Consider the following 53512-nt stretch of genomic DNA (forward strand, 5'->3'; position numbering starts at 1 on the left):
CACTCCTCATGGCCTTGATCGGCCTTCTCGTAAGTGTCCGTGAAAACGGGGGTGAACCCAGGTGATCTCGCCACTCGGAAAGATCGCCCGAGAGGCCTCACCCATGGACTGCTCCAACTGCTGGCGCATCTGCTCGGCCCGCTTGTCCATCCGGGCGATCTCGTCACGGAGCAGCACCAGCCCGTCGAAGGTGGCCGACAATTCGGCGTCTTCGCTGAAGTCGATACTGGTGTCGTTGCCGCTGTAGAGGCTGCGCAGGGCTCGGGCGGCAGAGTCGCTGCCATCCGCCGGGGGCGGGGTATCCTGGGTCACGTGCTCCCAGAACCTGGCCTCCAGCACGATCAGGCGCGAGATGACGTCCTCGTCGCGCTCGATCCGGTGCACCTCCAGCTTCTGGCCACAGAGCAGCACAGCCACGTCTGCGGCCGCCTTGCCGGTGACGGCCAGCTGGTGCTGGACCTGGATTTGGACATACTCGGGCACACCGTCCCGCCAGAGTCGTGAGCCGTACTCCCCGGCCGTCTTGCACTCCAGGATCTGCACGTCCGGAACGCCAACCACCTCCCGGTCGACATTGGCCAGCATGAAGCTGTAGGTCGGATGCTGAAGCACCGCGTTGACCCGGCGGACCTTCCGTCCGGTCTGCTCGGTATACGCACCGGCCACAAGTGGCTCCAGCAGGGTGCCCCAGTACATGGGACTGTCCTGGCCGGGTTCATCATCCCGGGTCGTCCGCCCGGTCTTCTCCATCCAGAGCTCAAGCTGGCTCTTGTAGGGACAGAGCCCCACCGCAGCGGCAGCATCGGAGCTCCCGATTCCGCGATTGCGGACTTCCAACCACTCCTCACGCTCCATCGAGCGCGTGCCGACCAGGCGAATCGCCGCTGATCTGCTCATTTCCAATCCTCCAATAGAAGAAGCCCGGCCTCCGTGGGGAGGCCGGGCTTCTGGGTTGCTTTTACAGAGACGGAACCTACACCGGGGTTGTCGCCATCGCTGAGGCCAGCACTCCGTTGAGGATGCTCTGAGCGCTCTCAGGACCACCTCCGGCCAGGAGGTGCTTGCCGAAGGCCACGCCGAAGGGCTCGGCCACCTCGTAGCACCAGACACCGGGAAACACCTCACTACATGCGCGCCAGGCCCGAGTCAGAAGCTCAGCCTGATCGATGCATGCCTGGACGTAGCCCAACTCCCCTTGACACGGGACCTTCGCGTACGGAGCCCCACTCTTGTCCAGTGCTTGCTTGGCCCCTATGGCGATGTACGCAACGTCGAGCTGATCGACGTCCATCGCTCAGGCCACCAGCTTTATGGCTTCGTCCCAGGCCCGTTGCTTGATCTGGGCGCCCGCCCCGAACCATGCCGCATCCCTGCGGTGGTCGTCGCTCCTGGCACGCCGGTGGTGGTCAACGAACTCCGTCACGCTGCTCAGGACGCCCCAGGCTGTCCCCTTGGCCGTTGACAGCTCCGAACCCCTGCCCGCGCCGTCGTACAGCGCACGGGCAACCGTGAAGGCCTGCTCGTTGACCGCGACTCCCTGCCCGTCGGGGTTGGGGTAGGTCAGCACGCGGCGCAGGAGGCCGTCCACCGAGTCCGGATCCACCGGGGTGTCCACCAGCGCCCTCATCTGGGCCACAAACGAATCCCAGGTCGACACGGTGATCCCCAGCTGACGCTTCACCACGTCGGGGTCGAACTGACTGCGGTGCGGCACCTTCACGGCGCCCGCATTGCTGCCCAGCGCGATGGCCAAGGTGTTGTTGCAAACGACCCGAACCGAGGTGAACTGGGCTGTGGTGGCCAGCGTCCCATCACAGGCCGTGGCCAGCAGCAGGTAGCCTTCGACGCGGTCCTTCCGCTTGAGCACCGTGCTCTGCCCTGTCCTGGCCAAGGCCCAGAACTTACGGCCTTCGCGCAGTACGCCGGCCGTTTCCAGCTCAAAGCCGCCGACCTCGGTCAGGTCGCGATAGAACTCCAGAATCTCCCCCGGCTGGACGACCTTGTAGCGCTTGGAGACGACGGACAGCGGGGCTTGCGTGTCTGACCGGTACAGGACCTTCTGTTCCGGGAAAGCGTTGATAGCCCCGATCCCGTTCTTGCCGACCACGTAACGGACTTCGGACTCTTCGATCGACCAGTCCATCCCTGCCTCTCGCTTCCAGACCTCGATGGGCTGTTGCGGCGCCAGCTTGTTGCCTAGCCCGTGCCACGGCCGCTCGCCGGCATAGGCCATTGTTTCAACCAGGTGCATCTTTCTTCTCCTAACTCTTGGGCATAAACGCACAAGGCCCGGCAAATGCCGGGCCTCGTGGTCTGTCGCGGGTTGGATTACGGAAATCTTGGGCGTTTGCAGCTGACGCATCTGGCGACGCTCACCAGAGCCGCCGCGACTACTACAAGAACGCAGTAGACCGCCTCGGACCTGTCACTCATAAGGAAGCCATCTTCAAGGTGCACAAGGAGCGCTGTGCCCGTGCGCAAAGCCAGACCCTACTGGCTTCAACGAGGTGATATGTGGCTGAGATTTTCTTAGATCGACTCTTTGCGCATTATCCACTCACGCTCGGACGAAATCGCCAGTGAGTCAGTCCCCATGAGCCAGAAAAGGCCCCAAAAGCCTGGAAGTATGAGATGGTGCGTCCGCTCTCGGCCAAGAGCGGACATCACGTAGCAACGCCCGGGATGAGAGAGCGGCCGATGACTTACCGCCAAGCAAATCGCGCTGCACGCCCCAACAGATGTCATGCGGCCAGATAGGTGTCGGCTGAAATGACTTCCGCATACCCGAATGCGAGCGTTGACATCAGGGCCGTATGCACTTGCTCGGCGGGCACGCTCTTCCCATCGAACTCGAGCTCGCGGGTTGCGCAGGCGTCGTGCACGACCGTTGTCTTGTAACCAAAATAGCCGCGGCGCAAGTTGTCGCGTCGATGCACATGTGGCTCATCGGCCAATAACCGTGACTTATTCGATGCCGTCGGAATCGAGTGTCTCCTTGAGGTCCGTCTTGTGGAACGAGTTCGGATAGTTCTTTGTGATGACGTGCTCGTCGTCTTGGGGGGCTACCTTCGGATGTATCAGCACGCCCTCGGTGCCGGGTACGAAGAACGGCAGGTCGCCGGCGCGAACGCTTACCGGATCATGGACGCAGTCCGGCACTGACCGGACCCGGCACGCAGCGGTCGTTAGCCCGGGACCTTGCTCCTGGCCTGGGAAGCGTCGGCCTCGATCCTGCGGCGCACCTCTTCTTCAAGACCCTTGAGCCCCCAGGTTCTTCCGATCGCGATCGCTTCATCGGCCTCCTTTCCGTCCACCCATGCGGCCCGGAGCGCTGCCATCGCACCGACACGGTTGCCGCTGGCACAGTGCACGAGCACCGGACGTTTCGCGTCTCGAACAATGGCATCAAACGCCATCACGTTCTCACGGGTGAGATCCACTGCACCGCGTAATGGCAGGTTGGAGTACAGAAGGCCGGCCGCGCGGACGGCTGCCGCCTCGTCGAAATCTGGCGTCTCCGCATCCAAGGTGAGGTCGATGACGTGGCGGATGCCAGCATCACGCACGCGTGAGATGTCGTCGGCATCCAGCCGCCCCGCCGACACGATGCCCGGCGCAGGTGACACCGCATCCGCAACGGTCGGCAGTGCAGTCGGGTACGTGGCGGAGGCGCAGCCGGGGCCTGCGAGCGCAACGACAAGGAAGAGCAATGGAATAGGCTTCATGGCATAACCTCAGGCGCGGTTGACGACACGGTGCAACAGGATGCCAGCCAGCATGGCCGGGATGAACCACAGCGCTTCGACCGAGCCGATCCCCAGGCCCGCGAGTGCAGGACCTGGACAGTAGCCGGCGATACCCCAGCCGATTCCGAACAGTGCCGCACCGCCGAGCAGCTTGCGGTCGACCTGCTTCAGGTTCGACAGCTGGAACGTATCGGCGAGCACCGGGCTGCCACGGCGCAGCACCAAGCGGAACAGCAGCCCGGTGGTGGTGACGGCGCCGCCGAGGACGAACGCCAGCGTCGGATCGAAATCTCCGAACACGTCGAGGAAGCCGAGCACGATGCGGGGGTCGGTCATGCCCGACATTGCCAGCCCCAGACCAAACAGCGCACCCGACAGCAGCGCGGCAATCGAGAACTTCATCATCAACTCCAGACGTGGCGCACAAGGAAGGTGGTTGCAATGGCCGTGGCCATGAAGGTCAGGACGGCCGCCAGCGAGCGCATGGACAGTCGGCCGAGCCCACACACGCCGTGGCCGCTCGTGCAGCCGTTGCCCATGCGCGTGCCGAAGCCCACCAGCAGCCCGGCGACCACCAGCCCGACTCGCGAATAGTCCGTCCGCGGCAGTGGTGCACCGGGCACCAGTGCCATGTATAGGCCCGCGGCGACGATCAAGCCCAGCAAAAACATGGCGCGCCACGACACATCACCTGCCTTCGGGAACAGAACGCCGTTGAGGATGCCGCTGACGCCCGCGACCCGTCCGTTGAGCCACAGCAACAACGTCGCGGACAGTCCAATCAGCACCCCGCCTGCCAGGGCGATCATCCACGTGGTCATGCCTCACCTCCCAATTGGTTCAGGGGCAGCCGCAGGTAGCGGATGCCGTTCGCGTCCGTCGGCGGCAGCTCGCCAGCGCGAATGTTCACCTGCAACGCCGGCAGAATCAGCTTGGGCGCCGCCAGTCTTGCATCCCGTTCGGTCCTCAACTTCACGAACGTCTCCTCATCTGCCTCGCCGCCCACATGCACATTGCGCTGCTTCTGCTCGTCGAGCGAGCTCTGCGGATGCGCCTCGCGCTCGGCCGGCGGGTAGTCGTGGCACAGGAACAGGCGGGTGTCGGCGGGCAGATCGAACAAGGTGCGGATCGATCGGTAGAGCTTGCGCGCGTCGCCCCCTGGGAAGTCCACTCTCGCGGTGCCCGTTTCAGGGGCAAACACCGTATCGCCCACGAACGCGGCGTCACCAACGAGATAGGTCAGACTATCGTCGGTGTGACCGGGCGTCGCGATCGCACGCGCTTCGAGCTCGCCGATGGCGAACGTGTCTCCATCGGCGAACAGCCGATCGAACTGGCGGCCGTCGGTGGCGAACTCCGGCTCCATCCCGAACAGCGCCTTGAAGCGCTCCTGCACCTGGGTGATACCGCGACCGATCGCGACCTTCGCGCCGGTTTCGCGTTTGAGGTATGCCGCCGACGTCAGGTGGTCGGCATGCGCATGGGTTTCAAGGATCCAGTCCACGATCAGCGAATGATCGCGCACGAACGCGAGCACGCGGTCGGCCGAGGCGGTCGAGGTTCGGGCACAGGCGGGATCGTAGTCGAGCACCGGGTCGACGATGGCGGCATGGCCACCGTCACGATCGTAGACCACGTAGGTGAAGGTGAACGTGGCCGGGTCGTAAAAGCTCTGCACCTGCGGATTCATTTGACAGCTTCTTGCTCTGTACTTTAGGTACTGCTACATTACATTCGTCACCTGTCCTTGTCAAGAACTTACTAAACTACATCCGCCATGGCCCGTTCATCAAAGAAGATACGTCCGATGCCCTCGACCGAGCAGATGGCGCAGCATGCCAATGAAGCGGCCGCACTGTTGAAGGCACTGGCCCATCCGGCACGCCTGCTCGTGCTGTGCCAGCTGGTCGAGGGCGAGGCTTCGGTAGGAGAGTTGCAGCCGATTACCGGGCTCAGCATGTCCGCCCTGTCGCAGCACCTGGCCGTACTGCGCGAGATGCAGCTCGTCACGACGCGTCGCGAGGCGCAGACCATCTACTACGCGCTAGCCGAGGGCCCTGCTGCAAGCGTGCTCGATACGCTATACGCCGCCTACTGTGGCAGCCAGGAGGCTGTCCAATGACCACGTTCCAGTTAGTGATGGGGGTCATTTCCGGCGGCGTCGTCGGCTTCACGCTCGGGCTGGTCGGTGGCGGCGGCTCCATTCTCGCGGTCCCGCTCATGGTCTACCTCGTCGGGGTGCGCGACCCGCATGTGGCGATCGGCACCAGCGCGCTTGCGGTTGCGGCCAACGCACTTATCGGCCTGACCAACCATGCCCGCAAGCGCAACGTGAAGTGGCGTTGCGCCGCGGCGTTCGCTATCGCCGGCGTGCTGGGCGCGTGGTTCGGGGCGATGCTCGGCAAGGCCATGGACGGGCAGCAGCTGCTTGCATTGTTCGCGCTCCTGATGCTCGTGGTCGCCGGCATGATGTTCCGCTCGCGCGGAAGTGAAGGGGATCCGGCGGTGGTGCTCAATCGGGGCAACGCGCCGAAGCTGCTGGGTTCGGGCGCGGTCACCGGGCTCCTGTCGGGTTTCTTCGGTATTGGAGGGGGCTTTCTGGTAGTACCGGGCCTGATCGCCTCGACCGGCATGCCGATCCTGTTCGCGGTCGGTTCATCGCTGCTCGCCGTTACCGCCTTCGGACTGACCACCGCATTGAGCTACGCGAGCTCCGGACTGGTCGCCTGGTCGCTTGCGGTGGCGTTCATCGGCGGCGGCGCGGTCGGCAGTCTGTTTGGCGCCCGCCTCGCCACACGCCTGGGCGACCGCAAGGGCGTGCTCAACACGGTGCTTGCCGGCCTGATCGTCGTCGTCGCGGTGTACATGCTGTACCGCACCGCGAGTGAACTCGGCTGGATCTGAATTTCGTTCTTCCCCGCAAACGTTCCGGAGGCTCCCATGAACACACCCTGGCGCTTCGCTGAAGATCACTACGCCGGTGGGCAGCCCACGCCTGCGCATCTGGCCGAACTCGTGCGCGAGGGCGTGCGTACGGTTATCAATCTGCGTGCCCCAGAAGAGCCGGCGGAGTACGACGAAGCCGCCGAGGCCGCCCGGCTCGGCGTGCACTACGTATCGCTGCCGATCGCCGGCGCCGCCGATCTCGACCGAGCCCGGGTGCGCGAGTTCGGCCAGACGCTGGACGATGCGCGCCGCGAAGGCGGGGTCCTGATCCATTGCGCGAGTTCCAACCGCGTGGGCGCAATGATCGCGCTTGACGCGACACTCAACCGCGGCTGCTCGCTGGAAGCGGCGCTCAAGCGCGGCCGTGAGGCCGGTCTGGCGACGCTGGAGCCGGCGGTGGTCGCGCTCGCGGAAAACGAAGGAGCCCGGTCATGATCGGTCCCGCCACCATCTTCCGCCAGCTCTTCGAGCCGGTGTCTTCGACCTACACCTATCTGATCGCCTGCCCCGAAACGCGCGAAGCCGCCCTCGTGGATCCGGTGATGCCCGCCTGGCAGCGCGACCTGCAGGTAGTCAACGAGCTCGGTCTGAATCTCGTTATGACGATCGACACGCACATTCATGCGGACCACATCACGTCGGCGTCGATGCTCCGGCGGGAGGTAGGCAGCCGCATCGCTACCCCCGCGCTCGATGCATTGTCCTGTACCGACGTGCCGATGGAAGACGGCGTCCCCCTGCAGGTCGGCGGCGTGCGCATAGACCCGATGCATACGCCCGGCCACACCGACAACCACTTCGCGTTGGTGATGAATGACCGCGTGTTCACCGGCGACGCGCTGCTGATCGACGGCTGCGGCCGTACGGACTTCCAGAGCGGCGACGCGCGTGAACTGTACGAGAGCGTACGCGGTCGGCTGTTCGGCCTCCCGGGCGAGACGCTCGTGTACCCGGCGCATGACTACCAGGGGCGGTGGGTATCGAGCATCGCGCAGGAGAAGCAGCGCAACCCGCGGCTCGGCGCCGAACGCACGCTCGAGGATTTCATCGAGCTGATGGAAAACCTGAACCTGCCATACCCGAAGTTCATCGACTATGCCGTGCCGGGTAACAAGGCGTGCGGGCAGTGTCCTCCGGACCTGCCGGAGCACCTTCGCCAGTACTGTCAGGAAATGGCGGAAAGCCCCCAAGGTTAGCGAAGGTCGGGGGTTGGAGGCATTCCACGGCCGCCGAATCTAACCGTCCTGCCTCGGCAGGACGAGCTCCGCGACCGTCCCACCTCCCTCCCTGGGACGCAAGACCACGTACCCGCCATGACGCTCGGCGATTGCCTCGACGATCGTCAACCCCAACCCGCTGCCTCCTGCGCTGCCGGTCGCGCGTCCTCGCCAGAACCGTTGCGTCGCCTGCCGGTACTCGTCAGGTTCGAGACCAGCGCCACGATCGGTCAGACGGAACCGTACCGTGGTGGCATCGGCATCAGCAACAAGGTCTACGGCACTTCCCGGAGGCGAATAGCGCAACGCGTTGTCGACGAGGTTGCGCAACGCCGCCACGGACAGCGCGGGAGGCACCGCCGGCACCGCCTGACTACCGCTTCCAGCCACGACAACGACCCGGCCATTGGCCGCCGGACTGCTGGCCGCCACCGCCTGCTCCACCACCTGCGCGGCGGTGATCCACTGTCCGTCGTCGAACGGCAGCCGTCCTTCGACCCGCGCCAGCATCAGCAACTGGTCCAGCGTCGCACGCATACGCTGCACGCCTTCACCGGCATCGGCCAGCGCACGTCGTGAGTCCTCGCCACCAGTCAGCCGCGCAACCTGCAGGTGAGTGTCGATCGCAGTCAAGGGTGTGCGCAGTTCGTGCGCAGCATGGTTGGTGAAGCTGCGCTCTCGTGACACCGCGTCGGAAACGCGCTGCAGCAGGTGGTTGAGGGATTCGACCAATGGCCGGAGTTCGCCCGGCATTGGTTGCGCGTCGAGGGGCTCGTCGGCATCGGGCTGGCGTTGCGCAAGCGTGCGACGCAGCCGATCGAGCGGCGCGAGCGCACGGCCCGCGCCCAGCCACAACGCAAGCAAGCCACCCACCGCGGCAATCAGGAACGGCAGCCCGGCCGCCAGCGCGATCTGGCGGCTCAGTTCGGCACGCTCACCGAGACTGTCGGCAGTGGTAATGCTGTAACCGTTCGCCTCCAGCGTGTAGGTACGCCACGCCGTACCCTCGATCTCACGCGTGCGATAGCCCGGCGCGTCGGTCGCCATCAGTGCGCTGGATGCGCCCTGGGTGGTGGCGATCACCTCCCCACGCAGCGAGCGTATCTGGCACGCCATCCCGCGACTGCCGGCAACGGTCACCGCATCAGCCGCCGCTACCGGCGAGGCGCCCACCAACGCGCCCTGCGCCAGCAGTCCGGACACCATGCGTGCCGACATCGCCAGCCGGTCGTCGAGGGTATGCTGCAGGTTGCGATCGAGGTCACGCAGCATCCACGCCGCCGCCACGCTCCACAGCACCGCCAAGGCGATGCCGATTGTCAGCACCAGGCGGAATCGCAGGCTCATGGCTCGGCCCTGCCGAACCGATATCCGAGTCCGCGCACGGTTTGAATGACATCGGCACCGAGTTTCCGGCGCAGGTGATGGATGTGCACGTTGATTGCGTTGCTGCCGACCTCCTGTTCGAAACCGTACAGGCTGTCCTTGAGCTGTTCGCCGGACAGGCAGCGCCCGCCTGCCTGCATCAGGCTGGCGAGCAGTGCGGTCTCGCGACGCGACAGGTCGACGGGTATGCCGTCGAGCCAAGCCTGCCCACTGGCGGGATCCAGCGCCAGTGAACCGGCTTCGATTAGGTTCACGCTGCGGCCAGCGGCACGCCTCGACAAGGCGTGCAGCCGTGCCACGAGCTCGCCGAGATCGAACGGTTTGACCAGATAGTCGTCGGCGCCGCCTTGCAGGCCGGCGATGCGATCTTCCACCGCATCGCGCGCGGTCAGCAGCAGCACCGGCAATTCATCACCGCTCTGGCGCATGCGCACCAGCAGCTGCATACCGTCCTCGTCGGGCAGCCCAAGGTCCAGCACCATCGCGTCGCAATGGGTCGTCTGTCGCGCGAGTTCGGCGTGCGCGACGCTCTCCACGCGATCGGCTGTCATTCCAAAAGCCCGAAGACCGGAGACTATGCCCCGGGCGATCAATTCGTCGTCCTCAACGACCAGGATCCTCATTGATGCCAACTCCGGAAACCAGATGCGCGCTGCACCCTAGCGCAGGGTACCCGGCGTCGCCACCGCCGGGTCATGGCTCCAGCCTGGGGGGCCTTTAATCGTGACTTAATCGCGCGCCTTCATCGTGGCCGGCCTGGATCTCCGGAGTACTGAATGATGCTGTTGCTGCGCCGGTTGTTGCTAAGCCTGTTGATGTTGCCGATGTTGGCGGTTCCCGTGCCCGCGATGGCGCAAGGCTGGCTCGCACCACCGAGCGGGCAGCAGCAGCCCGAGTTCCTCGAGGTCAGCGAGGTGTTCAGGGTCGAGGCAACGGCCGTGAAGGATGGCGCGACCCGGCTGAGCGGCACTATCGCGCCGGGCTACTACCTCTATCGACACCGCCTGAGCGTTGTTCTCGACGGCGGCAAGGCGTTGCCGCTGCAGTTGTCGAACGGCAGGGCGAAAACCGACGAGTTCTTCGGCCGCACCGAGGTCTATTACGACACTGTCGAAATCATAGTCAATGGTGGCGACGCACGCTCGGCGACGCTGCATTGGCAGGGCTGCGCAGATGCCGGCATCTGCTATCCGCCGCAGACCATGCCGGTCGATCTGCCATCGGTCGAGACGCCACCGGCAACCAATGCCGCTGTGGACACCGCAGCGACGACGCCGCCCTCGGAAAAGGCGACAAGCGACAGCGCCCCGCAGCCGCCCACCTCCCCCTCTGCGGCCTCCGTCGCACAAAACTCGGCAGGCGTCGGCGCATCATCCGTCACGGGCTCGATCAGGGAGGCCGCCCCGGCGCCTTCCGTTGCCGGCGAGGACCAGCGCTTCGCCAGCCGCCTCGCCGATGCCAGCCTGTTCGCGTCGGTCGCTGTGTTCTTCGGCATGGGGCTGCTGCTCGCGTTCACGCCGTGCACGCTGCCGATGATCCCGATCGTTTCCAGCCTGATCGTTGGCGGACAGCCGACCACGCGGCGTGCGCTCGCCTTGTCGGTGGCCTACGTTCTGCCGATGGCGTTGACCTACGCCGCGCTCGGCGTGGCCGCCGGGATCGCCGGTGCCAACCTGCAGGCGGCCTTGCAGAACCCGTGGCTGTTGGGCGCCTTCGCGGCGGTGTTCGTGGTGCTTGCGCTGTCGATGTTCGGTGCGTTCGAGCTGCAGTTGCCGGCGTGGCTCGGCAACCGCCTGGATCGCGCCGGTCGCCAGCAGCGCGGCGGCACGCTCGCTGGCGCCGCCGCGCTCGGGTTCCTGTCCGCGCTGCTGGTGGGACCGTGCATGACTGCGCCACTTGCCGGCGCGCTGCTCTACATCAGCCAGTCCGGCAGCGCGCTGACCGGCGGCCTGGCGCTGTTCGCGCTTGGGCTGGGCATGGGATTGCCCCTGCTCGCGATTGCGGTGTTCGGCGCACGCATCCTGCCGCGCCCTGGCGCGTGGATGGATCGCGTCAAGGCGGTCTTCGGCTACGTCCTGCTGGCGTTGGCGATATCGATGCTGGCGCGGGTGCTGGCACCGGCGACGGCGCTGGTGCTATGGGGCGCCTGGCTGCTCGGCGTGGCGGCGGGTTTCCTGGCCCTGGTCGCACCGCCTGCAAGCGGCCCGCTGCGCCTGTGGCTGCCGCGCTATTTTGCAGCCGCGTCGGCGGTCTGGGCACTGGCACTCATGATTGGCGGTGCCAGCGGCTCCGGCGATCCGTGGCGCCCCCTGGAACGACTCGGTGCCGGCGATGCGAGTGCGCAGACAGCCGCGCCGACGGTCGCCTTCGTCCAAGCCAAGACGGCCGACGACCTGTCACGTCGCATCGCCGAAGCCGGTGCGCGAGGCCAATGGACGCTGGTCGATTTCTACGCCGACTGGTGCGTTTCCTGCCATGTCATCGAACGGGAAGTGTTCGGTGATCCGCAGGTGGCATCGATGCTCGCCGGCATGCAGGTCGTGAGGCCCGACGTCACCGCCAACGATGTGGCCGATCGGGCATTGATGAAGGCATGGCAGGTGGCCGGTCCGCCGACGTTGCTGCTCATCGGACCCGACGGCCAAGAACACCGCGCCGAGCGCACGGTGGGCGAGATCACCCCCGAAGCATTCCTGGCCCGCCTGCAGCGCGTCCAGCAAGGAGCGCAATGATGGTCAGTCTTGGCCCGTTTCCCATGTCCCTGGTGGTGCTGCTGGTCGCACTCGCGATTGCCGCACTGGTCGCCCGGCAGTTCGTTGTGCCCTTGCCCGGGCAACCCGCGATCAAGCCGCTTTCGACGTTCCTCGACATGCTGATGGTCGGCGTGCTCGCGGCGCGGCTAGCCTTCGTGCTCGCATGGTGGCCGCAGTACCTCGCGGATCCGTGGTCAATTGTCCGCATCGGCGACGGCGGCTTCTCGATCTGGGCGGGCGTGCTCGCGGGCCTCGCATTCGGCGCATGGCGAGCGCGAAACGCTCCCGCGCTGCGACGTCCGCTGCTGTTCGGTGCGATCGCAGGGCTGGCTTCCTGGGCCGTTCTCGGTGGCGCGCTGCTGTTGATGCAGCAGTCGGTGATGAAACTGCCGGCAACCGAACTGAGCACGCTCGACGGCGGCAGCACGAAGCTTTCGGCGATGACCGGCGAGCCGATGGTCGTGAACCTGTGGGCGACGTGGTGCCCGCCGTGTCGCCGCGAAATGCCGGTCCTGGCCAAGGCGCAGGAAGAACGCGGCGACGTGACGTTCGTCTTCGTCAATCAGGGGGAATCCGAATCGGAGATCCGTGACTACCTGCGCGAGAGTCACCTGCAACTGAGCAATGTGCTGCTCGATCCATTCTCGTCCGTAATGCAGGAGTCCGGCTCGCGCGGCCTGCCAACGACGCTGTTCTTCGATGCCGACGGCCGGCTTGTGGACACCCACATGGGCGAACTCTCGAATGCGAGCCTTGCCGTAAAGCTGCGGCGCTTCGGTGCTGCGCCCTCATCGAGTCCCCCAACCCTTCCAACCAAGGAGGTGCCGTGATGGCACGAGTGAACCCCACTGCAATACTGCTTTCGTCCGCCCTGCTGCTCGCCACCGGTTGCAGTCAGGCCGCCGAGGAAAAGTCGGTTTCCACCGCACCGGCTGTCCCAACGAACGCCACCAGCAACCCGGAGACTGAAAGGCCCGCCGTGATCGAAGCCATTGAAGCCCAGGGTTTCGAAGTGCTCGGCGAGTTCGACGCCCCATCGGGTCTTCGCGGCTTTGCAGGCGTCGCAGGCCAGCAGCCCGTGGCGGTATACGCGACCAACGACGGCGAACATGCCGTCGTTGGGACGCTGATCAATGCAAAGGGCGAGGACATCGGCGCCGAGGCGCTGCAGCGACTTGTCGCCGGTCCGATGTCGGCCCGCACCTGGGCACTGCTGGAGGCGAGCGAATGGATCGCCGACGGAAAGGCCGATGCGCCCCGCGTGATCTACACGTTCAGCGACCCGAACTGCCCGTTCTGCAACAAGTTCTGGAGTGCAGCGCGGCCGTGGGTGGATTCGGGCAAGGTGCAACTGCGGCACATCATGGTCGGTGTGATCCGTCCGGACAGCGCCAACAAGGTTGCCACGATCATGACCGCCAGCTCGCCGTCGGAGGCGCTCCGTCGCAATGAAACCAGCTACAGCTCAGGCGGCATCAAGCCGGCGGCCTCCGTGCCCGCCAATGTGCGCGCCACCCTCGATGCGAACCAAAGACTGATGGTCCAACTAGGGTTCCAAGGCACGCCGGGCATCCTGTTCCGCGACGACAACGGCACGGTCCAGCGCCGAGCCGGCATGCCGGCACCAGATGACCTGGCCACCGTGCTCGGACCGCGCTGATGCGGGGCACATCCTTGCTATTGGGCCTGGTGCTGGCGGGCATGACCTACTTCGCGCAGGCGGCGACGCCGGCGACGTCTCCCGCCCACACTACCGCCATGCATGGCAAAGCGATCGTCCTGCCGGACGCCGCCCACCAACCCGACCCGAAAATGCGCCAGCGGGCGGTATTCAGCCTGACCGTAGCGCCGGCTTCACCCGCTGCGACGGATCCGGGCTTGGAGCGGGTCGCGCGCGCCGTCAACCTGCTCAAGGCAAGCGGAGTGACGAAGAAGCAGTTGGACTTCGTCGTGCTGCTCAGCGAAGGAGCAACGGATTCAGCGCTGGCTGATCCCGCGTACCGCGTCCGCCATGGGGTCGCTAACCCGAACCTCGGGCTGATCGCGCAACTGTCGGCGGCGGGAGTGCAAATGTTCGTGTGCGGCCAGGCCTTGCACTCCCGGCAGCTGGACAGCAACTCGCTGGCACCCAGCATCGCAATATCGCTTTCGGCGTTGACCAGCATCATCACGCTGCAGCAGCAAGGCTATGCGCTGGTTCCGCTGTGAACCAGCAGCAGACGCCGCTGGCTGAATCGACTGTGCCCAGCGATGGTCTCCGGACACCGATCTCGGTGCCTTCCGCAATAGGAGTTCGTCGGCAGTCACTGAGGGGGGGGCTCGCCGGCCAGCTGCTCCAGGGTCGGCTCCTGTACCGCTTCTAGGTATGCGGTCGAAGCGTTGATCACGAGAATCAGTCGACCGCGACGGAGACTTGGAGCCAGCGATGTCCGCTTTGGGTCGGAAGCGGCCGCCTAAGCACCGGACAAGATCCGCGCCCACCGAGCAAAGTTGGCGTGGATCGAGGCCTATGTGCCACGCCTTAGCTCGTCCAGGTAGTTGGCCCAAGCCTGCATCATCTTCTTGCGCTCTCCCAGGTGAGTAGTCCGGTTGTACGCCCGCCCAAGCGGATCCCGCACCGCATGGGCAAGCTGATGCTCGATGAAGTCCGGCCTGAACCCAAGCACCTCGTCCAGCAAGGTTCGCGCCATGGCCCGAAAGCCATGAGCGGTCATCATCTCGCCGTCGAACCCGAGGTTCCGTAGAGCAGCGTTGATCGTGTTCTCACTGATTGGCTTCTGGATGCTGCGCACGCTGGGAAAGACGTACTGGCTTTTCCTTGAATAGGGCCGGACATCCTCCAGGAGCTCGACGACCTGGCCAGCCAGAGGAACGATGTGCTGGGTCTGGGTCTTGCTGGTGATGTAACGCCACTCAGCAGCATCCAGATCGATATCCTCCCAGCGCGCCGCACGGAGCTCGCCCGGCCTGACGAACAGGAGCGCCGAGAGCTTGAGCGCAGCGGACACGATCGGCGACCCCTGGTAGCCGTAGATGGCCTTGAGAAGCTTCGCCACCTCCCCCGGCTCCGTCAGGCTGGAGAAGTGCTTGGTTTTCGTAGGGGTCAGCGCACCGGTAAGACTCAGGGCGGGGTTGTTCTCTGCACGGCCGGTGGCGATGGCATAGCGAAAGACCATGCCCGCGGCGGCGCGAGCCCGATGTGCCGTCTCAACTGCTCCACGGGCTTCGATCTTCCGGAGGGCCTTCAGCAGGATCGGCGCAGTCACGCTCCGAACGGGCAGATCAGCGATGCTCCCCAGGTCGCGCTCCAGCATCCGGCGCTCCCGAACGACTGAGCCGGGGGTCAGCTTCTTGGCCCGTTGCGCCACTAGTTCCTCAGCAAGCGCGCCGAAGGTATTGCCGGCCTCTTCCTCCTGCGCCGCCCGCTCGATCTTCACCACCAGGGCCGGGTCCATGCCCTTCTTGAGCTGGGCCCGGGCCTTGTCCCGCGCGGCGCGAGCTTCTGCAAGGGAAACCGCCGGGTAGTCGCCGATCGTCAGCATGTTCGCCTTGCCGGCGAACCGGTACCGATAGCGCCAGATCCTGGCTCCAGAAGGCCTCACCTCGACGCACAGCCCATTGGCGTCGGCGAGGCGATAGACCTTGCCCTGAGGCTTGAGGCTGCGCAGCTTGGTGTCCGTCAACATGGCTGTGAGTAAGCTGTATGTGAGTAAGCGATGACCTTCCGGCCATCTTACTCGCACCGTTACTCACGTTCCAGCTGGATGGGGGTGTACACCACCGGACCCGACTGGACAAGAAATCCCCGTAGTACAGCCATCTCGCTAGGGTATCCGGACCGGCCTGGACGCAGCCGGATCAGTAGATGGTGGGCCCACCAGGATTCGAACCTGGAACCAAGGGATTATGAGTCCCCTGCTCTGACCGTTGAGCTATAGGCCCATCGAGGGTTGCGCGGCCGCGGTGGCGGGTGCTGCCGCCGGCCCGTGCGGTGCGGCGGCCCGAAGGCGTCCGGTGCTGCCGCATCGTCCGCGCTGCGTTGCGGTCTTGCCTGGCGCGGGTCGGGGATTGTAGCCGGCAGCGGCCGCATGAGCCGCATCCTGCGAGGACGGTACATGACCCGGCATCGCGGCAGGGATGCAGGCGGGCCCCGACGCGCGGGGCGATGGTGCCCGCGCTGCCAGAGGGCCGGTGTTTTCCGACCGGCAGGAACGCGAAGGCCCCGCCGGAGCGGGGCCTTCGTCGCGGACCCGGCGGTGCGCGGGTCAGTCGATGTCGAGGAAGGAGCGCAGCGTCTCCGAGCGGCTCGGGTGGCGCAGCTTGCGCAGGGCCTTGGCCTCGATCTGGCGGATGCGCTCGCGGGTGACGTCGAACTGCTTGCCGACCTCCTCGAGGGTGTGGTCGGTGTTCATGTCGATGCCGAAGCGCATGCGCAGCACCTTGGCCTCCCTCGGGGTCAGGCCGGCGAGGACATCGCGCACCGTCTCGGTCAGGCCGGTGTTGGTGGCCGAGTCGATCGGCGAGTCGATGTTGGTGTCCTCGATGAAGTCGCCCAGGTGGGAGTCCTCGTCGTCGCCGATCGGGGTCTCCATGGAGATCGGCTCCTTGGCGATCTTGAGCACCTTGCGGATCTTGTCCTCGGGCATCTCCATCTTCTTCGCCAGCTCTTCCGGCGTGGCCTCGCGGCCCATCTCCTGCAGCATCTGGCGGGAAATGCGGTTGAGCTTGTTGATGGTCTCGATCATGTGCACCGGGATGCGGATGGTGCGCGCCTGGTCGGCGATCGAGCGGGTGATGGCCTGGCGGATCCACCACGTGGCGTAGGTCGAGAACTTGAAGCCGCGGCGGTGCTCGAACTTGTCCACCGCCTTCATCAGGCCGATGTTGCCTTCCTGGATGAGGTCGAGGAACTGCAGGCCGCGGTTGGTGTACTTCTTGGCGATGGAGATCACCAGGCGCAGGTTGGCCTCGACCATCTCCTTCTTGGCCTTGCGCGCCTTGGCCTCGCCGTAGGCCATCTGGCGGTTGATCTCCTTGATGTCGTGCAGGGTCAGGCGCTGGGCCTGCTCGATGGCGATCAGGCGCTCCTGCTGCGCGACGATGGCGTCGCGGTGCTCGCGCATGCCGGACGACCACTTCTGCTTGCGGCGGATGACCTCGTCGGCCCACTCGAGGTTGGTCTCGTTGCCCGGCCAGGCGCGCAGGAAGTCCTTGCGCGGCATCTTGGCCTGGCGGGTGGCGATGTCGAGGACGCGGCGCTCGTTGTCCTTGATGTCGCCGATGACCTCGCGCATCCGCTTGACCAGGTTGTCCAGCAGGCCGAGCGGCAGCTTGAGGCGCATGACCTCGGAGGCCATCTCCTCGCGCAGGGCGACGGCCTTCTTGTCGTTCGGGCCGCCCTTGGCGTAGGCCTTGACGTACTTGGCGTGCAGGTTGCGGATGACCTCCATCCGCGCGGCGACCTCGGCCGGGTCCGGACCGCTGGGGCCGGCCTCCTCCTCGTCGCCGCCGGTGGCGTCGTCGTCCTCGTCGGCGTCCTCGGCGTCGGCGTCCTCGGCCGGGGGCGCGGCGGCGGCGGCCGCGGCCAGGGCGTCGGCCTCGGCCTCGAGATCGGCGAAGCCGACCACGACCTCGTTCAGGCGCTTCTTGCCCTCGGTGTGGAGCTGGTACTCCTCGAGGTAGAGCTCCACCGCCCACGGGAAGCTCGCCAGCGACTGCTGGACCTGCGCGAGACCTTCCTCGATGCGCTTGGCGATGGCGATCTCGCCCTCGCGGGTGAGCAGCTCGACCGTGCCCATCTCGCGCATGTACATGCGCACCGGGTCGGTGGTGCGGCCGGCCTCGGTGTCCAGCGCGGACAGCGCCGCGGCGGCCTCCTCGGCGGCGGTGTCGTCGAGATCGCGGTTGCTGCTGCCGGAATCGGCCATCAGCAGCTGCTCGGCATCCGGCGCGACCTCGTGCACCTCGATGCCCATGCCGTTGATCATGCCGATGATGTCTTCGATCTGCTCCGGATCGACGATGTCGTCGGGCAGGTGGTCGTTGACCTCGGCATAGGTCAGGTAGCCCTGCTCCAGTCCCTTGCTGATCAGTTGCTTGATCTCGGACTGCTGCTGCTGGTGCTTTTCGATGGCCATAGGCTTCAAACGGAGGGAGGGCGCGCGGAAACGTTTCAGTATAGCAGCCGGGGCCGGCCGCCTCCAACGGAGGCCGTCTGCGCCGGGCTGCGGGGATGGGTCCGGGGCGCCTTCACGCGCGGAGCTGGAAGGTGACCGGGCCGTCGTTCACGAGTTTCACCACCATATGGGCCCCGAAGCGGCCGGTTTCCACCTCCGGGTGGAGACCCCGGCAGATGCCGACCAGCCTGTTGAACTCCCGTTCACCCTCCTCGGGCGCGGCGGCGGTGGTGAAGCTCGGCCGCATGCCGCTGCGGGTGTCCGCCGCGAGCGTGAACTGGCTCACCAGCAGCAGGCCGCCGCCGGCCTGCCGGAGCGAGCGGTTCATGCGGCCCTCGTCGTCGGAGAACACGCGGTAGCCCAGCAGGCGGTCGGCCATGCGCTGCGCCTGCGCGGGACCGTCGCCGGGCTCCACCGCGACCAGGGCCAGCAGGCCGGGGCCGATGGCGCCGACGGTCTCGGCCTCCACTTGGACGCTGGCGCGGAGCACGCGCTGGATCAGGGCGATCATGCGGATTCGGGCCTCGTCGTGCGGGTTCCGGATGCTGCATAAGGGGGCCGCCACGGGTCAACGCCGGTCGCGGATGGCCCGCGGGCAGGCCATCCGGGACCGGACGGGCGGTGTCGGCCCACCGTCCGGATCGGCGGGCATCGCGTCTCGACGGGACCACAGGCTCTAGACTGGACGGATGCAGGATTCCGCTCCCGGGGCCCCGAAGGCCGCTTCGCTCTACTACGCGCTCGCCTGGCTGGCGGGCCGCCTGCCGCGCCCGCTCGCGGCGCTCGCCGCCGGCGCCGGCGCCTGGCTGATTCACCGCCGCAACGGGCGCTCGGCCTGCGTGGCGCGCTGCAACGTCGAACTGGTCGCGCCCGGCGCCGGGCCCGCGGAGCGCGAGCGCTTGGTGCGGGGCATCCTGCGCGGCACCCTGCTCAACACCCTGGACACCCTGCGCTTCTGGACCCACGCACCACACGCCAACCTGCGCCGCCACGTGCGCGCGGTGCACGGCGAGGCGCTGTACGCGGCGGCGCTGGCCGACAGCCGCGGCCTCATCGTCGCGGCGCCGCACTACGGCAACTGGGAGCTGCTGAACCAGTACCTCGCAGACCGCGCGCCCATCTCCATCGTCTACGCCGCACCGGAATCCGCCACCGGCGACGCCTTCCTGCGCCGGGTGCGCGGCGGCCAGCCGACGGTGAGCCAGGTCCGCGCCGAGCCGGCCGCGGTGCGCGCGCTGTGGCGGACGCTGGCGGCCGGCGGCCAGGCCGGCATCCTGCCGGACCAGCAGCCCAAGCGCGGCGAGGGCGCCTTCGCCCCGTTCTTCGGGCGCCAGGCACTGACCATGACCCTGCTCACCAAGCTCGCCGCGCGGACCGGGGCGACGGTGCTGTTCGGCTATGCCGAACGCAATGCCGACGGCAGCTACGACATCCACTTCGAAGCGGCCGACCCCGCGCTCGCCGGCGACGACGACGACGCGGCGCTGGCGGCACTCAACGCCGGCGTGGAGCGCATCGCGCGGCGCGACATCCGCCAGTACCAGTGGACCTACAAGCGCTTCAGCATCGTTCCCGCCGACGATCCCGCCGGCAATCCATACTGGCCGCAGTGCTATCCCAACCGCCGCAAGCGATGACCGGACCCGAACCCGACGCAACGCCGCCCGCCCCGATCGACTGGCGTCCCCTGCCGCGCGCGGCCGCCTGGGTGTTCGCCCTCAGCGGCGCGCTCTCGCTGCTCGGGCCCGCCGTCGGCCTCGGCATCGCGGCGAGCGTGCTGTTCCTGCGCCGGCACGGGCCGGAGACGCTGATCGTCGGCGTCGGTGCCCTGCTGTTCGCCGCGCTGCTGGCCGGCGCCCTGCTCGGCTGGCGCCGCTGGCGCTCGACGCGCTGGATGCTCGACGGCGCGGCGCTGCGCATCCGCCGTGGCATCTGGTGGCAGGCGGAGTCGCTGGTGCCGCGCTCGCGCGTCCAGCACCTCGACCTGGAGCGCGGCCCGCTCGAACGCCAGGCCGGGCTGGCGACGCTGATCGTCTACACCGCGGGCACGCGCATGGCCGCCGTCCGGCTGCCGGGTCTGTCCGCCGACGACGCGGGGTGGCTGCGCGACAACCTCGTCCACGACAGCAGCGATGACGACGACGCCCTCTGAGCGGGACCCCGCGGCCGCGCCGGCCGCCGCGGGACCGGAGCGGCGCCTGCATCCGCTGTCCTTCCTGTTCGTGCTCGCCGCGCAGCTGCGGCAGATGCTGATCCCGCTCGCGGTGCTGATCTTCGTCGGCAGCCGCGGACGCGAGGACGGCTGGGAACTCACCGGCGCGGCGGCCGTCGCCGCGGTGCTGGTCGCCATCGCCCTGGTCCGCTATGCGACCTTCCGCTTCGCCATCGGCAACGACGGCCTGGTCATCCGCAGCGGGCTGCTGCAACGGACGGCGCGGCACATCCCGTTCGCGCGCATCCACGACGTCAACCTGCACCAGACCCTGCTGCACCGGCTGCTCGGCGTCGCCGACGTGCGCCTGGAGTCCGCGGGCAGCAGCAGGCCGGAGGCCGAGATGCGCGTGCTGGCGCTGGCCGACGCACAGGCGCTCGAGGATCTGGTCCGCCAGCGCGGACGCGACGCCGGGCGCACCGGGACCGAGGACGCGGACGCGCCCGCCGCGGCGCCCTCCGCGCCGGGGCGCACCCTGCTGGCGCTGGACGGCGGCGAGCTGCTGCGTCTCGGGCTGATCTCCAACCGCGGCATGGTGGTCGTGGCGGCCGCCTTCGGCCTGCTCGCGCAGAGCGGCTCGCGGCTGTTCTTCGACGCGCTGGAGGACTGGTCGCAGCGGGTCTTCGGCTACGCCCAGGCGCTGCACCTCGGCACCGCGGCCCTGGTCGCGGCCGGGCTCAGCCTGCTGGTCCTCGCCCTGCTTGCCCTGCGCGCGCTCTCGGTGGTGCTGGCCACGCTCACCTACCACGGCTTCCGGCTCGCCGAGCGCGACGAGCGCCTGCAGGTCGAGCGCGGCCTGTTCACGCGCATGCGCGCGAGCGCGCCGCGGCACCGCATCCAGGCGTTCTCGATCGAGGAATCGCTGCTGCAGCGATGGTTCGGACGCCGCGCGCTGCGCGTGGACACGGCCGTCGCGGGCGCGGACAGCGACCAGCGCGGCCTGCGCGAACTGGCGCCGATCGCCACGCCGGAGCAGGTCGATGGGCTGATCCGCCACCTGCTGCCGGGCACCGCCTGGCCCGCACTGGACTGGCACGGCCTGCACCCGAGGGCCTGGCGCCGCCTGCTGGTGGTGCCGGCGACCCTGGTGCTCGTCGCGACGCTCGCCGGCCTGTGGCGCTTCGGACTGCCCGCGCTGTGGACGCTCGCCCTGCTTCCGCTGGTGGTCGTGCGTGCCCGGCTGTGGGCACGGCATGCGCAGTACGCCGCCGGGGAGCGCCTGGTGGCGGTCCGCGAGGGCTGGCTGCGCCGGCGCTGGAGGCTGGCCGAGATCGCCAAGCTGCAGGGCATCCGCCTCACCCAGTCGCCCTTCGACCGTCGCCACGGCATGGCCACGCTGTGGCTGGACACCGCCGGCGCCGGCCTCGCCGACCTGCCGCTGCGCATCCGCTTCCTGCCCGAGGACACCGCCCGCGCCCTGCACGAACGCCTCGGCGCGGAGATCGCGCGGCGGCGGCTGCGGTGGTGAGTCAGCCCTGCGCGGGGCGCGCGAGGACGGCCGCGATGGCCTCGGCGCGTCCGTCGAGACTGGGGATGCCGAGTCCGGAGAACAGCGCACGCGCACGCGCGGCATAGCCGGCGCGGCTGAGTCCGAGGTCGTGGACCCTGAGGTCCGGCCGCAGCCAGTGCGCCGCCATTAACGCCGTGGAGCCCTCGCCGAGCAGGGCCGCACCGCGCGGCAGCAGCGGCAGCAGGAGCTCCATCGGCAGCAGCGCCGGCAGCGCGCGGACCTCGCCCGCCGCCATCAGCCCGCCGGGATCCGGCGCGTGCTCGCGCGGGTGGTACTTGATGCCCACGACGTGGCCGCACGCCGCGGCATCGGCCACCAGCGCCCGCAGCGCAGCCGTGCTGTCCGGGGCGGCACGCAGCTGGTTCGAATGCGGCAGGACCAGGACACAGGCGCAGCCGCGCAGGGTCTCGCGCGCCAGCCCGAACTGCTCGGCGGCGCGCAGGCACAGGCGCAGGAAGGCGCGATTGGAGAACAGCGCCGGCGGCAGCGGCCGGCGCACGCGTCGCGGATCGCGGTCGCGGGCGCGCTCGGGGTGGACCAGCCAGCTCTCGGCGATCCACGGCGCGGTGCCCGCCTGGTCCGCGCGATGCCACCAGCGACCGTAGGTGAGCCGCTTCACCGCCCAGTCGATGCGCCGGATCACCGGCCGCTGGCGCACGTCGCCCAGATAGGTGTAGAGCCCGTCGTCGAGGTAGCGCCCGGCGCGCGTCCCGGTGCGGGTGGAGGCCAGGTGCAGGGCGAGCTGGGTCTCCACCTTGCGGTCGTTGCCCACCCAGACCGCGTCCGGCAGGAACTCGGCGTCGAGCGCCCGGATCGCGGCGAGGGTCTCGTCGCGCAGCGCGCGCTTGACCCGCACGCGATGCACGGCGTGACGGAGGCCGCGCCCGCCGTCGCGCGCGCCGCGCACATGCTCGGTGTGCCGGCCGGGCAGGGTCAGGATCCGCTCGAAGGGGTTGTCGCGCCAGCCCTCGACCAGCCGCACCAGGTCGCCCGCGAGGTCGAAGTCCTCCAGCAGCACGAGCCGCGCCCGGCCGCCGCGCGCGTGCGCCATGGCCGCCGCCTCCAGCACGATCAGCGGCGTGGAGGCGAAGTACAGGTCGCGCGTCGCGCTCACGGGGGGTCCCGGCGCAGGCCGTAGTCGGTCCAGGTGCGGCGCTCGCGCCGGGTCTCCGCCCGGATGCGCTCGTTCGCCGCGCGCATCTCCGGCTTCACATAGCCGCGGGCGTGATCGAGGTGGATGCACACGGCGGAGAAGCGCACCTGCTTGCCGCGCACGCCGGCGTTGGCGAGCCGCTCGCCCAGTTCGAGGTCCTCGCCGCCGTAGGTCATGCGCTCGTCGAAGCCGTTGACGCGCAGCAGGTCCGCCTTCCAGCCGGACGCGTTGTTGCCCGCCCAGCGCGGCGGCGTCGGCGTCAGCGCGTTGAGCAGGCGCTCGCGCCAGCCGGGTCGCGCCCACAGCTTGAGCGAGCGCTTCTTGCGCGGCAGGCCCTGGGCGATCAGCCAGTCGAGCTCCGTGTGCAGCCCCTGCGCGATGACCGCGCGGTCGATCTTCAGGCTGACGTCCATCGGCAGCTTGCAGTAGCCGCCGCCGAGATAGCGCCCCGGTTCGCGCAGGCGCAGGTGCTGCGAGACGAAGTCGGCGCGCGGCACGCAGTCGCCGTCGGTGAAGATCAGGTAGTCCGCGCGCGCCGCCTCGATGCCGCGGTTGAGGATGGTGCACTTCCGGAAGCCCCGGTCCTCGTGCCAGACGTGGACCAGCGGGAACGGCAGCTCCCCGCGCATGCGCTCGAGCAGCGCGCGGGTCTCCTCGCCGGAGCCGTCGTCGGCCACCACGACCTCGAAATCGTGGCGGTCCTGCGCCGCGAAGCCCCACAGGCTGCGGGCGAGCCAGGCGGGATTGTTGTAGGTGCTGAGGACGATGCTGGCGGCGGGCTGTGACATGCGGGGATTGTAAGGCGGCGGCCCGGACAGCCTCGCACCCACGCGACGAAGGCGGCGTTATCCTGCGCGGCATGAACACGACGCCCGGCACCGACCCCATCCGCATCTTCTGCGGCGCCGACCGCAGCCAGCAGTTGCCCTTCCAGGTGCTGGCGCATTCGATCCGGCGCCACACGGCGCATCCGGTCGAGATCCAGATCATCGACAACCGCCTCGCGCCCCCGGTGGAGGATCCGCGCTACGCACCGTATACCGAGTTCAGCTTCGGCCGCTTCGCCATCCCCGCGATGTGCGGGTATGCGGGGCGCGCGGTGTACATGGACTCGGACATGCTGGTCTTCCGCGACATCGCGGAGCTGTGGAACACCCCCATGGGCGAGGCCCGCATCGCCATCGAGATCGGCTCGCGCGACCAGGCCGACTGGGGCAAGCACGCGGCGGTGATGCTGATGGACTGCGCGCGCCTGCCGTGGAAGGTCGACGCCATCGTCGCCGGCCTGGGGCGCGACTACGACTACAACCAGCTGATGGCGATCGACCCGCTGCTCGCGCCGGGGGACATGCAGGAGCTGATCCCGACCGGCTGGAACGATCTCGACCACTTCGAGCCGGGGCGCACGCGCAACCTGCACTACACCGAAATCCGCACCCAGCCGTGGGTCGAGCCCGGCCACCCCCACGGCGACCTGTGGACCGCGGAGATCCGGCACATGCTGGAGCACGGCGCACTGACCACCGAGGCCATCGAGACGGAGGTGCGCGAGGGCTACGTGCGCCCGTCGCTGCTGGTCGAGCTGGGGCTGCGCGACGGCGGGACCGACACCGGCGCCGCCGCGCTCAAGCGCTACGATCAGGACCAGGGCTACGTGCCGCACAAGCGCCTGCTCGACCGATTCCGTGCGCGGCGCCGCGCCATCCGCAAGTTCGAGGCCGACCAGGCATGGGCGCGCAACAAGCTCGTGGGCGCCTTCAAGAAGCTGGCCTACCAGGTGAAGTACGGGCGCGATTGAGCCGCCGGGCGTGACGCGCTCGCCGCGCCTGCCCGATTCCGCCCGCCGAGCCCCGAGCCTGAGCCCCGGACCCAAGCCCGTCTCCCGCTACTCCCGCCCGCCCTTCTCCAGCAGGGCATAGAAGAACCCGTCCATGCCGTCCACGCCCGGCAGGCGCTGCCGGCCGCGGCCGTCGATGCGGCCGAAGCGGTCGTCGAGAGGCAGGGCGCGGGCATCCGGCGTGCGGCCGAGGAAGGCCTCGACCTGCCGGGCGTTCTCGCGGCGCAGGATGGAGCAGGTCGAGTAGAGCAGGCGACCGCCCGGCCGCAGCGTCGGCCAGAGCGCGTCGAGCAGCCGTGCCTGCGCACCGGCCAGGGCCTCGATGTCGCCCTGGCGCCGATGCGCCAGGATGTCGGGCTGGCGCCGGACCACGCCGGTCCCGGAGCACGGCGCGTCGAGCAGGACGACATCGAAGGGAACGCCGTCCCACCACGTCGCGGGCTCGGCGGCGTCCGCCGCGCGCAGGTCGGCGCGACCGGCGAGGCCGAGCCGCTCCAGCGTCTCACCGATGCGCAGCAGGCGCTGGGGGTCGACGTCGAGCGCGGTGAGCGCGATGTCCGCACGCTCCAGCAGGTGGGCCGCCTTGCCGCCCGGGGCCGCGCAGGCGTCGAGCACGCGCTCTCCCGCACGCGGCGCGAGGGCGTCGGCGACGAGCTGCGCCGCGCCGTCCTGCAGCGAGACCGCGCCCGCCTCCCAGCCCGGCAGGCGCTGCGGCGCGATCGACCCCGCCAGCACCACGGCCTCGGCCGGCGCCTCCGGCAGCGCATGTTCGATGCCGGCCTCGGCCAGCCGTCCGACGTAGGCCGTGCGCGACTGCACGCGCGTGTTCACCCGCAGCCACGCCGGCGCGGGCTGCAGGTTCGCATCGAGGATGGCGCGCCAGTCCTCGGGCCAGTCGGCGCGCAGGGCCGCGACCAGCCAGTCCGGATGGCTGCTGGCGACCGCGGGGTCGTCGTTGTGCGGCAACGGTTCGCGCGTCGCGCGCCGCAGCAGGGCGTTCACCAGCCCGACGTGCCGGGGCCTGTCGAGGGCGCGCGCCGCCTCGGCGGTGGCGCCGATGGCCCCGTGCGCCGCCAGTTGCAGGGCGTCGAGCTGGGTCAGCCCGACCAGCAGCAGGGCGTGCACCTCGGCATCGCTGCGCGCGAGCGGACGCGCCATCCAGCGCGACAGCGCGAAGTCGTAGCGGCGCCGGCGACGCAGCGCCTCGAAGCAGAGGGCCTCGACGAAGGCGCGGTCGCGGGGGTCCGGCAGCGTCCCGAGGCGTGCGGCGAGTTCGGCCTTCAGCGAGCGGCCGTCCAGTACCGCCGCGAGGATGCGCGCGGCCAGGGCGCGCGCGGCCACGCCCGGCTTCATGCGCGCAGCAGGTCCGGGCGGGCGTTGAGGTAGTCGGCGGCGGCCATCGGGCGCCCGCCCTCGCGCTGCAGGCGCGTGATGCGCAGCACGCCCGCGCCGGTGGCGACGTCGAGCCCGTCGCGCCCGGCGCGCACCAGGGTGCCCGGCTCGGCGTCGCCTGCCTCGTCGAGCGCGACCGCGGCATGGATCCGCAGCCGCTCGCCGCCGAGCTGGACCTCGGCCACCGGCCAGGGATGGAAGGCGCGCACCGCGCGTGCGAGCTGCACGGCCGGCTGGGTCCAGTCCAGGCGCGCCTCCGCCTTCTCGAGCTTGTGCGCATAGGTGACGCCCGCCTCGGGCTGCGGGCGCGGCGCCGGGCGCATGCCGGCGCGCAGCAGGGTCAGCCCGTCGCCGAGCACCTCCGCGCCGAGCCGCGAGAGCCGGTCGTGCAGGCTGCCGGCGGTCTCGTCCGGCGCGATGGGGGTGCGCTTCTCCAGCAGCACCGGACCGGTGTCGAGCCCCGCCTCCATCTGCATCAGCGCGACGCCGGTCTCGGCGTCGCCCGCCTGGATGGCGCGCTGGATCGGCGCCGCACCGCGCCAGCGCGGCAGCAGCGAGGCGTGCACGTTGAGGCAGCCGAAGCGCGGGATGGCGAGCACGGCCTTCGGCAGGATCAGCCCGTAGGCCACCACCACCATCACGTCGGGCGCCAGCGCGCGCAGCGCGTCCTGCTCCTCGGCGGACTTCAGGCTCGCGGGCTGGCGCACCGGGAGGCCGTGCCTGAGCGCGAGCTGCTTCACGGGGGAGGCGGTCGGCTGGCGCCCGCGCCCGGCCGGGCGGTCCGGCTGGGTATAGACCGCGACCACCTCGCCGCCGCGCGTCCAGCAGGCCTCCAGGGCAGGAACGGCGAACTCGGGCGTGCCGGCGAAGACGATGCGGAGGGCGGCCATGCAGGGGACCTTTCGGAGACGGCGACGCCCGGACCAGGGGCCCGGGCGGATCGTGGGCGGGACGCGGCGCGCGGGTCGGCGCCGCAGGAAATCAGGCGGCGCCGCGCCGCAGCTTGGCGAGCTTGCGCTTGGCCATCTCGCGCTTGAGCGGCGAGAGGTGATCCATGAACAGCTTGCCGTCGAGGTGGTCGATCTCGTGCTGGATGCAGACCGCGAGCAGGCCGTCGGCGTCCATCTCGAAGGGCTCGCCGTTGCGGTCGAGCGCCTTCACCCGGATGCTCGCGGCGCGCTTGACCTCGGCGAACACGCCCGGGATCGACAGGCAGCCTTCCTCGCACACCTGGCTGCCCTCGCGCGCGAGGATCTCCGGATTGACGAACACGAGCGGGCGCTGCTTGTCCTCGGAGACGTCCAGCACGAGCAGGCGCTTGTGCACGTCCACCTGGGTCGCGGCGAGGCCGATGCCGGGCGCGGCGTACATGGTTTCGAACATGTCGTCGATCAGAACGCGCATGGCGTCATCGACATGTTCGACCGGTTGCGCCACAGTACGCAGGCGCGGATCGGGGAATTCCAGAATGGTCAGCTTGGCCATGACGGTAGAAGTGGTTGCGCGCAGGGGCATTACAAGTGGTGATGCGTCACAGTCTAACGCCGGGCGCGTGTACGAGCGCTGCGGGGTTGATCTATAGTGCCGCACGCCTGTCCGGGGAAATCAGGTAGATAGCCGCCATGCTGAAACGGCTTTACGCGGTCTGCGCAGCAGCCGCCGTTACGCTCGCCACCTTCGCCGTCGCCCAGGAGGTCCGCCAGGGCCATCCGGACGTCTATGTCGTCCAGCGGGGCGACACGCTCTGGGGCATCGCCGCGCGCTTCCTGCAGCGGCCCTGGCTGTGGCCGGAGATCTGGCAGGCCAATCCGCAGATCGAGAACCCGCATCTGATCTATCCGGGCGACCGCATCAGCCTGGCCTACCTCAACGGGCGCCCGCAGGCGCGCGTGGAGCCGGGCCCGCGCACCGAGCCCATGATCGACGCGGTCCCGCTGTCGGAGATCGAGCCCTTCCTGCGCCGGCTGCGCGTGGTCGACTCCATCGACGGCCTGCCGCACGTGGTCGGGCTCGAGGAGGACCGCCTGCGCAGCGCCGCCGGCCAGGTCGCCTACGTGCGCGGCATCCCGGAGTCGCAGCCGGGCCAGATGTACACCATCGTGCGCCCGACGCAGCACTACACCCGGGCCGAGCGCAAGGCGGGCGGCTCCTTCATGACCCGCCGGGTCGACCGCGACTTTCGCGGCGACGTCTTCGCCACCGACTGGCAGGCCGTCTGGCACGACATCAACTACGGCAAGAACCGCGAGTTCCTCGGCATCGAGCTGATGGACCTGACCCAGGCGCAGGTCACGCGCGGCGAGGGCAGCGGCATCGAGGTCTCGACCCTGGTGCTGCTCGACGAGGGCCGCGAGGTGCGCATCGGCGACCGCCTGATGCCGCTGGAGCCGCAGCCCTTCGACCTGCAGTTCTTCCCGCATCCGCCGGCCGCGGACGCGCCGTACGGCAAGTTCCAGGTGCTCGCGGTGGCCGACGGACTGATGGCCGCGGGCCCGAACCAGGTCGTCGCGATCTCGGCCGGCGCCGCCGACGGCATCGACAACGGCACGGTCTTCTCGATCTGGCGCGTGGGCGCGATGCAGGCCGACACGGTCTCGCACCGCAACCCGCTGGCCTCGGACAACGACCGCGTGCGCCTGCCAGACGAGTTCGCCGGCCACGTCATGGTCTTCCGCACCTTCGACAAGGTGAGCTACGGCCTGGTCATGAACGGCATCAAGCAGGTGCAGGTCGGCTACGTGCTCAAGCACCCCGACGCGACGCACTGACCCGCCCAGGGCGCCTCCGGCGCCCGCGACCGGCGCCCCGCGCCCGTGGGCCGAAGCTGAGCCCTGTGCCCGGTCTCGGGGCTCGGGGCTCGGGATTTTTGAGCTTGGGTCTGGGACCTGGGGCCCGGCAGGCTCCTGACTCGACGCGGCGCCTCCGGGCGCCGCGTCCGTTTCCGGCGATCCCGTCGCGATGCGCTAGGATCCCGTCACTCCCACGGACGGGACTTCCACATGGACGAGGCTCACGATGCCTGGCTGCGCCTGCTGCGCGCCCGACCCAATCCCGATGCGCTGGTGCGACTCGTCGAGACGCACGGCGACGCGCGTGCCGCACTGGCCGCCGGCCCCATCGCCTGGCGCGCCGCGGGGCTGAGTCCGCGGGCGGTGCAGGCGCTCCGCCATCCCGACCCCGCCGCGCTCGACGCCGACCGCGCATGGCTGGAGGCGCCCGGCCATCACCTCATCACCTGGGACGCGGCGGACTACCCGGCGCTCCTGCGCCGCGCGCCGGCCGCGCCGGCGGCCCTCTTCGTCGACGGCGACCCGGATGCGCTGTGGCGGCCCCAGGTGGCCCTGGTGGGCAGCCGCGCGGCGACGCGGAGCGGCCGCGACATCGCCCGCGACTTCGCAGCGACCCTCGCGCGCTCCGGGCTCGCGGTGACCAGCGGCCTGGCGGCCGGCATCGACACCGCCGCCCACCGCGGGGCGCTGGATGCCGGCGGCGACACCCTCGCGGTGCTCGGCACCGGCCCCGACCGCTGCTTCCCCGCCAGCAACGCCGCCCTGCAGGCGGAGATCGCCGGCCACGGCTGCGTGGTGAGCGAACAGGTTCCGGGAACGCGGCCGCACCGGGCGCACTTCCCGGCCCGCAACCGCATCATCGCGGGCCTGGCGCTGGGGGTGGTGGTCGTCGAGGCGGCCGAGCGCAGCGGCGCCCTGATCACGGCGCGGCTGGCGGCCGAGACGGGGCGGGAGGTGTTCGCGGTGCCCGGGTCGATCCACAACCCGATGGCGCGGGGCTGCCATCGCCTGATCCGGCAGGGCGCGGCCCTGGTCGAGAGCGCGGAGGAGGTGATCGAAGGCATCGCCGCCACCGCGCGCGAACTCGGCGTCGCGCTCCGCGCGCGGCTGGACGCGCCCCCGCCCGCCCCTGAATCCCGGCCGGACGGGGCCGACCCGGCGCGGGACAGCCTGCTTGCGGCGCTGGAATTCGACCCCATACCGCTGGACATCCTGGCGGCGCGTGCAGGATTGACGGTTCAGGATGCCTCCGCCATCCTGCTCGCCATGGAGATGGAGGGACAGGTGGCCTGCGAACATGGCCGTTACCTCCGCCGCTCCCCGGGATCCGCCTTCCGGACCTAACGACCGGCGCGCCACTCCCCCGTCCCTCCGCGCCGCAGCGCGGCGCAGGCTGAGGTTGATGAAAGAGACCATCCTCGACGTACTGCTCTACCTCTTCGAACACTACTTCGCCGAGGACCCCGACGCGGTCCGCGATCGCGACTCGCTCCAGACCGGCCTCCTCGAGGTCGGCTTCTCGCCCGCGGAGATCAGCAAGGCCTTCGACTGGCTCGACGAGCTCGCCCGCCAGCGCCCGGCCGCCGCCCATCCGGCGCGCCGCGACGCGCCGGTGCGGGTCTACGCCGAGCCCGAGGCCGCGCGCCTGGACGTGGAGTGCCGCGGCTTCCTCATGTTCCTGGAGACCAGCGGGGTGCTCGACGCCGACCAGCGCGAGCTGGTCCTCGACCGGGTCATGGCGCTCGACCAGGACGAGGTCGACGTGGACGACCTCAAGTGGGTGGTCCTGATGGTGCTGTTCAACCAGCCGGGCTCGGAAGCGGCCTACGCCTGGATGGAGAGCCAGATGTTCGAGGACGAGCCCGAGCCCGTGCACTGAGCCGGGCGCGCCGCGAGGCGCGGCGACATCGTCTCCACCCTCCACGCTTGACAGTCCGCCGCAGCGTGGTGGCCTAATGGAAAAAGGATACGCCCGCGTTTCACGCGGGCTTTGCTTTCTTTTGCGCGTGCGGCAGCTGCCGGGACGCAGAGCTTGATGCCATGGCCAAGAACCTCCTCATCGTCGAATCGCCAGCGAAGGCGAAGACGATCAACAAGTACCTGGGCAACGACTTCCAGGTGCTGGCGTCGTACGGCCACGTGCGCGACCTGATCCCGAAGGAGGGCGCGGTCGACCCGGAGCGCGGCTTCGCCATGCGCTACGACCTGATCGACCGCAACGAGCGCCACGTCGAGGCCATCGCCAAGGCCGCCAAGTCCGCGTCCGCCCTCTATCTCGCCACCGACCCGGATCGCGAGGGGGAGGCGATCAGCTGGCACGTGGCCGAGATCCTGAAGGAGCGCGGCCTCCTCGACGGCAAGCAGCTCTTCCGCGTGGTCTTCAGCGAGATCACGCCGCGCGCCATCAAGGACGCGGTGGCCAACCCGCGGCAGATCTCCGGCGACCTCGTCAACGCGCAGCAGGCGCGGCGCGCGCTCGACTACCTGGTGGGCTTCAACCTGTCCCCGGTGCTGTGGCGCAAGGTGCAGCGCGGGCTGTCGGCCGGCCGCGTGCAGTCGCCGGCGCTGCGCATGATCGTGGAGCGCGAGGAGGAGATCGAGGCCTTCGTCCCGCGCGAGTACTGGTCGGTGGACGCGGACTGCCAGCACCCGGCGCAGCCGTTCGCGGCGCGTCTGATCCGGCTCGACGGCCAGAAGTTCGAGCAGTTCACCATCACCGACGGCGACACCGCCGAGGCCGCGCGCAGGCGCCTGGTGACCGCGGCCAACGGCGTGCTGGCGGTCACCGACGTCGATTCCAAGCAGCGCAAGCGGCGCCCCGCGCCGCCCTTCATCACCTCGACCCTGCAACAGGAGGCCGCACGCAAACTGGGCTTCACCACCTCGCGCACCATGCGCGTGGCGCAGAAGCTCTACGAGGGCGTGGAGATCGGCGAGGAAGGCACGGTCGGCCTCATCACCTACATGCGTACCGACTCGGTGAGCCTCTCGCAGGAGGCCGTGACCGAGCTGCGCGACGTGATCGCGCGCGACTTCGGCACCCAGGCGGTGCCGGACAAGCCCAACGTCTACCAGACCAAGTCCAAGAACGCCCAGGAAGCCCACGAGGCGATCCGCCCGACCTCCGCGCTGCGCACCCCCGCCTCGATCGCCCGCTACGTCGATGCCGACGGGCTCAAGCTCTACGAGCTCATCTGGAAGCGCACGGTCGCCTCGCAGATGGTGCCGGCCACCCTCAACACGGTCTCGGTCGAGCTGGCCTGCGGCGCCGAGCACGCCTTCCGCGCCAGCGGCACCACCGTGGTCGATCCCGGCTTCCTCGCCGTGTACGAGGAAGGCAAGGACCAGAAGACTGCCGAGGACGACGAGCAGGGCCGCAAGCTGCCGGCGATGAAGCCCGGCGACCGCATCCCGCTCGGCGCCATCCACATCGCCCAGCACTTCACCGAGCCGCCGCCGCGCTACTCGGAAGCCTCCCTGGTGAAGGCGCTCGAGGAGTACGGCATCGGCCGTCCCTCGACCTACGCCAGCATCATCCAGGTGCTGCAGAACCGCGAGTACGTCTACCTCGACAACCGGCGCTTCAAGCCCTCCGACGTCGGCCGCGCGGTCGCGAAGTTCCTGTCCGGCCACTTCAGCCAGTACGTGGACTACGACTTCACCGCCAACCTCGAGGACCAGCTCGACGCGGTCAGCCGCGGCGAGGAGGACTGGGTGCCGCTGCTCGAGCGCTTCTGGAAGCCGTTCAAGTCGACGGTGGACGAGAAGATCGAGACGGTCGACAAGTCCGAGGCCACCGGCGCGCGCGAGCTGGGCACCGACCCCAAGACCGGCAAGCCGGTCAGCGTGCGCCTGGGCCGCTTCGGGCCCTACGTGCAGATCGGCACCAAGGACGACGAGGAGAAGCCGACCTTCGCCTCGCTGCGCCCCGGCCAGAGCATGCACACGCTCACTCTCGAGGAGGCGCTCGACCTGTTCCTGCTCCCGCGCACGCTGGGCGAGGACGGGGGCGAGCCGGTGACCGTCGGCATCGGCCGCTTCGGTCCCTTCGCCAAGCGCGGCAGCACCTACGCCTCGCTGAAGAAGGAGGACGACCCCTACACCATCGACCTCGCCCGCGCCCTGTTCCTCATCCACGAGAAGGAGGAGATCGCGCGCAACCGCATCATCAAGTCCTTCGAGGGCACGACGGTGCAGGTGCTCAACGGGCGCTTCGGTCCCTACATCTCCGACGGCGAGAAGAACGGCAAGATCCCCAAGGAGCGCGAGCCCGCCTCGCTGACCCTCGAGGAATGCCAGAAGATCCTCGAGGAGACCGGGAAGCCGGTGCGCAGGTTCGGGCGCAAGGCGGCGACGAAGAAGGTCGCGGCCAAGAAGGCCGCCACCAAGACCGCGAAGAAGGCGGCGACGAAGAAGGCCGCCACGAAGAAGACCGCGGCCAGGAAGGCCGCGACCAAGGCCACGAAGAAGACGGCCGCCGCGCCCATCGCGCGCGAGGACGTGCCGTTCTGAGGCCGGCGCGGGCCGCGATACGCCGATGAGTGGAACGCTCGGGATCGACGCCGCCGCACGCCGCCTGCGCGAGGGCGCCGTGCTGGCCTATCCGACCGAGGCCGTGTGGGGCCTGGGCTGCGATCCCATGGACGCGGCCGCCGTGGAACGCCTGCTCGCCGCCAAGCGGCGACCTGCGGCCCAGGGCGTGATCCTGGTCGCCGCGACGCTGGACCAGGTGGCCGCCCTGGTCGACCTGGACGCCCTCCCCGCGGAACGTCGCGCCGCCGTGCTCGCCGCCTGGCCCGGCCCGCAGACCTGGCTGCTGCCGGCCCGGGACGCGGTGCCGGCGTGGATCCGCGGCGCCCACCCGAACGTCGCCATCCGCATCAGCGCGCATCCGGTCGTCCGCGCCCTCTGCCTGGCCGCCGGCATGCCGCTGGTGTCCACCAGCGCCAACCGCAGCGGCCGGCCGCCGGCCTTCGCCCGCGAGGAGCTCGACGCCGGCCTGCTGGCCGAGATCGACGGCCTCGTCGAGGGCGAGACCGGCGGCCTTCCCGCCCCGACCCCCATCCGCGACGCGCTCACCGGCACGGTGCTGCGGGCCTAGGCACGGGCCCGCACGGCCCCCGACGCCCACGCCGTTCGTCGGCCGGCCGAGGCCGGCGACCCCGGCTCACGAGACCTCGACCCGGTGCCGCCGGAGAATGCCACCATGCCCCCGCGCACCGTCCTCGCCCTCCTGCTGCTGGTCGCGGCGACCGCACCGGCGGAAGAGGTGCGCGTCTACCGCTGCACGGCGGCCGACGGCAGCCTGAGCGTGCAGAACACGCCCTGCCCGGAGGGCCAGCGCGAGGAGGTGCGGGCCTATGCGCGCCCGCAGGATCCGCCGCTGCCGCCCCCGGCGGTGCTGGCCGAGGCGCCTGCGCCCGTCGCCGCGGCGACCGTCCCGCCCGCGCCCGCAGTCCCGGCGACGACCGTCGCGCCGACGCTGTTCGAGTGCGTCCGCCACGACGGCAGCACCTACCTCGACGAGACCGGCGCGGGCGAGCGCCGCTGGGTGCCGCTGTGGGCGCTCGGCGTCTCGCCGCGCCGCCCGGACGTGCCCGCGCGTGCGGGCGAGTCGCCGGTCGTGGCCGGCTCGGAGCACGCGCCCGGCACCTGGGTCGAGGACGTCTGTCGCCCGCTCGGGACCGCCGAGAGCTGCGCGCGCCGGCGCGAGGAGCTGGAGGCCGTGCGCGGCCGTGTCTTCCGCGCCCAGCCGTCGGAGCGGGCGCGCCTCCAGGCGCGCGAGGCGGAGATCGTCGCGGCGATGCAGGCCTGTCCGTCGCGCTGAGCGCGGCGGCGCGTCGTCAGAACCCGAAGGCGAGGAAGCCGCCGTCGATGGCCAGGCACTGCCCGGTGACGTAGCCCGCGGCGGGCAGGCAGAGAAAGGCCACCGCCGCCGCGACCTCGTCCGGCTCGCCGATGCGCCGCAGCGGCGTGCGCGCCAGCACCTCGTCGTGGTAGTCGGGATCGGCCAGCGCCCCTGCCGTGCGGCGGGTGCGGATGTACCAGGGGGCGACCGCGTTAACGCGGATGCCGTCCGCGCCCCACTCCGCCGCGAGGTTGCGGGTGAGCTGGTGCAGGGCGGCCTTGCTCATGCCGTAGGGCGCGCCGGTGCGCACGTGGGTCGCGCCCGAGACCGAACCGACGTTCACGATGGCCGGCACGTCGCTCTGCACCAGCAGCGGGTAGGCGAACCGGCAGATCTCGAAGGCGCTGAAGAGGTTGGTCTCGAAGATCGCGCGCCACTCGTCCTCGGCGTAGTCCACAGCGGCGCGCACGAGGTTGCCGCCGACGTTGTTGACCACCACGTCGAGGCCGCAGTCGAGGTCCTCGATCCAGTCGAACAGCTCGCGCCGCTGCTCGCCGTCGGCGAGGTCCGCGGCGAAGGCGTGCACGCTGCGCTCGGGATGCGCGGTCTCGAGATCGTCGGCGGCGGCGTCGAGCTGCGCCTGGTCGCGCGCCACGAGCACCACGTCGGCGCCGAACCCCATGAGCGCCTGTGCCGCGGCGAGGCCGATGCCGGCGCTCGCGCCGGTCACCAGTGCGGTACAGCCGTCCAGTCGCCAGCGTGCGTCGCTCATTCCAGCCTCTCCTCCGCGCGGCGACGTGCCGCGCACGGACCCGTGGCTAGGATAGCCCGCCCGTCCTCCCGAGGAGCCGCCGATGCCCCGCCTCGTCCCGCTCGTCCTGATCGCGCTCGCCACCACCGCCTGCACGGCACCGCCGGCCGACGACGCCGACCGGCCCGTCGAACCGCGCAGCGAGGCCGCGCCCGGAGCCGCCGGCGACTGAGCCGCCCGCTCGAACGACGACGCCCGGCACGGGGCCGGGCGTCGCGTGGGCACTGCGTCCTCGTCGTCAGAGTTCGCAGAAGCAGTGGGCGAGGATGCTGAAGGGCTGGCCCTCGCCGCGGCTGCCCTGCAGCCAGCCGAAGTCGCGCTGCACCTGGGCGCCGATGTCGTCGGCGCCGAGCAGGCCGGCGATGCCGGTGGCCTGCACCAGGGCCCGCGCCTGGGCGCTGCGCCCCATGTCCGACAGCAGCTTCTGGAACGGGGTCAGCGGCTTCTCGATGTAGTTCACGCGGTAGGCGTCCTGCTCCAGGCCGGCCAGCTCGCCGGCACGCGCCAGCGCGTCGCGCAGGCCGCCCAGCTCGTCCACCAGCCCGCGCTCGTGCGCCTGCGCGCCGCTCCACACCCGGCCGCGCGCCACCGCGTCGATCTGCTCGACGCTGCGCCCGCGCGCCTCGGCCACCTTGCCGGTGAAGTCGCGGTAGCCCTTCTCGATGATGGTCTGCACGTACTGGGCGAAACCCGGATCGAGCGGCGTGGACGGATCCATGGCGGCGGCCCAGCGCGTGGTGCCGACGCCGTCGGCGTGCACGCCGATCTTCGCCAGGGTCTCGGGGAAGGTCATGAACAGCCCGAAGATGCCGATCGAGCCGGTGATGGTCGAGGGGTCGGCGTAGATCGCGTCGGCGTTCATCGAGATCCAGTAGCCGCCGGACGCGGCGACGCCGCCCATCGAGACGACCACGGGCTTGCCCTCGGCCTTGAGCAGCTCGACCTCGCGGCGGATCTGCTCGGAGGCGAACACCTCGCCGCCCGGGGAATCTACGCGCAGCACGACCGCCTTGACGTTCTCGTCCTCGCGCGCCTGGCGCAGCAGCTTGGAGGTGGACTCGCCGCCGACGCCGCCCGGGGGCTGCTCGCCGCCGCTGATCGCGCCCTGCGCGACCACCACGCCGACGGTGTCGCGGGTGCCGCGCGGCTGCGCGTCGCGCTCGGCACGGGCGAGATAGTCGTCCAGGCCGACCTGGCGGAAGGTGTGGTTGTCGGTGTCCTCGGCACCCAGCTCGATCAGCTCGCGCCGCACTTCGTCCATGGTCTTGAGGCCGTCGACCAGGCCGTCCTCGAGCGCAAGGCGGGCGGTGTCGCCGCCGAGCGCGGCGAGCCGCTCCGGCAGCATGTCGATGCCCACCCGCAGGTGCCCGACGTCGAGCCCGCGCGCCTCGGCCACCTCGGCGAGGTAGCGGTCCCAGAGGTCGCCCATCCAGTAGAGGTCGGCCTCCTTCGCCTCCGGCGAGGCCGCATCGAGCACGTAGGGCTCGGCCGCCGACTTGTACTCGCCCACCTTGAACAGGTGCACGTCGATGCCGAGCTTGTCCTCCAGCGCCTCGCGGTAGTACAGGCGGTTGCCGCCCAGGCCGCGCAGGAACACGTCGCCGAAGGGATGCAGGTAGACGGTGTCGGCCTGCGCGGCGAGGTAGTAGCCGGTCTGGCCGAGGCTGTCGCCGTAGGCGACGACCTGCTTGCCGGTCTCGCGGAACTCGCGCAGCGCGGCGCCCACCTCGCGCAGCGCGGCCAGGCTGGCCGAACTCAGCTTGTCGGTGCGCAGGAAGATGCGCGCGATCCGGTCGTCGTCCTTCGCCGCCTCGATCGCGCGGAGCACGTCGCGCAGCTGCACTTCCTTGACCTCGCCGCCGCTCATGCGCGCCAGCGCGCGCGAGGCGGGGTCCGCGGAGAACTGCTCGACCAGGGCGCCTTCCGGCGCGATCACCAGCGCGGTGTCCGCCTGCAGCGGCGCGCTGCCGCGGCTGCCGACGACCACGCCGACGATGACGGCGAGGACCAGCAGCACGAAGAGATTGAGCATGAGCAGGCTGAAGAAGCTCAGCACGCTCCAGATACCGCCGAAGAAGCGCCGGACCGGACCCGGACGACGTTCGTTCATGTGGGACAACTCCATGGTCGAGGCGGGCAGGATACCCCTGCCTCCGCGGCAGGCCCACGCCCACAGGTCATGCGGGGCGCCGCCCCGCGGCGAAGGCGGCGACGCTGCGCCTGCAGCGCGTCGAGAGCATCACCGCCGCGGCGGAGAGGCCGACGATCAGGCCGCACCACAGGCCCGGTGCGCCCCAGCCCAGGCCGACCCCGAGCAGGGCGCCGAGCGGCAGGCCCAGGCACCAGTAGGCGACCAGCGCGAGCAGCATCGGCACGCGGGTGTCCTTGAGCCCGCGCAGCGCACCGGCGGAGAGCACCTGGATGCCGTCGGGGAACTGGAACATCGCCGCGTACAGCATCAGGGTCGCGGCCAGCGAGGCGACCGCGGCGTCGCGCGTGTACACCCCGGTGATGGCCTCGTTGCCGAGGAACAGGAGCGCGCCGGAGACGAGCTGGGTGCCGATCACCAGCACGTAGCCGGCCCGCACCGCGGCGCGCAGCCCCTCCGCGTCGCCGGCGCCCGCCGCGCGCCCCACCCGCACCGTCGTCGCCTCCGCCAGCCCCATCGGCACCATGAAGCACAGCGTCGCCACGCTGATGGCGATCTGGTGCGCCGCGGTCTGCACCGCGCCGAGGTGTGCGATCAGGAAGGTGGTCGCGACGAACAGGCTGCCCTCCATGAACACGGTGATGCCGATCGGCAGGCCGAGCCGCAGGAGGCTGCCGATGCGTGCGGCGCTCGGCGCGTCGAAGCGCGCGAACAGGCCGAGGTGGGCGAAGCGCGCGGTCCGCGCGAGGTAGAAGCCGAAACCGAGCGCCTGCAGCCAGACCATCGACGCGGTGGCGTAGCCCAGGCCCGCCGCGCCCAGCGCCGGCAGGCCGCCCAGCCCGAACATCAGCGCGTAGCCGAGCGGCGCCAGCACGCCCAGGCCGGCGAAGCCGAACACCATCGTCGGCAGGGTCCAGCCGAGGCCCTCGCTGGTGTAGCGCATGCACAGGTAGAGCGCGAGCGCCGGCGCGCCCCAGCGCGCGCCGCGCAGGAAGGCCGCCGCGGCGGGACGGATCTCGGGATCGACCCCGAGCGGCGCCAGCATCCAGGCGGCCGCGCTCAGCAGCGCGAACAGGGCCAGGCCGAGCCCGGCGGCGAGCCACAGGGCCTGCCGGAACACCGGCCCGATCTCGTCCTCGCGGCCGGCGCCGACGAGCTGCGAGATCGACGGCGGCACCGCGAGCAGGGTGCCGACCAGCACCAGCACGACGATCGACCAGAACGCGTTCCCCACGGTCACACCGGCCTGGCTCACGGTCCCGTGCATGCCGGCCAGCACGGTGTCCACGAAGCCGATCAGGCCGGTCGCAAGGTGGCCGAGGATGAGCGGCAGCGCGAGCAGCGCGGTCGTGCGCAGCTCGCGGGCGCGGGCGGGAGAAGACATCGGGACGATCCGGAAGCCGGCGCGCACCGGCGATGCGCCGGTGGCGGTGCGGCCGGCCATTCTAGGGCGCGCCGGGCACTTTGAGATGGCAGGCGTGGACATGGCACGCTCCGGACGGGCGGCCCCTCCTCCCCTGCGGGGTCGGGCCGAGGATGCCGCGGCCAGGGGAGGCCGCCATTGCCGGAGGGAGACGATGACCAGCACGCCCGCCACCGCCGCTCCTGGCGCCGACACGGGGTCTGCCGCCGTGGCGCAGCCGCACTGCGCGAACTGCGGCACGGCCCTGCTCGGCGAGCACTGCCACGTCTGCGGCCAGCCCGTGCGCGGCCTGGTGCGCCACTTCTCGTCGATCGTCGGCGACTTCTTCGACTCGGTGTTCGAGCTCGACTCGCGCATCCTCAACACCGTCGCGCCGCTGTTCTTCCGCCCCGGGCACCTGTCCACCGAGTACTTCGCCGGCCGCCGCGTGCGCTACGTCAGCCCGGTGCGGCTGTTCGTGTTCCTGAGCATCCTGACCTTCTTCGTCGCGCGGCTGAGCATGAGCTTCGACGGCGACGCCGCGGCGGGCAGCGACGCCGGCGTCGGCATGCACGGCGCCTTCGCCTCGGCCACCACACCCGAGGAAGTGGAGCGGATCCGCAGGCAGGCCCTGGAGGAACTGTCCGCCGCGCGCCGCGAAGCCGCATCCGTGCCCGGCGTCGCGACCGCCCTGGACACCGCAGGGCAGCGCATCGACCGCGGTGCCCGCGCCCGCCTCGCGCAGCTCGGCGCGGCGGATCCAGGCGCGGACGGCGCCGGCCCCGCCCCGGGCAGAACGCCGGCCCCGCTGCCGATCCGCTTCGGCGACGGCGATGACTGGAACCCGGTGGACAACCCCATCGAGGTGGAAGGGCTGCCGGCCTTCGCCAACGGCTGGCTCAACCGCCAGGTCGCGCGCGCGCAGAGGAACCTGCAGCGCATCGGCCAGGAGCCGGACGCCTACAAGGACGCCCTGCTGGGCGCGATCCCGACCACCCTGTTCGTGCTGCTGCCGATCTTCGCGCTGATGCTGAAGACGGCCTACCTGTTCAAGCGCAGGCTGTACATGGAGCACCTGATCGTGGCCCTGCACAGCCACGCCTTCATCTGCATGGCGATCCTCGCCCTGCTGCTCGTCTACGCCCTGCAGGCGTGGCTGGCGCCGACGTGGCCGGCGGTGGGGACCCTGCTCTCCTGGGTACTGGCGGCGATCTACGTCTGGATCCCGCTCTACCTGCTGATCGCGCAGAAGCGCGTCTACGGGCAGGGCTGGCCGGCGACCCTGCTCAAGTACGCCGCGATCGGCCTCGTCTACCTCGTGCTGCTGTCCATGGGCCTCGGCGTGGCGACCGTCACCAGCCTGGTCCGGATGTAGCCCCGGCAGCCCGCGTCACTGCCCGCCGGCGCGGCTGCGCACCAGCGCCGCGCGCGCGTCCGGCTCGGCCGCGAGCAGGTCGCGGCGCAGGGCCTCGCGCTGGCTGGCCGAAAGCCGGCGCGCCAGGCCGGAGAACGTCTCGCGGGTCTCGGGCGGCAGCGCCCGCAGCATCTCGAGGGTCGCGTCGCGCTCCTCCACGGGCACGAAGGCGAACAGCGGCCGCAGGCCGGAGAACCACTGCCCGACCTCGGGACCGAGCCGCCACGCGGTGCGGGCGTCGGGATCGAGCGCCTCGAAGGCCGCCTGCAGGGCTTCGCGCCGCGCCTCGGGCAACGCGAGGTAGGCGCGCTCGGTGTCGAGCAGGCGCTGGCGCTCGGCCGGCTCCAGCGCCTCCCAGTCGGCGTAGCGCCCGCGCAGCTGCGCCCGTTCGCCCGGCGGCAGCTCGGCGAAGGCCTCGGCGCGGGTGCGGTAGGCGGCCCGCTCCGCGGGGGTCATCGCCGCCCAGCGCCGGGCGTTGTCGGCGAGCTGGGCGCGGGCCGGCTCCGGCAGCGCGTTCCAGCTCGACCGCCATGGCGCCAGCACCTCGCGGAGGGCCGGGTCGAGCGCGGTCCAGGGCACGGCCGCGAGGCCGACGGCGGGCAGCAGGGCGAGCGCGAGCAGGCCACGCAGGCGGCGACGCAGGCGGGGTTCACTGCGACGCATCGGCGGCCTCCGTCGCCAGGTCCGCCCCTTCCGCGGCGTACCAGCTGAAGAAGTCCAGCCGCTGCGCGATGCGCGCACCGTCCGGGTCGGCATGCATGGCGAAGTCCGGGTCGGCGAGCAGCTCGGCCTCGGGCGGCAGAGTCCGCGCCGGCAGCGGTGCCTCCGGCAGCGCCTGGCTCACGCCGGGCGCGAGACCGGGCACGCGCTCGCGCGGCAGGAAGGTCGCCGCCAGCGCCAGCAGGACCGCGGCGAAGGCGATCCACAGCACGACGAGCAGGCCGCGGCGCCGGGAGGAGGAGGTCGCGGGTCGCGCCGCGGCCGGCGGCGCCGGGGGCGTGCGGCCGCGCGCGATGTCCTCCCGCATCTGCGCCAGATGGGCGCGGATCGGCTCGGGCAGCGCCTTGACGCGCGCGTGCAGCGCGTCGCGCAGCGCGAACAGGGCCGCGTCGGACGCGCCGTCCGCGCGGCCGCGCAGCGTCTCCATGGCCCGCGCCAGCGCGTGCCGGTAGGCCTGCTCGGAGACCCCGAGCGCACGCGCGGCCGGGCCCAGCTCCAGGCCCCCGACCAACCGCAGCAGGAGGGCGGCCCGGGGCCCGGCGGTGATCGCGCCCAGCACGTCGGCCTCGGGCGGGGCATCGCTGCCGGCCGCGAAGCCCCGCAGTTGGGGCTGGGCGATCAGGCGCGCCCAGAAAGCCAGCGACCAGTCCGCCAGCGCGAGCGTGCCGGCGCGGGCCCGCAGCTCGACCAGGGCCTGGGCCAGCGCCTGGTGGGCACGCGCGGCGTCCCCGCACTGGCTTTCGGCGAACACGTAGCCGCGGCGCTCCACCCCGCGCACGAAGGCAGCGAAGGCGGCAGGCGAAACGGAACCGGCGGGCGGAGCGGACGGCGTGGGGGGCATGGGGTCGGCGGGGCGGCGGCCCAGGGATTCTAGAGGGTGCCGAGCGCCGGGGGCACGCCGCAGGGCGCGGGCCGCCGCCTCGCTGGCCCGGCGCCCCCGTACACCCTCCGTACCCGGGCGGATCGCGCTTGACAGGCGCCGAAAATCCGCTCTTCCAGGCGGGGCGCGGCCTGCCACCGCCATCACGTTGTACACAAGCGCGCAGGCGCCGCACCGCAACAGGCCTGCGCGACCCGTTCACCGATCGGCAACACACCCGTCACAGCCAAGCTGTTGATTCTTATGCACAAATGCAGCTTGGTCACTTTTTCGCCAAGTTGAGGAAGGGCCCACGGCAAGGCCGCTCCCGCCGGTTCTCCTCCCGGGATCCACAAACTTATCCACAGATCGTGTGGATAACAGGGAATCTCCCCCGGGGGCGGCGACTTGCGGGTGCTTCCTCATTCCCCGGGCAACAAGACCGTGCAAGTCGCAGGGCTCCCCCACGCCGCGGCGCCGGCGGGACGGCCCAGGCCCTTTCCGTCGCCGGGGCTCCTAGACTGTCGGCATGAGTCCGCCCCCGCGCCCCTGCCTGCGCGTCGCCCTGCCGGTTCCCCTGCCCCAGCTCTTCGACTACCTGCCGCCCGAGGGAGTCGAGGCCGGGCCGCGGCTGGCCGGCTGCCGGGTGCGCGTGCCCTTCGGGCAAAGCGAGCGCGTCGGCATCGTCGTCGACACCGGTCCCGCACCCGCGACAGTGGACCCGCAGGCCCTGCGGCGCGCCCTGGCGGTCCTCGACGACGCGCCCCTGCTGGCGGGCGAGCTGGCGGAGACCCTGGCCTGGGTGGCGCGCTACTACCACGAGCCGCTGGGCGAGGTCGTCGCCACGGCCCTGCCGGGCCCCCTGCGCGCCGGCGACCCCCTGCCCGAGACGACCCCGTTCGGATGGCGCCTGACCGAGGCCGGGCAACTCGCCCGCCCCCGGCTGCGCGCCGGTACCCGCCCGGCCGCGTTCGCGGACCGGCTGGGCACGGAGACCGTGGCCGAGGCCGTGCTCGACGCCGACCTGCCCGGCTGGCGCAGCGCGGCCCGCGCGCTCGGGGGGCGCGGCCACGCCGAGCGCGTCGCCCTGGACGGCGCCACGGGGGCGACGGCCGCCCGGCCGCCTCCGCCGCTGCACCCGGAGCAGGCCGAGGCCGCGTCCCTGGTGCGGGCGCACCTGGACGGATTCGCGCCCATCCTGCTGGAGGGCGTCACCGGCAGCGGCAAGACCGAGGTCTATCTCGACGCCATCGCCGCCTGCCTCGCCCGCGGTCGCCAGGCGCTGGTGCTGGTGCCGGAGATCGGGCTGACGCCGCAGACGCTGGCGCGCTTCCGCAGCCGGCTGGGCATCCCCGTGCACGCGCTGCACTCCGGCCTCGCCGACGGCGAACGGGCGGCGGCCTGGGCGGCCTGCGCGCGGGGCCAGGCGCGCGTGGTGGTGGGCACCCGCTCGGCGGTCTTCGTGCCGTTGCCGGAGGCGGGACTGATCGTGGTGGACGAGGAGCACGACGCCTCGTACAAGCAGCAGGACGGCGTGCGCTACCACGCCCGGGACGTCGCCCTGGTGCGCGCGCGCGCGCTGGGCGTGCCGGTGGTGCTGGGCAGCGCGACGCCCTCGCTGGAGTCGCTGCACAACGCCCTGGCCGGGCGCTACCTGCACGCCCGCCTGACCCGGCGCGCAGGCGGCGCCACCGCGCCCGCGGTGCGCGTGATCGACGTGCGCAAGCGCCGCCTGGAGGCCGGGCTGTCGGAGGAACTCCTGCAGGCGCTGGACGACACGCTCGCGCGCGGCGAGCAGGCACTGGTGTTCAAGAACCGCCGCGGCTATGCGCCGGTCCTGCTGTGCCACGACTGCGGCTGGAGCGCGCAGTGCCGGCGCTGCGACGCGCCGATGACCGTGCACGCGCGCGGCGGCCGGCTGATCTGCCACCACTGCGGCGCCCGCGCCGCCGCGCCGCGCGCCTGCCCGGACTGCGGCAGCCTCGCGCTGCAGCCACAGGGTGCAGGCACCGAACGCATCGACGACGCGCTCGCCGCCCGCTTTCCCGAGGCGCTGCGCCTGCGCATCGACCGCGGGACGACCCGGCGCCGCGATGCCCTGGAGCGGCATCTCGCCGAGTTCGGGGAGCGGCCCGGCATCCTGGTCGGCACGCAGATGCTGGCCAAGGGCCACGACCTTCCGCAGCTCACCCGGGTGGCCGTGGTCGGCGTGGACGAGGGGCTGCACAGCTCGGACTTCCGTGCGCCGGAGCGGCTCGCGCAGTTGCTGATCCAGGTCGCCGGGCGCGCCGGCCGCGCGCAGCGCAAGGGCGAGGTGCTGCTGCAGACCCATCACCCGGACCACCCCCTGCTCGCGACCCTGCTCGCGGGCGGCTATCCGGCCTTCGCGGCGCTGGAGCTGGCCGACCGCGAGGCCGCCGGCCTGCCGCCCTACGCGCACATGGTGCTGCTGCGCGCCGAGGCGGCCGACGAGGCCGCGCCGCGGGCCTTCCTCGGCGAGGCGCGCGAGGCGCTGCACGCGGATGCGGAGGCGCGCGGCGTCGCCCTCGACGTCCACGGCCCGCTGCCCGCGCCGATGGCCCGGCGCGCCGGCCGCGCGCGCGCCCAGCTGCTGCTGTCCGCACGCAGCCGCCCCGCCCTGCACGCCGTGCTCGACGCGTGGGTGCCGCGCCTCTACGGCCTGCCCTCGGTGCGCCGGGTACGCTGGTCCATCGACGTCGACCCGCAGGACCTGTACTGACATGACCACCCCCACCGGCACGCTCGCGCCGCCCATCGGCGGCCTGCTGGAGTCCGCGCTCTACGTGGACGACATGGCGCGCTCGCGCCGCTTCTTCGAGGAAGTGCTGGGCCTGCGCGCCATGGCCGCGGGCGAGCGCCTGGTGGCCTACGACGCGGGAGCCGGCGGCGTGCTGCTGGTGTTCCCGCGCGGCGGCGCACGCGCGGACGTGCGCACGGAGGACGGGCTCATCCCCGGCCACGACGGCAGCGGGCCGCTGCACATGGCGTTCGCGATCGCGGAGGACGACTACGCGCCCTGGCTCGCTCGCCTGCGGGCGCACGGCGTGCCGATCCGCGGCGAGATGCGCTGGGAGCGCGGCGGCCGCAGCGTCTACTTCGAGGATCCGGACGGACACGTGCTGGAGCTGGCCACGCCCGGGCTCTGGCCGAACCGCTGAGCCCGGCGCGCCCTTCATCGCGCCTCCTCCGGCACCGTGCCAGGGTGCCCGCATGCCTGCACACACTGACGTCCCCACCCTGTCCCGGCAGCCCCACGTGGTCGTGGTCGGCGGCGGCTTCGGAGGGCTCTCGGCGGCGCGGGGCCTCGCCGGCGCCCCGGTCCGCGTCACCCTGGTCGACCGCAGCAACCACCACCTGTTCCAGCCGCTGCTCTACCAGGTGGCGACGGCGGCGCTGGACAGCGCCTCGGTGGCGATGCCGCTGCGCCGCCTGTTCCGCCGCCAGCGCAACGCCACCGTCCTGCTCGCCGAGGTCGAACGCATCGACCCCGGCCTGCGCCGGCTCCACCTGGAAGGCGGCGGCAGCCTGGACTACGACATCCTCGTGCTCGCCAGCGGCGCGACCCACGCCTACTTCGGCAACGACCACTGGGCGCCCTGGGCGCCGGGCCTGAAGACCCTCGACGACGCCCTGGGCATCCGCCGGCGGGTGCTGATGGCCTTCGAGGCCGCCGAACGCGAGCCGGATCCGGAGAAGCGCCGCGCCTGGCTCAATCTCGCCGTCATCGGCGCCGGCCCGACCGGCGCGGAGCTCGCCGGCGCGCTCGCCGAGATCGCGCGCCACGCCCTGCGCGACGAGTTCCGCAACATCGATCCCGCCAGCGCCCGGATCTGCCTGATCGAGGCCGGGCCGCGCGTGCTCGGCACCTATTCCGAACGCCTGTCCGCCTCCGCCCGGCGCCAGCTCGAACGCCTGGGCGTGGAGGTGCAGACCGGCTGCAAGGTCACCGGCATCGACGCCGACGGCGTGCACTTCGAGGGCCGGCCGAGCCTCGCCGCGCGCACCGTGCTGTGGGGCGCCGGCGTCGCGGCCTCGCCCCTCGGCGCCTGCCTGCCGGCCGAGCGCGACCGCGCCGGCCGCGTGCGGGTGCGGCCGGACCTGACCGTGCCCGGGCATCCGGAGCTGTACGTGATCGGCGATCTCGCGGCCCTGGAACAGGACGGCACGCCGGTGCCGGGCATCGCGCCGGCGGCCAAGCAGATGGGGCAGTACGTCGCCCGCGCCGTCCGTGCGCGCATCGACGGCCGCGACCCGCCTCCGTTCCGCTACCGGCACTACGGCAGCATGGCGACGCTGGGCCGGCGGCACGCCATCGCCGAGTTCCACGGCCGCGAGCTGACCGGCACCCTGGCGTGGTGGACCTGGCTGCTGGCCCACATCTACTTCCTCATCGGCTTCCGCAACCGCCTCGTGGTGATGCTGGACTGGGCCTGGGCCTACTGGTCGCACCGCCGCAACGCGCGGATCATCTTCGGCGAGCCGCCGGGCGTGGTCCCGCCCGACGCGCCGCCCGGCGGGGAGGCGCTGCCGGCGGTGGAGGATGCGCAGGAGGTCGGCGCCGCCCCCGGCAAGGACGACCCCGCCGCGGCGTGACCGCGCGGGCCGGAAACGGCGACGGCCCCCGAAGGGGCCGTCGTCGATCCGGACCGGGCGCTGCGGCTCAGGCCGCGAACAGCGCCCGCATCTTCTTGAGGGCGTTGGCCTCGATCTGGCGGATGCGCTCGGCGGAGACGCCGTACTCGTCGGCCAGCTCCTGCAGCGTGGTCTTGTTGTCCTCGTCCAGCCAGCGGCGCGCGATGATGTCGCGCGAACGCGGATCGAGCTCGGCCAGGCCGTCGCGCAGCAGTTCCAGCTTGCTGTCGGCGTCGCTCTCGCGCTCGTAGGCCATGGACGGGTCGTCCTGGTGGTCGACCAGGTAGGCCACCGGCGCCGGCGGAGCGTGGTCGTCGTCGCCGGCATCGGTCGGCGCGTCGAAGCCGACGTCGCGGCCCGACAGGCGCGCCTCCATCTCGAGCACCTCGCGCTCCTCGACGTTGAGGTCGCGGGCCACGGCGCGCACTTCCTCGGCGTTCATCCAGCCCAGGCGCTTCTTGGACTTGCGCAGGTTGAAGAACAGCTTGCGCTGCGCCTTGGTGGTCGCGACCTTCACGATGCGCCAGTTCTTGAGGATGAACTCGTGCATCTCGGCGCGGATCCAGTGCACGGCGAAGCTCACCAGGCGCACGCCCATGTCGGGGTCGAAGCGCTTCACGGCCTTCATCAGGCCGATGTTGCCTTCCTGGATGAGGTCGCCGATCTGCAGCCCGTAGCCGCTGTAGCCACGGGCGACGTGGACGACGAAGCGCAGGTGCGCCATGACCAGGGCGCGCGCGGCGTCGAGGTTCTCGTGGTCCCGGTACTCGCGCGCGAGCGCCTGCTCCTCCTCGGCGCTCAGCATCGGCGCGCGGTTGACCGCGGCGATGTAGGCGTCGAGCGACCCGAGCGCGCTCGGAATCGGCAGGTTGTTGGCCACCAGGGCGGTGGAGACAGCGGCGGTCTGGTTCATAGGATCCGATCTTAGCAGTCGCGACATTTGAGTGCTAAACGCGCCGGAAGTTCCCCGGCGTTCCGCCCGTGGGTCTTGCGGCGGGGGCCACACGCAACACGTGCAGCCTACGCCTTCGACCGTCGCGGGGCGGTGCAGTGCGGCACCCATGGGCACAACACTGCATCCGCCCTCCGCGACGCCCGCTCAGACCACGGTCAGGGTCACGTCGATGTTCCCGCGCGTGGCGTTCGAGTAGGGGCAGACGACATGCGCCTTCTCCACCAGCGCCTCGGCCTGGGCGCGCTCCAGCCCCGGCAGGGCGATGCGCAGTTCGACCTCGATGCCGAAACCGCTGGGGATCGGGCCGATCCCGACCTGCCCCTCGATCGAGGCGTCGGCCGGCAGCGCCACCTTCTCGCGGCCGGCGACGAACTTGAGCGCGCCGAGGAAGCAGGCGGCGTAGCCCGCGGCGAAGAGCTGTTCCGGATTGGTGCCGTCGCCGCCGGTGCCGCCCAGCTCGCGCGGCGTGCTGAGGCGGACGTCGAGGACGCCGTCGGAGGAGACGGCACGGCCGTCGCGGCCTCCGGTGGCGGTGGCCTGGGCGCGGTAGAGGATCTTCTCGATGGACATGGTGGCTCCTTGGGTGGATGAGGGTGGCGTTCGGAGAGCCCCGCGGCTGCCACCGGGCCGCGATGCCGCACGATTGAATCGTGCGCTACTTGAATGACCCGACTGCTCAGCGCCGCAGCAGCCTGTCCCGCAGCCGGTCGAGCTGCCGCTTGGTGGCCGCCAGTTCCTCGGCGGGGCAGTCGGCGGCGCAGAGCACGCCCGCCGGGACCGTCCTCGCACGCTCGCGCAGCGCGCGGCCGGCCTCGCTCAGGCTCACGACCACCTGCCGCTCGTCCTCGACCGCGCGCCGCCGGGAGACCAGGTCGGCGGCCTGCAACCGCTTGAGCAGCGGCGTGAGGGTGGCCGAATCCAGGAACAGCCGCTCGCCGATCTCGGAAACGGTCAGTCCGTCCCGTTCCCAGAGCACCAGCATCACCAGGTACTGGGGGTAGGTCAGTCCGAGTTCGCCGAGCAGCCCGCGGTAGACCTTGTTGAGCGCCAGGCTGGCGGAGTACAGCGAGAAGCAGAGCTGCTGGTCGAGCCGGAGCGGCAGATCGGCGGTGGCGGGGTCCGGGGCGTCCATGCGCCCATGATAGATAGCGCGCTATGCAATTGCAAGCGATACGTCCTCCGTCACGGAAAGCCGCGCCTTGCCGGCGCATGATGCGGAGCGGCCAAGGAGGAGACCCGCTCATGCTCGACATCGTGATCGACACCCGCTGCCACGACCTCGGGGGCTTCGAGGTCGGGCGGGTGCTGCCCTTCCGCGCGCGACGCATGGTCGGGCCGTTCATCTTCTTCGACCGGATGGGGCCGGCGCAGATGCCGCCGGGCATCCCGCGCGAGACCGACGTCCGCCCCCATCCGCACATCGGGCTCTCCACGATCACCTACCTGTTCGAGGGCGAGATGACCCACCGCGACAGCACCGGGGTCGAGCAGGTGATCCGCCCGGGGGCGCTGAACTGGATGACCGCCGGCCGCGGCATCAGCCATTCCGAGCGCTTCGACGGCCTGCGCGAGCGCGGCGGTCCGATGGACGGCATCCAGGCCTGGGTGGCGCTGCCGACCGAGGACGAGGAGACGGCGCCGGACTTCGCCCACCACCCCGCCGGGGCGCTGCCCGAATTCGGCGAGGGCGGCCTGTCTGCACGGCTGATCGCGGGCGAGGCCTACGGCCTGCGCAGCCCGGCCCGGACCCGCTCGCCGCTGTTCTACGTCCACGCCGAACTGGCCGACGGCGCGCGCATGGGCCTGCCCGAGGGCCACGCCGAGCGCGCCGTCTACGTCGCCCGTGGCGAGGTGGAGGTGGGCGGCGTGCGCTACCCGGAGGGGAAGATGCTGGTCTTCCGCGGCGGCGTCGCACCCACCCTGACCGCGGTGGGCGCGACGCGGCTGATGCTGCTGGGCGGCGAGCCCGTCGGCGCGCGGCACATCTGGTGGAACTTCGTGTCCTCGCGCCGGGACCGCATCGAGCAGGCCAAGGCCGACTGGGCGGCGGGCCGGATCCCGCTGCCGCCCATGGACCGGGACACCTTCATTCCCCTGCCGGAGGCGCAGGCACAGGCGCCGACCCCGAACCCGATGTCCTGAGCCGGGCGTGCCCGCCGACCGGCGCGGTCGGCGCCGCCGCCCCGGCACCCCGCCGGTTGAGCCAGAGCGCGAAGGCGGCCGCGGTGAAGAACATCAGCAGGCTGTAGACCGCCGCCGGCACCGACATCGCCGCATCCTGGAGCACGTTGAGCGCGATGAAGATGGCCAGCGTGCCGTTGTGGATGCCGATCTCCATCGAGATGGCGATGGCCTGCCCCCGCGGCAGGCGCAGCGCCCTCGGCGCGCCGTAGCCGACACCCATGCTGACGAGGTTGAACAGCAGGCAGGCCAGGCCGACGGCCGCCACGTGCGCGAGCAGCACCTGCCAGGACTGCGCGACCGCCGCCACGATCAGCAGCGCCAGCACCAGCACCGAGGCGACCCGGATCGGCCGTTCCGCGCGCGCCGCGAATCCGGGCGCGAGGCGCCGCAGGCCCATGCCGAGCGCGACCGGCAGCACGATGACCAGCGCCACCTCGACCACCTTCGACACCGGCGGCGGCACGTACTGTCCGCTGCCCATGAAGTAGCCCAGCGCCAGGTTGAGCACGATCGGCAGCGTGACCAGGCACAGCAGGCTGTTGATCGCGGTGAGCGTGATGTTCAGCGCGACGTCGCCGCGCGCGAGGTGGCTGTAGATGTTGGCGGTGGCGCCGCCGGGCGAGGCGGCCAGCAGCATCAGGCCCACCGCCAGCGCCGGCGGCAGGCCGAACAGCAGGGCCAGCGCGAAGGCCGCCCAGGGCAGCACCAGCACCTGCAGGGCCAGGCCCACCAGCACCGCACGCGGATACCGGGCGATGCGCCGGAAGTCCTCGCCGGCGAGGCCCAGGCCGAGGCCCAGCATGATGACGCCCAGCGCCAGGGGCAGCAGGACCGTGGTGAGCAGCGTCGCCTGCATGCCTCGCCTCGTCGTGACCGGATCGGACTCGCAGCATGCGCGGCAGGCTCCCGCGGCGCACGCCGCAGCGCACGAACGCCCTGCGCGTTCCGGCGACGCGGAACCGCGGGGCGCGCCCTAGCCCAGGCCCAGTTCCGCCCGCGGCGGCAGCCGCCAGTCGATCGCGCCGTGCCCGCGCGCCGTCAGCCAGCGGTTGGCCTTGGAGAAGTGGCCGCAGCCGATGAAGCCGCGATGCGCCGACAGCGGCGAGGGGTGCGGCGCCCGCAGCACGCAGTGCGCGGACAGATCGACGCGCCGCGCCTTGGCCTGGGCGTAGCTGCCCCACAGCATGAAGACCAGGTCCTTCCGCTCGCGCGCGAGCGTCTCCACGACGTGGTCGGTGAAGCCCTCCCAGCCGCGCCCCTGGTGGCTGCCGGCCTGCGCCGCCTGCACGGTCAGCACCGCGTTCAGCAGCAGCACGCCCTGGCGCGCCCAGGGCAGCAGGCAGCCGTGGTCCGGCCGGGGGATGCCGAGGTCGCGCTCGAGCTCGGCGTAGATGTTGTTGAGCGAGGGCGGCACCGGCACGCCCGGCAGCACCGAGAAGCTCAGGCCGTGCGCCTGCCCCGGCCCGTGGTAGGGGTCCTGGCCCAGCACCACCACCTTGACCTGCTCGAACGGCGTGGCGTCCAGCGCCGCGAAGATGCTCCCCGCCGGCGGGAAGATGCGCGTGCCGCGCGCCTTCTCGCTGCGCAGGAAGGCGGCCAGCGCCTGCATGTCCTCGCGCAGCAGATAGTCGCCGACCCGCGCCTTCCAGGACGCGTCCAGGCGCACCTGCTCCAGGCTCATGCCGCGGCCCGGGCCCGCCCGCGGGCCATCCGCGCCAGCCGCAGCTGGAACAGCAGCTTGGTGACCAGCAGGCGCTCCTCGATGGGCTTCTGCACGAGGTCGTTGGCCCCGGCGCGCAGCAGCGCGCTCTGGTTGCCGGGGTTGGCATCGCCGGTCATGACCACGACCGGCAGCAGCGACTTGTCGAGGCCGAAGTCCTCGCGCACCCGGCGCAGCAGGTCGCCGCCGCTGAGCGCGCCCTTCAGGTAGACGTCGGTCAGCACCACGTCGACCGGCGGCGCCTCCTCGGCGATGGCCGCCTGGATGCGCTCCAGCGCCTCCTCCGCGCTGATCGCGTGCACCACTTCGAGGCCGTGCCGCTGCAGCATCCGGCAGGTCGCCGTGGCCACCACACGGCTGTCCTCGACGTAGAGCACGCGGCCGTCGGGCTCCTGCTCGGGATGCACGTAGCCGCGGATGAAGGCCGCCAGCGCGCTGAAGCCCAGCGCCTTGTCGAAGTAGTCGGTGATGTCCGGGGTGAAGCTGCGCGCCTCGAGGTGCTCCTGTGCGTTGCCGGAGACCACGATGATCGGGACGTAGGCCTGGGTCGGGTGCTCGCGCACGCGGCGCGCCAGCTCGATGCCGTCCATGTCCGGCAGCGACAGCGAGGTGCTCACCAGGTGCACCGGCTTCTCGGCGATGGCCACGCAGGCGTCGATGCCGTTGTCGACGCCGACCACCTCGACGCCCGGCAGCTCCTTGCGCAGCACGCCCTCGATCATCCGCCGCACCACGCGGGAGCCATCGACGACGAGCACGCGCGGCGCGTCGGCGTCGAGATGCTGGAGCGTGGGCGCGGCATGCATGGCGGTGCGAGGTTCCCCTTCGGACGCGGCCGGGATCAGAGCTCGGCGGGACGCGTCCGGCGTAGATGATGCCCGCTCGCAAGCCGCGCGCCCACCCAGCCGAGCGCAACTGCGACGGCGAGCACAGTCAGGGCCCCGCCCCAGCCGGGTCCGTGCAGGGCGAACTCGCCCCCGTAGCTGGCCACCAGCGCGGACAGCGGGCGCTGCAGGGCCAGGCCGGCCGCGGCGAGCACGGCCAGCGCCAGCAGGCCCGCCGCGAGGCCGTACCAGGCGCCGAGGTAGAGGAAGGGCCGGCGCACGAAGCGGTCGGTCGCGCCCAGGAGCTGGAGCACGCCGATCTCCTCCGCGCGCGCGGCGATGTCCAGGCGGACGGTGTTGCCCACCACCAGCAGCACGCCGATGCCGAGCAGCAGCGCCACCACCGCGACCGCGCGCTCGCCGAAGTCGAGCCAGCGGTCCAGCCGCTCGCGCCACACCGCGTCGTGCTGCACCAGGTCGGCTTCCGGCAGGGCACGCAGCCGTTCGGCCAGCGCCGCGCCGCCGTCGGCCGCGGAGGCCGCCGGCACCACGGTCAGCACCGCCGGCAGCGGGTTGCCGTCGAGTGCGTCGAGCGCCGCCGCGAGGTCGCCCATCTGGCGGAACTCGGCGAGACCCTCCTCGGGCGTCTTCAGCACCACCGCCTCGACGTCGGACTGCGCGCGCAGTGCGTCGGCCAGCGCCGCGGCGCGCTCCGGCGCCACGTCGAGACGCAGGAAGACGCCGATCTCACGGGAGTCGCGCACGTGGCCGGAGAAGCGCTCGACGTTCTTGAGCGCCAGCCACAGCCCCAGCGGCAGCGCCAGGGCGATCGCCATCACGCCGACGGTCAGCAGGG

Annotated in this window: 55 protein-coding genes and 1 tRNA gene (1 of these 56 cut by a window edge); 24 read left to right on the top strand and 32 right to left on the bottom strand. The window is 71.1% G+C overall.

All coding sequences use genetic code 11. The features are described from left to right. Nucleotides 1-6: 6 nt before the first annotated feature. From ACFO3Q_RS00005 to ACFO3Q_RS00045, 9 genes are all read right to left on the bottom strand, one after another. Nucleotides 7-897 (bottom strand): YqaJ viral recombinase family nuclease, encoded by an 891-nt coding sequence (locus ACFO3Q_RS00005; RefSeq protein ID WP_377002458.1) that lies wholly within the window; start codon nucleotides 895-897, stop codon nucleotides 7-9. A 76-nt stretch (nucleotides 898-973) separates the two neighbouring features. Continuing rightward, on the bottom strand, nucleotides 974-1291 hold the full coding sequence (locus tag ACFO3Q_RS00010; RefSeq protein ID WP_377002459.1) for a hypothetical protein: 318 nt from the start codon (nucleotides 1289-1291) through the stop codon (nucleotides 974-976). 3 nt (nucleotides 1292-1294) lie between these two features. Continuing rightward, nucleotides 1295-2251 carry a DUF932 domain-containing protein gene (locus ACFO3Q_RS00015; protein WP_377002460.1) on the bottom strand — a complete coding sequence of 319 codons (957 nt, stop codon included), beginning with the start codon at nucleotides 2249-2251 and terminating at the stop codon, nucleotides 1295-1297. Nucleotides 2252-2741: 490 nt separating this feature from the next. Further along, a complete protein-coding gene (locus ACFO3Q_RS00020) occupies nucleotides 2742-2936 on the bottom strand; it encodes a hypothetical protein (RefSeq protein WP_377002461.1) in 195 nt (64 codons plus the stop codon). Nucleotides 2937-2964: 28 nt separating this feature from the next. Beyond that, complete coding sequence (locus ACFO3Q_RS00025; RefSeq protein WP_052338391.1) at nucleotides 2965-3159, bottom strand: isochorismatase family protein; 195 nt, start codon at nucleotides 3157-3159, stop codon at nucleotides 2965-2967. 26 nt (nucleotides 3160-3185) lie between these two features. Beyond that, nucleotides 3186-3725, bottom strand: coding sequence for a protein tyrosine phosphatase family protein (locus ACFO3Q_RS00030; RefSeq protein WP_100441027.1), 540 nt, complete (start codon nucleotides 3723-3725; stop codon nucleotides 3186-3188). Nucleotides 3726-3734: 9 nt separating this feature from the next. Then, a complete protein-coding gene (locus ACFO3Q_RS00035; RefSeq protein ID WP_024890249.1) occupies nucleotides 3735-4151 on the bottom strand; it encodes a DUF6691 family protein in 417 nt (138 codons plus the stop codon). Further along, nucleotides 4151-4567, bottom strand: a complete 417-nt coding sequence (locus ACFO3Q_RS00040; RefSeq protein WP_024890248.1) for a YeeE/YedE family protein — start codon at nucleotides 4565-4567, stop codon at nucleotides 4151-4153. The genes ACFO3Q_RS00035 and ACFO3Q_RS00040 overlap by 1 nt, the downstream gene beginning before the upstream one ends. Beyond that, nucleotides 4564-5436 carry an MBL fold metallo-hydrolase gene (locus ACFO3Q_RS00045; protein ID WP_100441026.1) on the bottom strand — a complete coding sequence of 291 codons (873 nt, stop codon included), beginning with the start codon at nucleotides 5434-5436 and terminating at the stop codon, nucleotides 4564-4566. The genes ACFO3Q_RS00040 and ACFO3Q_RS00045 overlap by 4 nt, the downstream gene beginning before the upstream one ends. A 117-nt stretch (nucleotides 5437-5553) precedes the next feature. Here ACFO3Q_RS00045 and ACFO3Q_RS00050 point away from each other — a divergent pair, with 117 nt between their 5' ends. Genes ACFO3Q_RS00050 through ACFO3Q_RS00065 form a run of 4 tightly spaced genes read left to right on the top strand, consistent with a single transcriptional unit; the run spans nucleotide 5554 to nucleotide 7888 of the window. Then, a complete protein-coding gene (locus tag ACFO3Q_RS00050; RefSeq protein WP_043689608.1) occupies nucleotides 5554-5868 on the top strand; it encodes an ArsR/SmtB family transcription factor in 315 nt (104 codons plus the stop codon). Then, nucleotides 5865-6650, top strand: a complete 786-nt coding sequence (locus ACFO3Q_RS00055; protein ID WP_024890245.1) for a sulfite exporter TauE/SafE family protein — start codon at nucleotides 5865-5867, stop codon at nucleotides 6648-6650. Before ACFO3Q_RS00050 ends, ACFO3Q_RS00055 begins: the two co-directional genes overlap by 4 nt. Nucleotides 6651-6686: 36 nt before the next feature. Beyond that, the gene (locus ACFO3Q_RS00060) at nucleotides 6687-7127 is read left to right on the top strand and encodes a protein tyrosine phosphatase family protein (protein WP_100441024.1); all 441 of its coding nucleotides are present in this window, start codon (nucleotides 6687-6689) and stop codon (nucleotides 7125-7127) included. After that, nucleotides 7124-7888, top strand: a complete 765-nt coding sequence (locus ACFO3Q_RS00065) for an MBL fold metallo-hydrolase (RefSeq protein ID WP_100441023.1) — start codon at nucleotides 7124-7126, stop codon at nucleotides 7886-7888. Before ACFO3Q_RS00060 ends, ACFO3Q_RS00065 begins: the two co-directional genes overlap by 4 nt. Before the next feature lie 39 nt (nucleotides 7889-7927). On the opposite strand, the gene ACFO3Q_RS00070 is transcribed toward ACFO3Q_RS00065, so the two are convergent. Both ACFO3Q_RS00070 and ACFO3Q_RS00075 read right to left on the bottom strand, forming a co-directional pair. Continuing rightward, nucleotides 7928-9256, bottom strand: coding sequence for an ATP-binding protein (locus ACFO3Q_RS00070; protein WP_100441022.1), 1329 nt, complete (start codon nucleotides 9254-9256; stop codon nucleotides 7928-7930). Continuing rightward, a complete protein-coding gene (locus ACFO3Q_RS00075; protein ID WP_100441021.1) occupies nucleotides 9253-9918 on the bottom strand; it encodes a response regulator in 666 nt (221 codons plus the stop codon). The genes ACFO3Q_RS00070 and ACFO3Q_RS00075 overlap by 4 nt, the downstream gene beginning before the upstream one ends. A 153-nt stretch (nucleotides 9919-10071) precedes the next feature. Here ACFO3Q_RS00075 and dsbD point away from each other — a divergent pair, with 153 nt between their 5' ends. Genes dsbD through ACFO3Q_RS00095 form a run of 4 tightly spaced genes read left to right on the top strand, consistent with a single transcriptional unit; the run spans nucleotide 10072 to nucleotide 14256 of the window. Then, nucleotides 10072-12027, top strand: a complete 1956-nt coding sequence (dsbD, locus tag ACFO3Q_RS00080) for a protein-disulfide reductase DsbD (protein WP_236511795.1) — start codon at nucleotides 10072-10074, stop codon at nucleotides 12025-12027. Further along, complete coding sequence (locus ACFO3Q_RS00085) at nucleotides 12024-12878, top strand: TlpA disulfide reductase family protein (protein ID WP_228756294.1); 855 nt, start codon at nucleotides 12024-12026, stop codon at nucleotides 12876-12878. The genes dsbD and ACFO3Q_RS00085 overlap by 4 nt, the downstream gene beginning before the upstream one ends. Then, on the top strand, nucleotides 12878-13708 hold the full coding sequence (gene dsbG, locus ACFO3Q_RS00090) for a thiol:disulfide interchange protein DsbG (protein WP_153854610.1): 831 nt from the start codon (nucleotides 12878-12880) through the stop codon (nucleotides 13706-13708). The genes ACFO3Q_RS00085 and dsbG overlap by 1 nt, the downstream gene beginning before the upstream one ends. A gap of 41 nt (nucleotides 13709-13749) precedes the next feature. Then, nucleotides 13750-14256 carry a DsrE family protein gene (locus ACFO3Q_RS00095; protein ID WP_157825093.1) on the top strand — a complete coding sequence of 169 codons (507 nt, stop codon included), beginning with the start codon at nucleotides 13750-13752 and terminating at the stop codon, nucleotides 14254-14256. A 299-nt stretch (nucleotides 14257-14555) separates the two neighbouring features. Here ACFO3Q_RS00095 and ACFO3Q_RS00100 read toward each other — a convergent pair whose 3' ends face one another. The 4 genes from ACFO3Q_RS00100 to dtd all read right to left on the bottom strand — a co-directional run bounded on the left by ACFO3Q_RS00100 (nucleotide 14556) and on the right by dtd (nucleotide 18735). Beyond that, entirely contained in the window at nucleotides 14556-15734 is a 1179-nt protein-coding gene (locus ACFO3Q_RS00100) for a tyrosine-type recombinase/integrase (protein ID WP_377002463.1), read from the bottom strand. 180 nt (nucleotides 15735-15914) lie between these two features. Then, nucleotides 15915-15990: transfer RNA gene (locus ACFO3Q_RS00105), tRNA-Ile, on the bottom strand. A 323-nt stretch (nucleotides 15991-16313) separates the two neighbouring features. After that, nucleotides 16314-18185, bottom strand: coding sequence for an RNA polymerase sigma factor RpoD (gene rpoD / locus ACFO3Q_RS00110; RefSeq protein ID WP_377002464.1), 1872 nt, complete (start codon nucleotides 18183-18185; stop codon nucleotides 16314-16316). A gap of 112 nt (nucleotides 18186-18297) precedes the next feature. Beyond that, nucleotides 18298-18735, bottom strand: coding sequence for a D-aminoacyl-tRNA deacylase (gene dtd / locus ACFO3Q_RS00115; RefSeq protein ID WP_377002465.1), 438 nt, complete (start codon nucleotides 18733-18735; stop codon nucleotides 18298-18300). A gap of 178 nt (nucleotides 18736-18913) precedes the next feature. Between dtd and ACFO3Q_RS00120 the strand changes: the two genes are divergently transcribed. Genes ACFO3Q_RS00120 through ACFO3Q_RS00130 form a run of 3 tightly spaced genes read left to right on the top strand, consistent with a single transcriptional unit; the run spans nucleotide 18914 to nucleotide 21904 of the window. Then, on the top strand, nucleotides 18914-19861 hold the full coding sequence (locus ACFO3Q_RS00120; protein WP_377002466.1) for an LpxL/LpxP family acyltransferase: 948 nt from the start codon (nucleotides 18914-18916) through the stop codon (nucleotides 19859-19861). Continuing rightward, nucleotides 19858-20376 (top strand): PH domain-containing protein, encoded by a 519-nt coding sequence (locus ACFO3Q_RS00125; RefSeq protein ID WP_377002467.1) that lies wholly within the window; start codon nucleotides 19858-19860, stop codon nucleotides 20374-20376. Before ACFO3Q_RS00120 ends, ACFO3Q_RS00125 begins: the two co-directional genes overlap by 4 nt. Next, nucleotides 20357-21904: a PH domain-containing protein gene (locus ACFO3Q_RS00130; RefSeq protein WP_377002468.1), complete on the top strand. Its 1548-nt coding sequence runs from the start codon at nucleotides 20357-20359 to the stop codon at nucleotides 21902-21904. The genes ACFO3Q_RS00125 and ACFO3Q_RS00130 overlap by 20 nt, the downstream gene beginning before the upstream one ends. 1 nt (nucleotide 21905) lies before the next feature. On the opposite strand, the gene ACFO3Q_RS00135 is transcribed toward ACFO3Q_RS00130, so the two are convergent. Further along, complete coding sequence (locus tag ACFO3Q_RS00135) at nucleotides 21906-23060, bottom strand: hypothetical protein (RefSeq protein ID WP_377002469.1); 1155 nt, start codon at nucleotides 23058-23060, stop codon at nucleotides 21906-21908. Continuing rightward, entirely contained in the window at nucleotides 23057-23887 is an 831-nt protein-coding gene (locus tag ACFO3Q_RS00140; RefSeq protein ID WP_377002470.1) for a glycosyltransferase family 2 protein, read from the bottom strand. The genes ACFO3Q_RS00135 and ACFO3Q_RS00140 overlap by 4 nt, the downstream gene beginning before the upstream one ends. 71 nt (nucleotides 23888-23958) lie before the next feature. Here ACFO3Q_RS00140 and ACFO3Q_RS00145 point away from each other — a divergent pair, with 71 nt between their 5' ends. Continuing rightward, nucleotides 23959-24897: a glycosyltransferase gene (locus ACFO3Q_RS00145; RefSeq protein WP_377002471.1), complete on the top strand. Its 939-nt coding sequence runs from the start codon at nucleotides 23959-23961 to the stop codon at nucleotides 24895-24897. Nucleotides 24898-24984: 87 nt separating this feature from the next. Here the strand turns inward: ACFO3Q_RS00145 and rsmB are convergent, their stop codons facing one another. The 3 genes from rsmB to def all read right to left on the bottom strand — a co-directional run bounded on the left by rsmB (nucleotide 24985) and on the right by def (nucleotide 27813). Beyond that, nucleotides 24985-26289, bottom strand: a complete 1305-nt coding sequence (gene rsmB / locus ACFO3Q_RS00150) for a 16S rRNA (cytosine(967)-C(5))-methyltransferase RsmB (RefSeq protein WP_377002472.1) — start codon at nucleotides 26287-26289, stop codon at nucleotides 24985-24987. Then, entirely contained in the window at nucleotides 26286-27218 is a 933-nt protein-coding gene (gene fmt / locus ACFO3Q_RS00155) for a methionyl-tRNA formyltransferase (protein ID WP_377002474.1), read from the bottom strand. The genes rsmB and fmt overlap by 4 nt, the downstream gene beginning before the upstream one ends. 91 nt (nucleotides 27219-27309) lie before the next feature. Continuing rightward, complete coding sequence (gene def / locus ACFO3Q_RS00160) at nucleotides 27310-27813, bottom strand: peptide deformylase (protein ID WP_377002475.1); 504 nt, start codon at nucleotides 27811-27813, stop codon at nucleotides 27310-27312. Between the two features lie 137 nt (nucleotides 27814-27950). Between def and ACFO3Q_RS00165 the strand changes: the two genes are divergently transcribed. The 6 genes from ACFO3Q_RS00165 (at nucleotide 27951) to ACFO3Q_RS00190 (ending at nucleotide 34944) form a co-directional block, all read left to right on the top strand. After that, entirely contained in the window at nucleotides 27951-29096 is a 1146-nt protein-coding gene (locus ACFO3Q_RS00165) for a LysM peptidoglycan-binding domain-containing protein (RefSeq protein WP_377002476.1), read from the top strand. Between the two features lie 231 nt (nucleotides 29097-29327). After that, a complete protein-coding gene (dprA, locus tag ACFO3Q_RS00170) occupies nucleotides 29328-30461 on the top strand; it encodes a DNA-processing protein DprA (RefSeq protein WP_377002478.1) in 1134 nt (377 codons plus the stop codon). A gap of 58 nt (nucleotides 30462-30519) precedes the next feature. Continuing rightward, nucleotides 30520-30996, top strand: coding sequence for a DUF494 family protein (locus ACFO3Q_RS00175; RefSeq protein WP_377002479.1), 477 nt, complete (start codon nucleotides 30520-30522; stop codon nucleotides 30994-30996). Nucleotides 30997-31157: 161 nt separating this feature from the next. Beyond that, complete coding sequence (locus ACFO3Q_RS00180) at nucleotides 31158-33629, top strand: DNA topoisomerase I (protein ID WP_377002480.1); 2472 nt, start codon at nucleotides 31158-31160, stop codon at nucleotides 33627-33629. Between the two features lie 25 nt (nucleotides 33630-33654). Then, complete coding sequence (gene tsaC / locus ACFO3Q_RS00185; RefSeq protein ID WP_377002481.1) at nucleotides 33655-34218, top strand: L-threonylcarbamoyladenylate synthase type 1 TsaC; 564 nt, start codon at nucleotides 33655-33657, stop codon at nucleotides 34216-34218. A gap of 105 nt (nucleotides 34219-34323) precedes the next feature. Further along, entirely contained in the window at nucleotides 34324-34944 is a 621-nt protein-coding gene (locus tag ACFO3Q_RS00190; RefSeq protein ID WP_377002482.1) for a hypothetical protein, read from the top strand. 16 nt (nucleotides 34945-34960) lie between these two features. Here the strand turns inward: ACFO3Q_RS00190 and ACFO3Q_RS00195 are convergent, their stop codons facing one another. After that, the gene (locus ACFO3Q_RS00195; RefSeq protein ID WP_377002483.1) at nucleotides 34961-35737 is read right to left on the bottom strand and encodes an SDR family oxidoreductase; all 777 of its coding nucleotides are present in this window, start codon (nucleotides 35735-35737) and stop codon (nucleotides 34961-34963) included. An 82-nt stretch (nucleotides 35738-35819) separates the two neighbouring features. On the opposite strand from ACFO3Q_RS00195, the gene ACFO3Q_RS00200 reads away from it, so the two are divergent. Next, nucleotides 35820-35948 (top strand): hypothetical protein, encoded by a 129-nt coding sequence (locus ACFO3Q_RS00200; protein WP_377002485.1) that lies wholly within the window; start codon nucleotides 35820-35822, stop codon nucleotides 35946-35948. Between the two features lie 66 nt (nucleotides 35949-36014). Here the strand turns inward: ACFO3Q_RS00200 and sppA are convergent, their stop codons facing one another. After that, complete coding sequence (sppA, locus tag ACFO3Q_RS00205; protein ID WP_377002486.1) at nucleotides 36015-37886, bottom strand: signal peptide peptidase SppA; 1872 nt, start codon at nucleotides 37884-37886, stop codon at nucleotides 36015-36017. 67 nt (nucleotides 37887-37953) lie between these two features. Further along, nucleotides 37954-39309 carry an MATE family efflux transporter gene (locus ACFO3Q_RS00210; RefSeq protein ID WP_377002539.1) on the bottom strand — a complete coding sequence of 452 codons (1356 nt, stop codon included), beginning with the start codon at nucleotides 39307-39309 and terminating at the stop codon, nucleotides 37954-37956. Nucleotides 39310-39502: 193 nt separating this feature from the next. On the opposite strand from ACFO3Q_RS00210, the gene ACFO3Q_RS00215 reads away from it, so the two are divergent. Then, the gene (locus ACFO3Q_RS00215) at nucleotides 39503-40702 is read left to right on the top strand and encodes a DUF3667 domain-containing protein (protein WP_377002487.1); all 1200 of its coding nucleotides are present in this window, start codon (nucleotides 39503-39505) and stop codon (nucleotides 40700-40702) included. A gap of 15 nt (nucleotides 40703-40717) precedes the next feature. Here the strand turns inward: ACFO3Q_RS00215 and ACFO3Q_RS00220 are convergent, their stop codons facing one another. Continuing rightward, nucleotides 40718-41404, bottom strand: a complete 687-nt coding sequence (locus ACFO3Q_RS00220; RefSeq protein ID WP_377002488.1) for a DUF3106 domain-containing protein — start codon at nucleotides 41402-41404, stop codon at nucleotides 40718-40720. Further along, the gene (locus ACFO3Q_RS00225; protein WP_377002489.1) at nucleotides 41391-42302 is read right to left on the bottom strand and encodes an RNA polymerase sigma factor sigma-70 region 4 domain-containing protein; all 912 of its coding nucleotides are present in this window, start codon (nucleotides 42300-42302) and stop codon (nucleotides 41391-41393) included. Before ACFO3Q_RS00225 ends, ACFO3Q_RS00220 begins: the two co-directional genes overlap by 14 nt. A 547-nt stretch (nucleotides 42303-42849) precedes the next feature. On the opposite strand from ACFO3Q_RS00225, the gene ACFO3Q_RS00230 reads away from it, so the two are divergent. From ACFO3Q_RS00230 to ACFO3Q_RS00240, 3 genes are all read left to right on the top strand, one after another. After that, complete coding sequence (locus ACFO3Q_RS00230) at nucleotides 42850-45060, top strand: primosomal protein N' (RefSeq protein WP_377002490.1); 2211 nt, start codon at nucleotides 42850-42852, stop codon at nucleotides 45058-45060. Nucleotide 45061: 1 nt separating this feature from the next. Next, a complete protein-coding gene (locus tag ACFO3Q_RS00235) occupies nucleotides 45062-45499 on the top strand; it encodes a VOC family protein (protein ID WP_377002492.1) in 438 nt (145 codons plus the stop codon). Nucleotides 45500-45578: 79 nt separating this feature from the next. Beyond that, nucleotides 45579-46934: an NAD(P)/FAD-dependent oxidoreductase gene (locus tag ACFO3Q_RS00240; RefSeq protein ID WP_377002540.1), complete on the top strand. Its 1356-nt coding sequence runs from the start codon at nucleotides 45579-45581 to the stop codon at nucleotides 46932-46934. A gap of 67 nt (nucleotides 46935-47001) precedes the next feature. Here the strand turns inward: ACFO3Q_RS00240 and rpoH are convergent, their stop codons facing one another. From rpoH to ACFO3Q_RS00255, 3 genes are all read right to left on the bottom strand, one after another. After that, entirely contained in the window at nucleotides 47002-47886 is an 885-nt protein-coding gene (gene rpoH / locus ACFO3Q_RS00245; RefSeq protein ID WP_377002493.1) for an RNA polymerase sigma factor RpoH, read from the bottom strand. A gap of 186 nt (nucleotides 47887-48072) precedes the next feature. Next, a complete protein-coding gene (locus ACFO3Q_RS00250) occupies nucleotides 48073-48498 on the bottom strand; it encodes an organic hydroperoxide resistance protein (protein ID WP_377002494.1) in 426 nt (141 codons plus the stop codon). A gap of 106 nt (nucleotides 48499-48604) precedes the next feature. Then, a complete protein-coding gene (locus tag ACFO3Q_RS00255; protein ID WP_377002496.1) occupies nucleotides 48605-49060 on the bottom strand; it encodes a MarR family winged helix-turn-helix transcriptional regulator in 456 nt (151 codons plus the stop codon). A gap of 110 nt (nucleotides 49061-49170) precedes the next feature. Here ACFO3Q_RS00255 and ACFO3Q_RS00260 point away from each other — a divergent pair, with 110 nt between their 5' ends. After that, nucleotides 49171-50070: a pirin family protein gene (locus tag ACFO3Q_RS00260; RefSeq protein WP_377002497.1), complete on the top strand. Its 900-nt coding sequence runs from the start codon at nucleotides 49171-49173 to the stop codon at nucleotides 50068-50070. Here ACFO3Q_RS00260 and ACFO3Q_RS00265 read toward each other — a convergent pair. The 4 genes from ACFO3Q_RS00265 to ftsX form a co-directional block, all read right to left on the bottom strand. Further along, nucleotides 50015-50968, bottom strand: coding sequence for a bile acid:sodium symporter family protein (locus tag ACFO3Q_RS00265; protein WP_377002499.1), 954 nt, complete (start codon nucleotides 50966-50968; stop codon nucleotides 50015-50017). The two genes, ACFO3Q_RS00260 and ACFO3Q_RS00265, sit on opposite strands and share 56 nt — an antisense overlap. 117 nt (nucleotides 50969-51085) lie before the next feature. Then, on the bottom strand, nucleotides 51086-51793 hold the full coding sequence (gene ung, locus ACFO3Q_RS00270; RefSeq protein ID WP_377002501.1) for a uracil-DNA glycosylase: 708 nt from the start codon (nucleotides 51791-51793) through the stop codon (nucleotides 51086-51088). After that, on the bottom strand, nucleotides 51790-52638 hold the full coding sequence (locus tag ACFO3Q_RS00275; RefSeq protein ID WP_377002502.1) for a response regulator: 849 nt from the start codon (nucleotides 52636-52638) through the stop codon (nucleotides 51790-51792). The genes ung and ACFO3Q_RS00275 overlap by 4 nt, the downstream gene beginning before the upstream one ends. Nucleotides 52639-52673: 35 nt before the next feature. After that, a protein-coding gene (gene ftsX, locus ACFO3Q_RS00280; RefSeq protein WP_377002504.1) for a permease-like cell division protein FtsX crosses the window boundary here: on the bottom strand, nucleotides 52674-53512 show its 3' portion. Its footprint extends 145 nt past the window's final position; 839 of the gene's 984 nt are visible here — the last part of the coding sequence; the start codon falls outside the window, past its right edge; its stop codon occupies nucleotides 52674-52676.

The sequence above is a fragment of the Coralloluteibacterium thermophilum genome (assembly GCF_042654365.1).
GTDB classification, from domain to species: domain Bacteria; phylum Pseudomonadota; class Gammaproteobacteria; order Xanthomonadales; family Xanthomonadaceae; genus Coralloluteibacterium; species Coralloluteibacterium thermophilum.

Excerpts from the sequence above, each read along its gene's own strand:
- ACFO3Q_RS00005 (WP_377002458.1), bottom strand. The coding sequence starts at position 897 with ATGAGCAGATCAGCGGCGATTCGCCTGGTCGGCACGCGCTCGATGGAG.
- ACFO3Q_RS00010 (WP_377002459.1), bottom strand. The coding sequence starts at position 1,291 with ATGGACGTCGATCAGCTCGACGTTGCGTACATCGCCATAGGGGCCAAG.
- ACFO3Q_RS00015 (WP_377002460.1), bottom strand. The coding sequence starts at position 2,251 with ATGCACCTGGTTGAAACAATGGCCTATGCCGGCGAGCGGCCGTGGCAC.
- ACFO3Q_RS00030 (WP_100441027.1), bottom strand. The coding sequence starts at position 3,725 with ATGAAGCCTATTCCATTGCTCTTCCTTGTCGTTGCGCTCGCAGGCCCC.
- ACFO3Q_RS00035 (WP_024890249.1), bottom strand. The coding sequence starts at position 4,151 with ATGATGAAGTTCTCGATTGCCGCGCTGCTGTCGGGTGCGCTGTTTGGT.
- ACFO3Q_RS00040 (WP_024890248.1), bottom strand. The coding sequence starts at position 4,567 with ATGACCACGTGGATGATCGCCCTGGCAGGCGGGGTGCTGATTGGACTG.
- ACFO3Q_RS00045 (WP_100441026.1), bottom strand. The coding sequence starts at position 5,436 with ATGAATCCGCAGGTGCAGAGCTTTTACGACCCGGCCACGTTCACCTTC.
- ACFO3Q_RS00050 (WP_043689608.1), top strand. The coding sequence starts at position 5,554 with ATGCCCTCGACCGAGCAGATGGCGCAGCATGCCAATGAAGCGGCCGCA.
- ACFO3Q_RS00055 (WP_024890245.1), top strand. The coding sequence starts at position 5,865 with ATGACCACGTTCCAGTTAGTGATGGGGGTCATTTCCGGCGGCGTCGTC.
- ACFO3Q_RS00060 (WP_100441024.1), top strand. The coding sequence starts at position 6,687 with ATGAACACACCCTGGCGCTTCGCTGAAGATCACTACGCCGGTGGGCAG.
- ACFO3Q_RS00065 (WP_100441023.1), top strand. The coding sequence starts at position 7,124 with ATGATCGGTCCCGCCACCATCTTCCGCCAGCTCTTCGAGCCGGTGTCT.
- ACFO3Q_RS00070 (WP_100441022.1), bottom strand. The coding sequence starts at position 9,256 with ATGAGCCTGCGATTCCGCCTGGTGCTGACAATCGGCATCGCCTTGGCG.
- ACFO3Q_RS00075 (WP_100441021.1), bottom strand. The coding sequence starts at position 9,918 with ATGAGGATCCTGGTCGTTGAGGACGACGAATTGATCGCCCGGGGCATA.
- dsbD (WP_236511795.1), top strand. The coding sequence starts at position 10,072 with ATGATGCTGTTGCTGCGCCGGTTGTTGCTAAGCCTGTTGATGTTGCCG.
- ACFO3Q_RS00085 (WP_228756294.1), top strand. The coding sequence starts at position 12,024 with ATGATGGTCAGTCTTGGCCCGTTTCCCATGTCCCTGGTGGTGCTGCTG.
- dsbG (WP_153854610.1), top strand. The coding sequence starts at position 12,878 with ATGGCACGAGTGAACCCCACTGCAATACTGCTTTCGTCCGCCCTGCTG.
- ACFO3Q_RS00095 (WP_157825093.1), top strand. The coding sequence starts at position 13,750 with ATGACCTACTTCGCGCAGGCGGCGACGCCGGCGACGTCTCCCGCCCAC.
- ACFO3Q_RS00100 (WP_377002463.1), bottom strand. The coding sequence starts at position 15,734 with ATGTTGACGGACACCAAGCTGCGCAGCCTCAAGCCTCAGGGCAAGGTC.
- rpoD (WP_377002464.1), bottom strand. The coding sequence starts at position 18,185 with ATGGCCATCGAAAAGCACCAGCAGCAGCAGTCCGAGATCAAGCAACTG.
- dtd (WP_377002465.1), bottom strand. The coding sequence starts at position 18,735 with ATGATCGCCCTGATCCAGCGCGTGCTCCGCGCCAGCGTCCAAGTGGAG.
- ACFO3Q_RS00120 (WP_377002466.1), top strand. The coding sequence starts at position 18,914 with ATGCAGGATTCCGCTCCCGGGGCCCCGAAGGCCGCTTCGCTCTACTAC.
- ACFO3Q_RS00125 (WP_377002467.1), top strand. The coding sequence starts at position 19,858 with ATGACCGGACCCGAACCCGACGCAACGCCGCCCGCCCCGATCGACTGG.
- ACFO3Q_RS00130 (WP_377002468.1), top strand. The coding sequence starts at position 20,357 with ATGACGACGACGCCCTCTGAGCGGGACCCCGCGGCCGCGCCGGCCGCC.
- ACFO3Q_RS00140 (WP_377002470.1), bottom strand. The coding sequence starts at position 23,887 with ATGTCACAGCCCGCCGCCAGCATCGTCCTCAGCACCTACAACAATCCC.
- ACFO3Q_RS00145 (WP_377002471.1), top strand. The coding sequence starts at position 23,959 with ATGAACACGACGCCCGGCACCGACCCCATCCGCATCTTCTGCGGCGCC.
- rsmB (WP_377002472.1), bottom strand. The coding sequence starts at position 26,289 with ATGAAGCCGGGCGTGGCCGCGCGCGCCCTGGCCGCGCGCATCCTCGCG.
- fmt (WP_377002474.1), bottom strand. The coding sequence starts at position 27,218 with ATGGCCGCCCTCCGCATCGTCTTCGCCGGCACGCCCGAGTTCGCCGTT.
- def (WP_377002475.1), bottom strand. The coding sequence starts at position 27,813 with ATGGCCAAGCTGACCATTCTGGAATTCCCCGATCCGCGCCTGCGTACT.
- ACFO3Q_RS00165 (WP_377002476.1), top strand. The coding sequence starts at position 27,951 with ATGCTGAAACGGCTTTACGCGGTCTGCGCAGCAGCCGCCGTTACGCTC.
- dprA (WP_377002478.1), top strand. The coding sequence starts at position 29,328 with ATGGACGAGGCTCACGATGCCTGGCTGCGCCTGCTGCGCGCCCGACCC.
- ACFO3Q_RS00175 (WP_377002479.1), top strand. The coding sequence starts at position 30,520 with ATGAAAGAGACCATCCTCGACGTACTGCTCTACCTCTTCGAACACTAC.
- ACFO3Q_RS00180 (WP_377002480.1), top strand. The coding sequence starts at position 31,158 with ATGGCCAAGAACCTCCTCATCGTCGAATCGCCAGCGAAGGCGAAGACG.
- tsaC (WP_377002481.1), top strand. The coding sequence starts at position 33,655 with ATGAGTGGAACGCTCGGGATCGACGCCGCCGCACGCCGCCTGCGCGAG.
- ACFO3Q_RS00190 (WP_377002482.1), top strand. The coding sequence starts at position 34,324 with ATGCCCCCGCGCACCGTCCTCGCCCTCCTGCTGCTGGTCGCGGCGACC.
- ACFO3Q_RS00195 (WP_377002483.1), bottom strand. The coding sequence starts at position 35,737 with ATGAGCGACGCACGCTGGCGACTGGACGGCTGTACCGCACTGGTGACC.
- ACFO3Q_RS00200 (WP_377002485.1), top strand. The coding sequence starts at position 35,820 with ATGCCCCGCCTCGTCCCGCTCGTCCTGATCGCGCTCGCCACCACCGCC.
- sppA (WP_377002486.1), bottom strand. The coding sequence starts at position 37,886 with ATGAACGAACGTCGTCCGGGTCCGGTCCGGCGCTTCTTCGGCGGTATC.
- ACFO3Q_RS00210 (WP_377002539.1), bottom strand. The coding sequence starts at position 39,309 with ATGTCTTCTCCCGCCCGCGCCCGCGAGCTGCGCACGACCGCGCTGCTC.
- ACFO3Q_RS00215 (WP_377002487.1), top strand. The coding sequence starts at position 39,503 with ATGACCAGCACGCCCGCCACCGCCGCTCCTGGCGCCGACACGGGGTCT.
- ACFO3Q_RS00220 (WP_377002488.1), bottom strand. The coding sequence starts at position 41,404 with ATGCGTCGCAGTGAACCCCGCCTGCGTCGCCGCCTGCGTGGCCTGCTC.
- ACFO3Q_RS00225 (WP_377002489.1), bottom strand. The coding sequence starts at position 42,302 with ATGCCCCCCACGCCGTCCGCTCCGCCCGCCGGTTCCGTTTCGCCTGCC.
- ACFO3Q_RS00230 (WP_377002490.1), top strand. The coding sequence starts at position 42,850 with ATGAGTCCGCCCCCGCGCCCCTGCCTGCGCGTCGCCCTGCCGGTTCCC.
- ACFO3Q_RS00235 (WP_377002492.1), top strand. The coding sequence starts at position 45,062 with ATGACCACCCCCACCGGCACGCTCGCGCCGCCCATCGGCGGCCTGCTG.
- rpoH (WP_377002493.1), bottom strand. The coding sequence starts at position 47,886 with ATGAACCAGACCGCCGCTGTCTCCACCGCCCTGGTGGCCAACAACCTG.
- ACFO3Q_RS00250 (WP_377002494.1), bottom strand. The coding sequence starts at position 48,498 with ATGTCCATCGAGAAGATCCTCTACCGCGCCCAGGCCACCGCCACCGGA.
- ACFO3Q_RS00255 (WP_377002496.1), bottom strand. The coding sequence starts at position 49,060 with ATGGACGCCCCGGACCCCGCCACCGCCGATCTGCCGCTCCGGCTCGAC.
- ACFO3Q_RS00260 (WP_377002497.1), top strand. The coding sequence starts at position 49,171 with ATGCTCGACATCGTGATCGACACCCGCTGCCACGACCTCGGGGGCTTC.
- ACFO3Q_RS00265 (WP_377002499.1), bottom strand. The coding sequence starts at position 50,968 with ATGCAGGCGACGCTGCTCACCACGGTCCTGCTGCCCCTGGCGCTGGGC.
- ung (WP_377002501.1), bottom strand. The coding sequence starts at position 51,793 with ATGAGCCTGGAGCAGGTGCGCCTGGACGCGTCCTGGAAGGCGCGGGTC.
- ACFO3Q_RS00275 (WP_377002502.1), bottom strand. The coding sequence starts at position 52,638 with ATGCATGCCGCGCCCACGCTCCAGCATCTCGACGCCGACGCGCCGCGC.